The organism is Enterobacter cloacae complex sp. P29RS (genome assembly GCF_014893445.1).
Classification (GTDB): domain Bacteria; phylum Pseudomonadota; class Gammaproteobacteria; order Enterobacterales; family Enterobacteriaceae; genus Enterobacter; species Enterobacter intestinihominis.
On sequence record NZ_JADBPZ010000002.1, the window covers coordinates 57,672 to 115,342 of the forward strand.

At 57.5% G+C, this 57,671-nt stretch carries 48 protein-coding genes and 1 pseudogene (2 of these 49 cut by a window edge); 29 read left to right on the plus strand and 20 right to left on the minus strand.

Going from position 1 to position 57,671, the window contains the following annotated elements; all coding sequences use genetic code 11:
• The 3 genes from IM282_RS01855 to IM282_RS01865 all read left to right on the plus strand — a co-directional run.
• Nucleotides 1-86, plus strand: the final stretch of a protein-coding gene (locus IM282_RS01855; RefSeq protein WP_045308437.1) for an NADPH-dependent F420 reductase. Its footprint begins 520 nt before the window's first position; the window shows 86 of its 606 coding nt (coding positions 521-606); its start codon lies off the left edge, out of view; the stop codon is at nucleotides 84-86.
• 18 nt (nucleotides 87-104) lie between these two features.
• Nucleotides 105-986 (plus strand): helix-turn-helix domain-containing protein, encoded by an 882-nt coding sequence (locus IM282_RS01860; protein WP_022649103.1) that lies wholly within the window; start codon nucleotides 105-107, stop codon nucleotides 984-986.
• Nucleotides 987-1,087: 101 nt separating this feature from the next.
• Entirely contained in the window at nucleotides 1,088-1,834 is a 747-nt protein-coding gene (locus IM282_RS01865) for an SDR family oxidoreductase (protein WP_022649104.1), read from the plus strand.
• Nucleotides 1,835-1,873: 39 nt separating this feature from the next.
• Here the strand turns inward: IM282_RS01865 and IM282_RS01870 are convergent, their stop codons facing one another.
• The gene (locus IM282_RS01870; RefSeq protein WP_023298428.1) at nucleotides 1,874-2,596 is read right to left on the minus strand and encodes an SDR family oxidoreductase; all 723 of its coding nucleotides are present in this window, start codon (nucleotides 2,594-2,596) and stop codon (nucleotides 1,874-1,876) included.
• Nucleotides 2,597-2,694: 98 nt separating this feature from the next.
• On the opposite strand from IM282_RS01870, the gene IM282_RS01875 reads away from it, so the two are divergent.
• The 6 genes from IM282_RS01875 (at nucleotide 2,695) to nudI (ending at nucleotide 21,344) form a co-directional block, all read left to right on the plus strand.
• Entirely contained in the window at nucleotides 2,695-3,612 is a 918-nt protein-coding gene (locus IM282_RS01875; RefSeq protein WP_048965951.1) for a LysR family transcriptional regulator, read from the plus strand.
• An 894-nt stretch (nucleotides 3,613-4,506) separates the two neighbouring features.
• Nucleotides 4,507-15,930 carry a BapA/Bap/LapF family large adhesin gene (locus tag IM282_RS01880; RefSeq protein WP_192970057.1) on the plus strand — a complete coding sequence of 3,808 codons (11,424 nt, stop codon included), beginning with the start codon at nucleotides 4,507-4,509 and terminating at the stop codon, nucleotides 15,928-15,930.
• Between the two features lie 82 nt (nucleotides 15,931-16,012).
• Nucleotides 16,013-17,416 (plus strand): TolC family outer membrane protein, encoded by a 1,404-nt coding sequence (locus IM282_RS01885; RefSeq protein WP_022649108.1) that lies wholly within the window; start codon nucleotides 16,013-16,015, stop codon nucleotides 17,414-17,416.
• Nucleotides 17,413-19,605, plus strand: coding sequence for a type I secretion system permease/ATPase (locus IM282_RS01890; RefSeq protein ID WP_023306789.1), 2,193 nt, complete (start codon nucleotides 17,413-17,415; stop codon nucleotides 19,603-19,605). Before IM282_RS01885 ends, IM282_RS01890 begins: the two co-directional genes overlap by 4 nt.
• On the plus strand, nucleotides 19,586-20,785 hold the full coding sequence (locus tag IM282_RS01895; RefSeq protein ID WP_022649110.1) for an HlyD family efflux transporter periplasmic adaptor subunit: 1,200 nt from the start codon (nucleotides 19,586-19,588) through the stop codon (nucleotides 20,783-20,785). Before IM282_RS01890 ends, IM282_RS01895 begins: the two co-directional genes overlap by 20 nt.
• Before the next feature lie 133 nt (nucleotides 20,786-20,918).
• Nucleotides 20,919-21,344 (plus strand): nucleoside triphosphatase NudI, encoded by a 426-nt coding sequence (nudI, locus tag IM282_RS01900; RefSeq protein WP_022649111.1) that lies wholly within the window; start codon nucleotides 20,919-20,921, stop codon nucleotides 21,342-21,344.
• Here the strand turns inward: nudI and IM282_RS01905 are convergent.
• Nucleotides 21,316-22,047, minus strand: coding sequence for a helix-turn-helix domain-containing protein (locus tag IM282_RS01905; protein WP_192970058.1), 732 nt, complete (start codon nucleotides 22,045-22,047; stop codon nucleotides 21,316-21,318). The two genes, nudI and IM282_RS01905, sit on opposite strands and share 29 nt — an antisense overlap.
• Nucleotides 22,048-22,142: 95 nt before the next feature.
• Here IM282_RS01905 and IM282_RS01910 point away from each other — a divergent pair, with 95 nt between their 5' ends.
• Entirely contained in the window at nucleotides 22,143-22,562 is a 420-nt protein-coding gene (locus tag IM282_RS01910) for a nuclear transport factor 2 family protein (RefSeq protein WP_045308442.1), read from the plus strand.
• Between the two features lie 54 nt (nucleotides 22,563-22,616).
• Here the strand turns inward: IM282_RS01910 and IM282_RS01915 are convergent, their stop codons facing one another.
• Both IM282_RS01915 and IM282_RS01920 read right to left on the minus strand, forming a co-directional pair.
• Nucleotides 22,617-23,798, minus strand: a complete 1,182-nt coding sequence (locus tag IM282_RS01915) for a PLP-dependent aminotransferase family protein (protein WP_022649114.1) — start codon at nucleotides 23,796-23,798, stop codon at nucleotides 22,617-22,619.
• Nucleotides 23,799-23,818: 20 nt separating this feature from the next.
• Complete coding sequence (locus tag IM282_RS01920; RefSeq protein WP_045308444.1) at nucleotides 23,819-24,706, minus strand: LysR substrate-binding domain-containing protein; 888 nt, start codon at nucleotides 24,704-24,706, stop codon at nucleotides 23,819-23,821.
• 97 nt (nucleotides 24,707-24,803) lie between these two features.
• Between IM282_RS01920 and IM282_RS01925 the strand changes: the two genes are divergently transcribed.
• Complete coding sequence (locus IM282_RS01925) at nucleotides 24,804-25,406, plus strand: short chain dehydrogenase (protein ID WP_023298436.1); 603 nt, start codon at nucleotides 24,804-24,806, stop codon at nucleotides 25,404-25,406.
• Here IM282_RS01925 and IM282_RS01930 read toward each other — a convergent pair.
• The 5 genes from IM282_RS01930 to IM282_RS01950 form a co-directional block, all read right to left on the minus strand.
• Nucleotides 25,403-26,134 (minus strand): bifunctional 2-polyprenyl-6-hydroxyphenol methylase/3-demethylubiquinol 3-O-methyltransferase UbiG, encoded by a 732-nt coding sequence (locus IM282_RS01930; RefSeq protein ID WP_023298437.1) that lies wholly within the window; start codon nucleotides 26,132-26,134, stop codon nucleotides 25,403-25,405. The two genes, IM282_RS01925 and IM282_RS01930, sit on opposite strands and share 4 nt — an antisense overlap.
• Nucleotides 26,135-26,208: 74 nt before the next feature.
• Nucleotides 26,209-27,207 (minus strand): transketolase family protein, encoded by a 999-nt coding sequence (locus tag IM282_RS01935; RefSeq protein ID WP_063146927.1) that lies wholly within the window; start codon nucleotides 27,205-27,207, stop codon nucleotides 26,209-26,211.
• Nucleotides 27,207-28,052 carry a transketolase gene (locus IM282_RS01940; RefSeq protein WP_192970059.1) on the minus strand — a complete coding sequence of 282 codons (846 nt, stop codon included), beginning with the start codon at nucleotides 28,050-28,052 and terminating at the stop codon, nucleotides 27,207-27,209. Before IM282_RS01940 ends, IM282_RS01935 begins: the two co-directional genes overlap by 1 nt.
• A 12-nt stretch (nucleotides 28,053-28,064) precedes the next feature.
• A complete protein-coding gene (locus IM282_RS01945) occupies nucleotides 28,065-28,814 on the minus strand; it encodes an SDR family NAD(P)-dependent oxidoreductase (protein ID WP_003862216.1) in 750 nt (249 codons plus the stop codon).
• A 36-nt stretch (nucleotides 28,815-28,850) separates the two neighbouring features.
• Nucleotides 28,851-30,182 (minus strand): MFS transporter, encoded by a 1,332-nt coding sequence (locus IM282_RS01950; protein ID WP_192970060.1) that lies wholly within the window; start codon nucleotides 30,180-30,182, stop codon nucleotides 28,851-28,853.
• Nucleotides 30,183-30,397: 215 nt separating this feature from the next.
• Between IM282_RS01950 and IM282_RS01955 the strand changes: the two genes are divergently transcribed.
• Entirely contained in the window at nucleotides 30,398-31,318 is a 921-nt protein-coding gene (locus IM282_RS01955) for a LysR substrate-binding domain-containing protein (protein WP_023323646.1), read from the plus strand.
• A gap of 18 nt (nucleotides 31,319-31,336) precedes the next feature.
• Here IM282_RS01955 and IM282_RS01960 read toward each other — a convergent pair whose 3' ends face one another.
• The 6 genes from IM282_RS01960 to IM282_RS01985 all read right to left on the minus strand — a co-directional run bounded on the left by IM282_RS01960 (nucleotide 31,337) and on the right by IM282_RS01985 (nucleotide 38,933).
• Nucleotides 31,337-32,716: an amidohydrolase family protein gene (locus IM282_RS01960; protein ID WP_192970061.1), complete on the minus strand. Its 1,380-nt coding sequence runs from the start codon at nucleotides 32,714-32,716 to the stop codon at nucleotides 31,337-31,339.
• Nucleotide 32,717: 1 nt separating this feature from the next.
• Nucleotides 32,718-33,674, minus strand: coding sequence for a carbamate kinase family protein (locus tag IM282_RS01965; protein ID WP_192970062.1), 957 nt, complete (start codon nucleotides 33,672-33,674; stop codon nucleotides 32,718-32,720).
• The gene (locus tag IM282_RS01970) at nucleotides 33,671-35,251 is read right to left on the minus strand and encodes a hypothetical protein (protein ID WP_022649120.1); all 1,581 of its coding nucleotides are present in this window, start codon (nucleotides 35,249-35,251) and stop codon (nucleotides 33,671-33,673) included. The genes IM282_RS01965 and IM282_RS01970 overlap by 4 nt, the downstream gene beginning before the upstream one ends.
• 11 nt (nucleotides 35,252-35,262) lie before the next feature.
• On the minus strand, nucleotides 35,263-36,678 hold the full coding sequence (locus IM282_RS01975; protein WP_023298441.1) for a DUF1116 domain-containing protein: 1,416 nt from the start codon (nucleotides 36,676-36,678) through the stop codon (nucleotides 35,263-35,265).
• Nucleotides 36,678-38,219 carry an acyl-CoA synthetase FdrA gene (gene fdrA, locus IM282_RS01980; RefSeq protein WP_063148633.1) on the minus strand — a complete coding sequence of 514 codons (1,542 nt, stop codon included), beginning with the start codon at nucleotides 38,217-38,219 and terminating at the stop codon, nucleotides 36,678-36,680. Before fdrA ends, IM282_RS01975 begins: the two co-directional genes overlap by 1 nt.
• 108 nt (nucleotides 38,220-38,327) lie before the next feature.
• Complete coding sequence (locus tag IM282_RS01985; RefSeq protein ID WP_032625916.1) at nucleotides 38,328-38,933, minus strand: ankyrin repeat domain-containing protein; 606 nt, start codon at nucleotides 38,931-38,933, stop codon at nucleotides 38,328-38,330.
• Nucleotides 38,934-39,253: 320 nt separating this feature from the next.
• Between IM282_RS01985 and IM282_RS01990 the strand changes: the two genes are divergently transcribed.
• On the plus strand, nucleotides 39,254-40,183 hold the full coding sequence (locus tag IM282_RS01990; protein ID WP_022649124.1) for a LysR substrate-binding domain-containing protein: 930 nt from the start codon (nucleotides 39,254-39,256) through the stop codon (nucleotides 40,181-40,183).
• Here the strand turns inward: IM282_RS01990 and IM282_RS01995 are convergent.
• The gene (locus IM282_RS01995) at nucleotides 40,180-40,338 is read right to left on the minus strand and encodes a YqaE/Pmp3 family membrane protein (RefSeq protein WP_003862203.1); all 159 of its coding nucleotides are present in this window, start codon (nucleotides 40,336-40,338) and stop codon (nucleotides 40,180-40,182) included. The genes IM282_RS01990 and IM282_RS01995 overlap by 4 nt on opposite strands.
• A 179-nt stretch (nucleotides 40,339-40,517) precedes the next feature.
• Here IM282_RS01995 and IM282_RS02000 point away from each other — a divergent pair, with 179 nt between their 5' ends.
• Nucleotides 40,518-41,036: a rhodanese family protein gene (locus tag IM282_RS02000; protein WP_022649125.1), complete on the plus strand. Its 519-nt coding sequence runs from the start codon at nucleotides 40,518-40,520 to the stop codon at nucleotides 41,034-41,036.
• 82 nt (nucleotides 41,037-41,118) lie between these two features.
• Entirely contained in the window at nucleotides 41,119-41,298 is a 180-nt protein-coding gene (locus tag IM282_RS02005; protein ID WP_192970063.1) for a hypothetical protein, read from the plus strand.
• Between the two features lie 37 nt (nucleotides 41,299-41,335).
• Here IM282_RS02005 and stpA read toward each other — a convergent pair whose 3' ends face one another.
• On the minus strand, nucleotides 41,336-41,740 hold the full coding sequence (gene stpA, locus IM282_RS02010) for a DNA-binding protein StpA (RefSeq protein ID WP_022649126.1): 405 nt from the start codon (nucleotides 41,738-41,740) through the stop codon (nucleotides 41,336-41,338).
• A 497-nt stretch (nucleotides 41,741-42,237) separates the two neighbouring features.
• On the opposite strand from stpA, the gene alaE reads away from it, so the two are divergent.
• Nucleotides 42,238-42,687 (plus strand): L-alanine exporter AlaE, encoded by a 450-nt coding sequence (gene alaE / locus IM282_RS02015; protein WP_022649127.1) that lies wholly within the window; start codon nucleotides 42,238-42,240, stop codon nucleotides 42,685-42,687.
• A gap of 32 nt (nucleotides 42,688-42,719) precedes the next feature.
• On the opposite strand, the gene IM282_RS02020 is transcribed toward alaE, so the two are convergent.
• Nucleotides 42,720-43,064: a DUF2002 family protein gene (locus tag IM282_RS02020; RefSeq protein ID WP_006811693.1), complete on the minus strand. Its 345-nt coding sequence runs from the start codon at nucleotides 43,062-43,064 to the stop codon at nucleotides 42,720-42,722.
• A 158-nt stretch (nucleotides 43,065-43,222) separates the two neighbouring features.
• Here IM282_RS02020 and IM282_RS02025 point away from each other — a divergent pair, with 158 nt between their 5' ends.
• The 13 genes and pseudogenes from IM282_RS02025 to IM282_RS21830 all read left to right on the plus strand — a co-directional run.
• On the plus strand, nucleotides 43,223-43,549 hold the full coding sequence (locus IM282_RS02025; protein WP_017382769.1) for a DUF883 domain-containing protein: 327 nt from the start codon (nucleotides 43,223-43,225) through the stop codon (nucleotides 43,547-43,549).
• Between the two features lie 243 nt (nucleotides 43,550-43,792).
• Nucleotides 43,793-44,032, plus strand: a complete 240-nt coding sequence (gene nrdH, locus IM282_RS02030; RefSeq protein WP_017382770.1) for a glutaredoxin-like protein NrdH — start codon at nucleotides 43,793-43,795, stop codon at nucleotides 44,030-44,032.
• On the plus strand, nucleotides 44,029-44,439 hold the full coding sequence (gene nrdI, locus IM282_RS02035; RefSeq protein WP_022649128.1) for a class Ib ribonucleoside-diphosphate reductase assembly flavoprotein NrdI: 411 nt from the start codon (nucleotides 44,029-44,031) through the stop codon (nucleotides 44,437-44,439). The genes nrdH and nrdI overlap by 4 nt, the downstream gene beginning before the upstream one ends.
• Nucleotides 44,412-46,556, plus strand: a complete 2,145-nt coding sequence (gene nrdE, locus IM282_RS02040) for a class 1b ribonucleoside-diphosphate reductase subunit alpha (RefSeq protein WP_045308451.1) — start codon at nucleotides 44,412-44,414, stop codon at nucleotides 46,554-46,556. Before nrdI ends, nrdE begins: the two co-directional genes overlap by 28 nt.
• A gap of 9 nt (nucleotides 46,557-46,565) precedes the next feature.
• Nucleotides 46,566-47,525, plus strand: a complete 960-nt coding sequence (gene nrdF, locus IM282_RS02045; protein WP_192970064.1) for a class 1b ribonucleoside-diphosphate reductase subunit beta — start codon at nucleotides 46,566-46,568, stop codon at nucleotides 47,523-47,525.
• A gap of 333 nt (nucleotides 47,526-47,858) precedes the next feature.
• On the plus strand, nucleotides 47,859-49,061 hold the full coding sequence (gene proV, locus IM282_RS02050; protein ID WP_023298446.1) for a glycine betaine/L-proline ABC transporter ATP-binding protein ProV: 1,203 nt from the start codon (nucleotides 47,859-47,861) through the stop codon (nucleotides 49,059-49,061).
• Complete coding sequence (gene proW / locus IM282_RS02055) at nucleotides 49,054-50,118, plus strand: glycine betaine/L-proline ABC transporter permease ProW (protein ID WP_022649132.1); 1,065 nt, start codon at nucleotides 49,054-49,056, stop codon at nucleotides 50,116-50,118. The genes proV and proW overlap by 8 nt, the downstream gene beginning before the upstream one ends.
• A 9-nt stretch (nucleotides 50,119-50,127) precedes the next feature.
• Nucleotides 50,128-51,123, plus strand: coding sequence for a glycine betaine/L-proline ABC transporter substrate-binding protein ProX (proX, locus tag IM282_RS02060; RefSeq protein WP_017382774.1), 996 nt, complete (start codon nucleotides 50,128-50,130; stop codon nucleotides 51,121-51,123).
• Between the two features lie 209 nt (nucleotides 51,124-51,332).
• Nucleotides 51,333-52,517: an MFS transporter gene (locus tag IM282_RS02065; protein ID WP_192970065.1), complete on the plus strand. Its 1,185-nt coding sequence runs from the start codon at nucleotides 51,333-51,335 to the stop codon at nucleotides 52,515-52,517.
• Between the two features lie 314 nt (nucleotides 52,518-52,831).
• Complete coding sequence (gene emrR, locus IM282_RS02070; RefSeq protein WP_148388950.1) at nucleotides 52,832-53,362, plus strand: multidrug efflux transporter EmrAB transcriptional repressor EmrR; 531 nt, start codon at nucleotides 52,832-52,834, stop codon at nucleotides 53,360-53,362.
• 128 nt (nucleotides 53,363-53,490) lie between these two features.
• Nucleotides 53,491-54,663, plus strand: a complete 1,173-nt coding sequence (emrA, locus tag IM282_RS02075; RefSeq protein WP_022649133.1) for a multidrug efflux MFS transporter periplasmic adaptor subunit EmrA — start codon at nucleotides 53,491-53,493, stop codon at nucleotides 54,661-54,663.
• A gap of 16 nt (nucleotides 54,664-54,679) precedes the next feature.
• Entirely contained in the window at nucleotides 54,680-56,227 is a 1,548-nt protein-coding gene (gene emrB / locus IM282_RS02080; RefSeq protein ID WP_022649134.1) for a multidrug efflux MFS transporter permease subunit EmrB, read from the plus strand.
• Between the two features lie 229 nt (nucleotides 56,228-56,456).
• Nucleotides 56,457-56,600, plus strand: a pseudogene (locus IM282_RS21830) (hypothetical protein); the annotation flags it as partial.
• 61 nt (nucleotides 56,601-56,661) lie between these two features.
• On the opposite strand, the gene luxS reads toward IM282_RS21830, so the two are convergent.
• Complete coding sequence (gene luxS / locus IM282_RS02090; RefSeq protein ID WP_003862180.1) at nucleotides 56,662-57,177, minus strand: S-ribosylhomocysteine lyase; 516 nt, start codon at nucleotides 57,175-57,177, stop codon at nucleotides 56,662-56,664.
• 152 nt (nucleotides 57,178-57,329) lie between these two features.
• On the minus strand, nucleotides 57,330-57,671 hold the 3' end of the coding sequence (gene gshA, locus IM282_RS02095; protein WP_192970066.1) for a glutamate--cysteine ligase. Its footprint extends 1,203 nt past the window's final position; only the last 342 of its 1,545 coding nucleotides appear in the window; its start codon lies off the right edge, out of view; the stop codon is at nucleotides 57,330-57,332.

The window sequence follows — 57,671 nt, forward strand, 5'->3', positions numbered from 1 at the left end:
ATTTAGGCAGCCTGGAGGTTGGCGGTACGCTACAACAATTCCCCGGAGGGCCTCTTCCGGCGGTGAACCTGGTGCAACTGGCATAGCTAAAGGTAACGATAAATATGACGCAGCGTACTTCCGCAGAGACCTTTGAAGAATACCTTCCCGGCAAGCTGATCAGGGAACATCGGGCGCAATCTTCCCGGGATGTATTCGTGCAAATTCTGGCGCGCAGACACGTGCAGGAAAACGTCATTATTCCGGCAGTGCCGGAGCCTTTTATCGTCTGGATCCTCTCAGGTAATGCCGTCGTTGAGGAGCGTTCCCCCGGTGAGCCGTGGTTAGCAAACCGCGTTACCGCAGGCGATTTCTTTCTCACAACGGCGGCTTCTCCTACTGAAATGCGCTGGCACGCCGGGCCAGATACGCCTTTCGTCGTTATGCATGTTTATATGGGAGTGGCTATGATGCAGGAGTATGAACTGCGGGAAGTCTCCGGCGCGCGCGACGACACGCTATCCGCCCTGCTGGAGCAGATACGTCAGGAGCTGTATCTGCAAAATCCACCCAGCGGCCCGTTTATCCAGGGCATTGCGCAGGCGCTGGCAGTACATCTGATTCGCACCTATGGCACTCATGCGAAACGACACCGCGGGGGCTTGCAGGCATTTAAGCTGCACCGGGTCTTCACGGCAATGCGTGAAGGGTTAGCCCAGCCGTTTGACCTGGCACGCCTGGCTGAACTGACCGATCTTAGCGAATACCATTTTAGCCGCGCCTTTAAACAGTCAACCGGACTTTCCCCTTCTCACTACTTTATCCGGCTACGCATGGAGGAGGCGCGTCGCATGCTATCGGAAAGCAATGATTCCATAATCAATATTGCACTGAACGTCGGATACACCAGCCCCAGCCACTTTGCTGCCGTATTCCTCAGGCATAACGGCGTGACGCCCTCCCACTATCGCAGCGATGCCGTTCGCAGCAAAAGCCCGACAGTTTGAGCAAAAGCCCGCGCGAAGCGATTGCCAGAAAGATCCATTATTGACCCGTACTTCAGACATTCTTTCTGAAGCGTTGAAATTAACTCTCAAGAGGATCAACTATGGAACTCAACGGTAAAGTCGCGCTCATCACCGGTGCTTCAAGCGGAATTGGTGCCTCCACGGCCAAAAAGTTAGCGGAACAGGGCGTCAGGGTGGGTCTCGCTGCCCGCCGTCTGGATCGTCTTCAGGCGCTGGTGTCTGAAATTGAGGCTGCTGGCGGGGAAGCCATGGCGCTGGCCATGGATGTCACTGACCCGGCCTCAGTTAATAAAGGGGTGGAGGCACTGCACAAACGCTATGGCCATATTGATATCGCCTTTAATAACGCCGGGCTGATGCCGATTTCGGATATCGCCAGCCTCCGGGTTGACGAGTGGCATCGAATGGTAGATGTAAACGTAAAGGGCCTGTTTAACACGGTCGCGGCCGTATTGCCGATTATGCAGTCACAACGCTCGGGTCATATCATCAATACCTCGTCGATCGCCGGGCGTAAAACGTTTCCCGGACTGGGCGTATACTGCGCGACGAAGCACGCGGTTGCCGCCTTCTCGGATATTTTGCGTATGGAGCTGGCCCCTCAGTTCAACATTCGCGTCACCTCGCTTCAGCCGGGTGCCGTTGAAAGTGAATTATTCGAGCATATCAGTGACGAAAATTATCGTGCACAGATGGAACAGCTGAAGGAGAAGATGACGTTCCTGAAAGCCGATGATATCGCCGACTCGATTCTTTACGTATTGCAGGCACCGGAACATGTGGACGTGGCAGAGCTGTTTATTATGCCGACCGAACAGCCGTGGTAAGAGGGTGAAGCGGGTCAGGCTGGTGCCTGACCCGCAACGTTAGTTTGCAGAGGCCGTAGGTCTGATGGTGATTTCGGTGGTATCGACACTCTCAGGCGCCTCGATGATGTGGCGCACGGCGCGAGCGATATCAGCCGGTTTGAGAGCAATAGCCCGGTACGCATCCATCACCGCCATGGTTTCTTCGTGCGTAATGGTCGAGGCCAGTTCGCTTTCCACTACCCCAGGGTTGACGCAGGTCACACGGATGTTCGAACTTTCCTGACGTAAACCATCGGAAATGGCCCGTACCGCAAATTTGGTCGCGCAATAGACGGCGGCCGTGGGCACGACGGACAAGGCACCAATCGAGCCTATATTGACGATCTGCCCCGAGCCCTGGGCTTCCATAATCGGCAAAACAGCACCAATACCCCATAGTACGCCCTTGATATTTACGTCAATGGTGCGCTCCCATTCATCCTGCTTGCCAGCCGAAAGCGGAGAGAGAGGCATAATGCCCGCGTTGTTAATAAGTACGTCAATTCGGCCCCACTTATCCCGTGCTGCCTGAACGAAGGCGGCCATCGACTGGCGGCTGGTAACGTCTAATACCTGAGCCTCTGCCTCCCCTCCTGCGCTGCGGATTTCATCAGCCAGAGCGTGGATGCGATCCAGCCTGCGTGCACCCAGGAACACTTTTGCGCCAGCCTTGCCGAGCTCTCTGGCGATACCTTCTCCGATACCGCTGGAGGCGCCGGTAATTAAGATGACTTTGTTCATGTTTTACTCCTTCAGTTGAGTTCACTGCAATCATAGATACAGACCATTGTTTCTTGTATCCTGCCTTTACTGGACTCACTGGTTAGCAATGTTAAACAATGAAAATCGATCTTAATTTGTTACCGCTTTTTCTGGCGGTCGCCGAAGAACGCAGCTTCAGCGCTGCCGCCGGGCGCCTGGGCATAACCCGTTCCGCTGTCAGCCAGGGAATAAGACGTCTCGAAGATGGGTTTCAGACCCTGCTGGTGATGCGCACCACGCGCTCGGTAAGGCTCACCGAAGCGGGTGAACGGTTGCATAAATCGTTGCTGGGGCCCATCGCCAACATTGAGGCGGCCTTTGACGATGTTATCTCGGACAGCATACCGCGCGGACAGCTCAGGATCGCTGTCACCTCAATTGCGGAAGCGTTTCTTTCGGGCCCACTGCTCGCCTCGTTTACGGCCGCGCATCCTGCGGTATCGCTTGATGTTTTCGTGTCAGATGAGGAATTCGATATCGTGGCAGCGGGCTATGACGCCGGGGTGAGGCTGGGCGAAGTTATCGAAAAAGACATGATCGCTATTCCCCTTACGGGCCAGCAGCGTGAACGGGTGGTGGCTTCACCTTCCTATCTGGCGACACACAGCGCACCGACGCACCCCCGTGAGCTGGTCGCTCATCGGTGTATCGGCTGGCGCCCTTCCCCGGACGTTGCCCCCTATCGCTGGGAGTTTGAGGAAGCAGGCGTCCCTTTCGATGTGGCAATTGAACCACAAATCACCACTAACGATCTGCGTCTTATGCTCAGCCTCGCGCTGGCCGGCGGTGGTATAACCTTTGCCACGGAGGACACCTTCACACCGTACATTGAATCAGGACAGCTGGTTTCCTTACTGGATGCGTTTCTTCCATCTTTTCCTGGTTTTTATCTCTATTTTCCCCAGCGCCACAATATGGCCCCCAAGCTCAGAGCCCTGATCGAGCACATCCGCCAGTGGCGACAGCTCCCCGCCACGCAGCCGACACTGCGTTAAATGGTTCCAACCCTGAATGCAGATTTTCCTCAATCTACTGCGTCCCTTTGATGAGCATCAACGACAGCACGTCATTACCATGGAAAATGACAACGGACACGATGGGCAGGACTTCACACAAGGATGGAACCTTAAAAATGTACAGACCAATAGTTGTTATCCTCTTTATTCTTTTGACATTAGCCGCCCTCGTGGAAATCGGCATAATTTCTTTAGGCTAATACCGATAGCCTCTGAAAGGCCTCGCTTGCGGCCTTTTATTTATTAAACATGAGAAGAAAATACGTAATTTTTTTGAGTAGCAGAAATTAACCCGCCCGTAAAAATATATTTTATAAATGAGAGAGTTTTAAATATATCATACACCAGATATTTCACCCTAACTTAAACTACAATTAAGCAGCAATTAAACCTAACCAAAATTAGATATTTATCGCATATTATAATTATTAGTATCGCCCCACCAGCACCGTTTTAAGGGTTGCACCTTTTACGCCAAAACCCTTTATCCACGCGCCCTCATAGCTAACGAAATATATTCACGCTATCAATTAATCTCCCCTGCAATAGCCGCGTTGGGTTTACGAACACTTAATTTGCGTATTCAGACATTTATAGCTATATCATTTTTATAACGAAATAATTTAATACCTGCACAAATAATAAGGCTTATAAATCGCAAACATATAAATAAACAACTATTTCCTGTGTAAATAATTAGCTTTGCCCTGAGGTTGCCACTTTTAATCCTGGCGGGCATCGGTCGCGCTAAAGAAAGTAACGGTAAATCCTGTTTATTAAACAGTATTTTCGCCGGGAGCGCGTTCATCCCTTCAGAAACGATGGCTTTGTTTGACACGCCGTAACCAATCACTCTGCTGGAGTAATAACTGTATGAGCCAAATATCTGTTATATCTAAATTAACTGGCGTGGAAACGACCACGGAAGGGACACAGATAACACTCGATCACTCCTCAATCGTTAAGCTTAACGTGGATCGAGCCAACATCGCAGATTACTCCCGCAGCGGAAACGATCTGGTGATTACCCTCAATTCGGGCGAAGTGATTACCCTCAAGAATTTCTACGTCACTGATGCGCAGGGCGTAAGCCAGCTGGTGCTTGAAGAGAGTGACGGAGCGCTGTGGTGGATTGAAGATCCAACCGGTGCCGCGACCTATGAATCCATCGCCTCCACCGATGCATTACTGGCGGCGTCAGGGAGTGATGCTGGTGGCGCCGCTGCGTGGCCCTGGGTGCTGGGTGGCCTGGCCGCCGCAGGTGGGATTGCTATTGCGGCGGGAACCGGCGGTGGAGGTGGCGGAGATGACGATAACAACAACCCGAATCCCGGTAATCCGGGAAATCCTTCCGAACCTGATACTACGCCTCCGAATGCTCCCACTAATCTTCAGGTCTCACCTGACGGCAAAACCGTAACAGGTACGGCTGAACCGGGCAGCACGATTACCCTTAAAGATGCCGATGGCAACACCATTGGAACGGGCAAGGTCGGCAGCGACGGCAAATTTACTATCGATCTCGGTACGCCGCTCACCAACGGGGAGCAGATCACCGCCACGGCCACCGACCCGTCCGGCAATACCAGCCAGGGTGGTCAGGTCACAGCACCGGATCTCACCGCGCCGGATGCACCTGCCAATCTGGAGGTTTCGCCTGACGGCAAAACCGTCTCCGGTACGGCTGAGCCGGGCAGCACCGTGACACTGAAAGATGCCGATGGCAACACCATCGGAACGGGCAAGGCTGGCAGCGACGGGAAATTTACTATCGATCTCGGCACGCCGCTCACCAACGGGGAGCAGATCACCGCCACCGCCACCGATCCGTCCGGCAATACCAGCCCGGGCGTTCAGGTCACGGCACCGGATTCAACCGCGCCGGCTGCCCCCGAGATTGTCACCGTCAATGATAACGTGGGCACCGAAGCGGGCCCGCTGAGCAACGGACAACGCACGGACGATGCACGCCCGACGTTCAGCGGCATCAGTGAAGCTGGCACCGTTATTACCTTCTATGACAACGGCAGGCCGATCGGCACCGCCACGGTCGATGCTACCGGGAAATGGAGCTTTACCCCGTCGACCAACCTGTCTGAAGGAAACCACGCCATTACCACCACCGCGACCGATGCGGCAGGCAATACCAGCCCGGCGTCCACGGCGGTGACCTTCGTGGTGGATACTGTCGCACCAGGTGCCCCGGCCATCACCGGTATGACCGATGACGTTGCGCCCAATACCGGCGTGCTCGGAAGCGGAAGCACCACTAACGATCCGCGCCCGCAGCTCACCGGCACGGCGGAAGCGGGCTCTACGGTCACCATCTATGATAACGGCATTGCCATTGGCACAGCGGTTGTAGGCAGCAACGGAAGCTGGAGCTTTACGCCGTCGGTTAACCTGAGCGAAGGCAGCCACCAGCTTACCGTACGCGCCACCGACATCGCCGGTAACACCGGTCCGGCCTCGCCGGCCTTTACCGTAACGGTGGATGTCACCACCCCGCCGGTGCCGACAGGATTTATCGTTAACGATGACACCGGAGGGCTGAAAGGCACGATTACCGCCGGGCAGTTTACCGACGAGTCGCAGCCCCGCCTGACGGGCCGAGGAGAACCAGGCAGCACGATTACGGTTTACGATAACGGCGTTGTGATTGGCAGCACAACGGTTCTGCCGAACGGTACCTGGAGCATCACGCCGACAACGCCGCTGGCAGAGGGTGCACATTCGATTACCCTGCGCGAAACCGATGCGGCAGGCAACCAGAGCGGCCTGTCTCAGCCGATCAACTTTACCGTCGATCTTACGCCGCCAGACATGCCGGAGGCGACGCTCAATTCGACAGGCACGCAAATCACCGGTACTGCCGAGCCGGGCAGTAAAATTGTCATCACCAACAACGCCGGGGTGCAAATCGGGACCGCCACTGCCGACAGCAACGGCAACTACGTCGCCAACCTGAACCCTGCACAAGTGAACGGCGAGATCATCTCCGTGGTCGCCTCCGATGCTGCAGGCAACCAGAGTTCACCGGCGCTGGTTAACGCAGCGGACATCACCGCGCCTGCCGCACCGGGTAACCTGGTGGTGGCGGAAGACGGGGCAAGCGTCAGCGGAACCGCCGAGCCAAACAGCACGATTATTATTAAAGCGCCGGACGGTACGATTATCGGCCAGGCCACCGCCGGTCCGGACGGCACCTTTACCATCCCGATTTCGCCAGCCCAGACCAACGGCGAAGCCCTTGAAGTGACGGCCACCGACGGCAGCGGCAACACCAGTCCGTCCGGCTTTGCCGACGCGCCAGACAGCACGCCACCGCTGGCACCGGAAAACGTGGTGATCTCTGCCGACGGCACCACGGTAACCGGTACAGCCGAGCCGGGCAGCACCGTCACCATTCGTGAAAATGGCGTTAAGGTCGGGGAAGCGGTCGCCGACGATCAGGGTAATTTCAGCGTTGATCTGATCCCGCCGAAAGCTAACGGCGAAGCCCTGACCGCAGATGCCACCGATACCGCCGGAAACACCGGCCCGACCGCGCCGTTTGACGCGCCGGACATCACCGCGGCACAAACCCCGGTCATCACAGGCGTGGAGGATGATGCGCTCGACGTCACCGGTCCTGTCAGCCAGAACGGTCTCACCAACGACAAAACCCCGACCATCAACGGAACGGGCGAGCCCGGCACGACGATCACCCTCTACAGCGGCACCACTGAAATCGGCACTGCGGTGGTTGGGCCTGACGGCCAGTGGTCCATCACGCTGGAAACGGATCTTCCCGACGGCGGGCACGTGCTGACGGCGACGGCGGTTGACGCCAACAATAACCTCAGCGGGACATCGAACACCTGGAGCATCACGGTGGATACCGCCGCGCCGGGCGCTCCAGCCATTACGCAGGTCATTGATGACGTACCGGGCCGCACGGGGCCGCTCGACAACAACCAAATCACCAACGACACGCTCCCGACGCTGAACGGTACCGGCGAGCCGGGCTCCACCGTGACGATCCGCCTGGACGGACAGGATATTGGTACTGCCATTGTGAACAACGGTGGCGCATGGACCTTCACGCCCACTACCGCATTAGGGAACGGGCAGCATACGTTCACCGTCGTCGCGAGCGATGCGGCCGGCAACACCAGCGCATCATCACCCGGCTTTACCTTTACCGTCGATACCACTCCGCCACCGGCAGCCACCCTTGACACCGTCTCCGATAACATCGGCACTGTGCAGGTTCCGCTTAACAGCGGGGATACTACCGATGACACGCTGCCGCAGCTGCAGGGAACCGCACCGGAAGGCACCACCATCACTATCTATGACGGGACCACCCTGCTCGGCACGGCCGTGCTTGACGGCAGCGGCGGCTGGAGCTTTACGCCAACCACGCCGCTGACGGACGGCCCGCATTCGCTGACGGTCCACGCGACGGATGAGGCGGGTAATACCACCATCTCGCCACCGTTTGAGCTGGCGATCGACACGACCGCGCCTGCAACGCCGGATATTCCTGAGATCACCGTGAACCCGGACGGCGCCACACCGGGGACGGCTCTGAATCCTGGGGAGACCACCCGCGATACCACACCAACCCTGAGCGGCTCGGGCACGCCGGGAGATACCGTAAGCATTTACGATGGCGCAACCAAAATAGGTGAAGCCGAGATCGATGGCGACGGTAACTGGAGCTGGACACCGGAAGATCCGCTCCCTGACGGCACCTACGATCTCTCCCTGACGGTGACCAATCAGGACAGCGCCGGGAACGAAAGCGCACCGTCCACGCCAGTGACCATTACCATTGATACCGACGCGCCGGGCCAGCCGGGGATCCCGACGGTGACAGACAGCGTAAGCCAGATCACCGGGCCAGTGGACAACGGCGGAACCACCAACGATCCGCGCCCGGTACTGAGCGGCACCGGTACGCCGAATGACGTCATTACCATCTATGACCAGGTGGGTACAGGCGAGCCGCAGGCCGTGGGCAGCGTCACGGTGGACGGTAGCGGTAACTGGAGCTGGCGTCCTGAGAGCAACATTGGCGAAGGGACGCACCAATACACGGCGACCGCCACCGATGAAGCCGGCAATGAATCTCTGCCATCAACCGGTATCACGATAACGGTCGACACCCTCGCCCCGGATACCCCGCTCATCGGTTCCATTGGCGGCGCTCAGAATGGAGGCTCAACCAACGATAACACACCTGTCATTGGCGGAGGCGGCACGACCGGCGAAACGGTGATTATCTACAACAACGGCGTGGAAGTGGATCGCGTTGAAATCGCCAATGGCGAGTGGTCATACACCCTGCCGACACAAACCGATGGTCCGCTGAATATCACCGTCGCCGCGGTGGACGACGCGGGTAACCTGAGCCCGGTCAGCCCGGTCTTTAGCGTGACGGTCGATACGCAGGCACCGACCGTGCCGCAAATTGACGCCGTCTCTGACAGCCAACTGACTAACAGCGTGCTTTACACCCGCGACGGTACCCCAACCCTCACCGGGATTGGCGAGCCGGGTTCGAGCGTAACCGTTTCTGTTGATGGCACGCCGTCTCCGGTGGTCGTGATGGTTCAGCCGAACGGGACATGGTCCTGGACAGCCGACCCCGCGCTTGCGGAAGGGCCGCACACCTTCTCGGTTGCCGCAAGTGACGCGGCGGGGAATACCTCCGCCAGCTCCGGCGATCTCAGCGTGACGGTGGATACGCTGCTTCCTGCAACGCCAACCAATATCACCATTGCCGCAGAGGGCACGCCGCTGACCGGTACGGCAGATGACGGAACCACGGTGACGGTGCGTGACGCCGGCGGCAATATCATCGGGACCGGGGTCGCGACGGGAGGCATCTTCTCCATCGCCCTCTCCCCGGCCCAACTGGATCCCGCGACGCTGACGCTGTTCGCCACGGACGCCGCAGGTAATGCAAGCCCGACAACCACCTTTGACGTACCGGACTCCCCGCTTATTCTGCCAGCGGTGCCGGTGATTACGGCAATCAACGATGATGCCGATCCCGTCACTGGCGATGTGAAAGACAAAACCACCAATGACACCACGCCTACCCTTACCGGCACCGCCGATCCGGGTAGCGTCATCACCATTTATCTGGATGGGGCGCTGGTTCCGCTGACCGAAATTGTTGCGGATACAGACGGCAACTGGAGCTACACGCCGCTACTGCCGCTCGCGGAAGGGCCGCACACCTTCGCCGTCACCGCCACAAACACCACCACCGGCGCGACCAGCGGGCAGTCGCCGATCGCGACCGTCACCGTCGACCTCACCGATCCGACCGCACCAGCCATCGGTGCGGTGACCGATGACGTAGGCCCGGTCACCGGCCCAATCGCTGACGGGCAGAGCACCAACGACAACCGTCCTACCCTGACCGGAACAGGCACGGCCGGGGACACCATTACGGTGTACGATGACGGCGACCCGCTGGGCACCGTTGTTGTCGGTCCGACCGGCACCTGGAGCTACACGCCGCCTGCGCTGGACGACGGCAGCCACACCCTGACCGTGACCGCCACCGACCCGGCAGGCAATGAGAGCGCCCCGTCGGCCGGGATCACCATTGTGGTCGACACCGTTTCCACCACGCCGGTAATTACCAGCGTGACGGATAACGCAGGGAATGCGGCAACGCCTGTCCCAAGCGGCGATCCAACCAACGACACTACGCCAACCCTGACCGGTAGCGCCGAGCCGAACAGCGTCGTCGCCATTTTTGATGGCGCTACGCAAATTGGTACGGTGGCAGCAGACGGCACCGGTGCCTGGACATTTACTCCTGAAACCGCCCTCGGCGAAGGGACGCATGACTTTACTGTCAGAGCGACGGATCCGCAGGGCAACGTCAGCCAGCCGTCCAACGCCTGGAGCGTCGAAATCGATCTGACTGCGCCACAGGTGCCGACGATCGTTACGGTCAGCGACAACGCCCCGGGAGGCGCAACCGGCCCGCTTACCGCCGGGCAGGTGACCAATGACACCACGCCAACCCTCAGCGGCACCGGCCAGGCGGGTACCATCATTCACGTGCTGAATAACGGCGTGGAGATTGGCACCACCACGGTCGACGGCAGCGGCAACTGGACCTTTACGCCGGATCCGGTACTGACTGACGGGACGTATAACCTGCGCGTTAACGCCAGCGATGATGTCGGAAACGTCTCCGCCAACTCGCCAGTGTTCGCCTTTACGGTGGATACCGCCGGGCCTGCGGCCCCGGTGGTTACCACGGTAATAGACGATGTCAGCCCGGGAACGGGAACCCTCGCCAGCGACGGCTCCACGAACGACACCCGTCCAACCTTCAACGGTACGGGGGAAGTGGGCGCAACGGTACACGTTATTGTCGATGATGTGGAAATCGGCACGGCGGTCGTCAACGCCCAGGGTAACTGGACCTTCACGCCGACCACTGAACTGGGCGAAGGGCCGCACGTTATTACCTTCAACGCCACCGATGCCGCAGGCAATACCGGGGTCACCTCACCACCGTTCAACCTGACGGTGGATACCTCGGTGCCTGAGGCACCGGTCTTTACCCCGGCCACTGACGATGCTGGTACCGTGCTGGGCCCGGTCGCCTCGGGACAAAGCACAGACGACACCACGCCAACGCTGAACGGCACCGCGGCGGCCAACGCGACCATCACCATTTTTGAAAGTGGCCGTGAAGTGGGTACCGCCGTGGCGGACGCAAACGGCGTATGGAGCTTTACCACCGGTACGCTGGCAAACGGCAGCCACACCTGGACCGCCACGGTAACCGATGCCGCGGGCAACGTCAGCCCTGCCTCACCAGGCTTTACGCTGGTGGTAGATACGGCTGCGCCTGTCGCGCCGGTTATCACCCAGGCGATTGACGACGTTGGCACCATCACCGGGGCAATAGGTTCCGGCCAGACCACCAACGATCCTCTCCCGCGTCTGGTGGGGACCAGCGAGCCGCTGGCCACCGTGAATATTTATGAGGGCACCACGCTGGTGGGCACCGGTACTGCCGATGCCGATGGCAACTGGACCGTCGATATCACCGTGCCGCTGGACAGTGGGTCACACACCTTTACCGCAGAAGCAACGGATCAGGCGGGTAACACCAGCACGTCGTCCGCCGACTTCAGCCTGACCATTGACACCACACCGCCAGCGCTGCCGGTGCTGACCAGCATCACCGACGATGTCGGTAACGCCGCTGCGCCTGTCGCCAACGGCGGGTTAACCAACGACGCGCGGCCAACGCTCACCGGTACGGCAGAAGCCGGCGCGACGGTCACCATCTTTGATAATGGGGTACAGATTGGCACCGCAGTCGCCACCGGTGGCGCGTGGAGCTTTACGCCTTCCACCCCGCTGACTGACGGGCCGCATAATCTGACCTTCTCCGCTACCGACGCGGTGGGCAACGCCAGCGCGCAGACCGGCGGTTACACCATTAATGTGGATGCCACCGCCCCTGTCGTACCGGCAATCACCTCGATTGAGGATGATGTGGGGACCGTCACCGGACCTGTTACTGGCACCAACCCAACCAACGACACCCGTCCGACCTTAAACGGTACGGCAGAAGCCAATGCCACCGTACGTATTTACGACGGCACGACGCTGGTGGGGACCGTCACTGCCGATGCCAACGGCAACTGGACGCTGCCGCAAACCAGCACCACGCTGACGGAAGGCGCGCATAACTTCACCGCAACCGCCACCGATGCCGCGGGCAATACCAGCGTGGCTTCACCGATTATCACGATTAACGTTGACCTGACGCCGCCACCAGCCCCAACCGGGCTGGCGGTGATCACCAACGGGACGCAGGTCACCGGTACAGCGGAAGCGGGAAGCACCGTCACCATCACCAGCAGCACCGGAACCGTGCTTGGAACGGCCGTCGCGGACGGTAGCGGAAGCTTCAGCGCCACCATCACCCCTGCACAGACCGCCGGTGAATCCCTGATCGTCTTTGCTACCGATAAGGCCGGTAACGCGGGTATCACCACCTCCGTGATTGCCCCGATCACCACAATCCCGAACGCGCCTGTTATCGCCAATATTGACGATAACGTTGGCACGGTGACGGGCAACCTGACCAACGGGAATACCACCGATGACACCACGCCAACCCTGAGCGGCACGGCGCAGCCGAACACGACCATCACCCTCTATAACAACGGGGTGCTGATGGGCACGGTCACCGCGAATGCCAGCGGCAACTGGAGCTTCACCACGCCGGTGCTGAGCGAAGGCCCGCATGCCTTCACCGCCACGGCGAGCAACGGCTCGGGCACCAGCCCGATTTCCACGTCGACCACCGTCATTGTCGATCTCACTGCGCCAACGGCTCCAACCGGGACCTTCAACGCAGACGGCAGCGTACTGACCGGTAGCGCTGAAGCGGGCAGCACCGTCACCATCCGCCTAGCGGATAATTCAACGGTCACCGCCACGGCGGACAGCAACGGTTCCTGGAGCTACACCTTCCTCAATAAACAGACGGAAGGTCAGACGCTGCAAATCACCGCCACCGATGCGGCAGGCAACGTTTCGCTGCCCGGCTCAGCCCTTGCGCCGGTGGTGCCGCTCTCTGCCAGCACCAACGCTGAAGAACTGGCGCTCACGACCACCGCCACGGTGACCAACTCGCAGTACAGCGACTATGGTTTCCTGCTGGTAGGCGCCTTAGGTAACGTGCTGACGCTGCTCGGCAACGACACCGCGCAGGTAGGTTTCACCGTCGGCAACGGCGGCAGTGCGGATATTGCCGTGAACGCCAACGCCACGGGGGCCGTTCTTTCCCTGCTCAATACCCTTGAGCTGGTGGTACAGCGCTTCGACGCCGCCAACAACACCTGGACCACCGTGGTCGATACCGGGCAGCCGCAGTTCGCTGACCTGTTGACCCTCGGCGCGACGGGGGTATCGCTGAACCTGAACGGGCTGGCGAATGGTCAGTATCGCGTCCTGAGCTACAACACTAACCTGCTGGCAACCGGCTCTTACACCAGCCTCGATGTGGCGGTGAAAGAGACCAGCGCAGGCACCGTGTCCGGCGAGACCAGCGTTGTCGGGAACGTCATCACTGACGTGGATCCAACCGCAGGCAGCGACAACGCCCCGGCGGGCACCACCGTCACTACGGTCACCAACGCCCAGGGCACCACCACCAGCGTTACGGCTGACGGCACGGTGATTCAGGGGCAATACGGCACGCTGACCATCAACCTGGACGGCAGCTATACCTATAACCTGACCAACACCAGCGCCGCCGTCATTGGCCGCACGGAGAACTTTACCTACACCATCACCCATAACGGCACCAGCGCCTCGGCAAATCTGGTTTTGTCGCTGGGCGAAGGCACTACCAGCAGCGGGATCGTGGCCGTGGACGATACCGCCTCGCTGACCTTCGACACCACCGTGGAGGCGATCAACAACGGCACCTCGTCGCAGGGCGGCTTTACCCTGGTGGGGATCAACCTTGGCAATACCCTGGGGCTGAACCTGCTGGACGATCTGGCCAACCCGATCATCTATAACGTGGAAGAAGGCACCACCCGCACCATGACCGTTCAGGCGTCCGTGGGCGGCGTCGCGCTGGCCTCGGTGTTCGACCTCTACATCTATAAGTTCAACAATGCGACGCAGACCTTCGAGCAGATGCGCGTTGAACCCGGCTGGCTGCGCGCGCCGCTGCTGGGCGGCACTTCCCCGCAGCTGACGTTGAACCTGCCCGCTGGCGAGTACCTGTTCCTGCTCAATACGGCGGCGGGGATCACCGCGCTGACGGCCTACACGCTGAACGTCTTGCAGGATCATGTCTACAGCGTGGCAAGCGTGAGCGAGAGCACGACCGGGGATGTGCTGGCGGATGATATTGCGCCAGCAGGTACCGTGGTCTCCGACGTTAACGGCGTGGCGGTGAACAGCAGCGGCCTGACGGAGATCACCGGCGAGTACGGTACGCTGCGGATCAACGCAGCCGGGGAGTACACTTACACCCTGGACAGCGGAGTCGGCGCTGACAGCATCAGCACCCCAGATACCTTCGTCTACACCATCACCGCGCCGAACGGCTCGAAAGACACGGCATCGCTGAACATCACCCCGACCGCGCAGCCAATGGACGCGGTGAACGATGTCAGCACGGCGATGGACGTGAACTCGGTGCACCGCACCGCCGCATACTCGGATACCACCGTCGGGTCGGCGAGCTGGAACGCCGCGCTGCTTGCCTCAACCCAGGGCAGCGGAAGCGGGACCTTCGTGGTGGATCCTAATACTGCACTGCATAACGTGGTTCTGTCGTTTAACGTCGCCTCGCTGCTGACCCTTACCGGGTTAACGGTCGACTGGACGCTGACCAACGGCACCACCACCCTCAGATCCGGCTCATTTAACGGCGGGCTGCTGCTGGGCGGCAGGGCGACGATCAACCTGACGGGCCTCGATCTGGAAGCGGGAACCTATACGCTGAACTATACCGGCAGAATGGGACCGCTGGGGGTGGGAAATATCACCGTTACCCCAAGCGTCACCGGGACCAGCTACTCCCTGTCGCAGTTTGACGCCACGGGCACCCACACCGTTGACGGCAATATCTTCGACGGCACCGGCTCCGCGGGCGCGATGGACCAGCTGCACTCGGTGGATACCCGTCTCAGCATTACCGGCTACGACGGCGTAACCACCACGCTGGATCCGTACACCGGCAGCACGCAGGTAAACATCACGGGCCACTACGGCACGCTGGCAATTGCCGCAGACGGCAGTTACACCTACACACTCAACCCGGGGATATCGTTCTCTACCATCACCAGCAAGGAGGTCTTTAACTACACCCTGACCGACGCCAACGGCACCCGGGATACCGCCTCGCTGACCATCAATATGGCACCGAAATTTGTCAGTTCGGAACATAACGATGTGATTAGCGGCACGGCCTACGGCGACACGCTGATTTATCAGGTGTTGAACACTACGGCGGGTAACGCCACCGCAGGTAACAGCACGGGTGACCACTGGACGAACTTCTCCCTGTCGCAGGGAGACAAGATCGACATTGGCGATCTGCTGGTGGGCTGGAACGGTAGCGCGTCGACGCTGGGGAACTATGTCTCTGTTTCACAAAGCGGTAACAATACTGTGATCTCCATCGACCGTGACGGCACGGGAGCCGCCTACACTAAATCTACGCTCGTTACGCTGGACAACGTTCAGACCACCTACGACGAGCTTGTAAACCAGCAACACATCATTACCTGATAGCACCTGCAAGAAATGACCCGGGCGCGCACAGCGCCCGGGCATAAACAAAAAAGCAGTACTTTTTTATTAGGGACAAGACATGGGAAAGAAGATGCCTTACTGGTGGCTCTCGTGCTGCCTGATATCTGTGCCCGCTATCGCGGCAAACCCTGCGGCGATGATTAATACCGGACAATTAAGCGAAACGCAGGAACTCCCCTCTTTAAATGGCCGCGTGGCGCCCGTAGCCAGCAAAGCCGCCCCCGGCACGCTACAGCTGGATGAAGCCGTAAACCGCGCCGTGACCTGGCATCCGGCCATCAGTGAAGCCGTCGGCAAACTTTATCAGCAGAGCGAAAATGTGGACGTCGCCAAATCGAAATATTATCCGCAAATTAACGCCGGCATGGATAACGGCTATAGCCACGACGGCGACGATAATGGCTTTACCCCCTCGCTGGTGCTTTCGCTTTCGCAAATGCTTTACGACTTCGGCAAAGTCGCAAGCCAGGTGCGCGCCGAAAACGCGGGCGTCGCCCAGCAGCAGGCCAACGTGCTGGTGAGCATCGACACTATCGCCCACGATACCGCCATCGCTATGGTGCAGGTGCAGACCTGGCAGCAGATGGTCGAGACCGCTAAAGAACAGCTGGACGCCCTGACCTCCATCGGCACACTGACGAAGCTGCGTAATGACGAAGGCGCCACGTCGCTCTCTGACGTGGTGCAGACCGATGCCCGTATCGAAGGCGCGCGAGCGCAGCTGATGCAGTATCAGGCCAGCCTCGACAGCTCACGCGCCACGCTGATGAGCATGCTGGGCTGGGACGGCCTGAACGCGGTCAGCAATGAATTTCCGCAAAGTCTGGCCCGCAGCTGCGATATTGCCGAGCCGGACGATCGCCTGGTACCCTCGGTTTTAGCGGCCTGGGCGCAGGCCAACGTCGCGCAGGCCAATCTCGACTATGCCAACGCGCAGATGACCCCTACCGTCTCGCTGGAGCCGGAAGTCCGCCACTATCTTAACGACCGTTACTCAGGCAACGAAACGCGGGACCGCACCCAGTACTCCGCGTGGGTAAAAGTGCAGATGCCGCTCTATCAGGGCGGCGGCCTCACCGCCCGGCGTAACGCCGCCGGACACGCGGTGGAATCGGCCCAGTCCACCATTCAGCGCACCCGTCTTGAGGTGCGGCAAAAACTGCTGGAAGCGCGCAGCCAGGTGATGAGCCTGATGAGCACGCTTCAGATCCAGGGCCGCCAGGAAGCACTCAGCGCCCGTACCCGCGAGCTGTATCAGCAGCAGTATCTCGATCTTGGTTCCCGCCCGCTGCTCGACGTGCTCAACGCCGAGCAGGAGGTGTATCAGGCGCGCTTTACCCAGCAGCAAACCGCCGGACAGCTCCGCCAGCTTCAGCTGAACTGTCTCTACCAAACCGGGCGCATACGTCAGGCGTTCGATCTTGAAAACCGCACCATCCAGACCGTGGAGATCCAGCCATGAAGCAACGCGATATTCCGCAGGGTGAAAACATGACGGATGAGGCGCTGGAGCAGTGGGCGCAGGCGTTTGGCTATGTGGCGACGCGCTATCGCGTTGCCTGCTCGCCAGGCTCGCTGATCGCGGGCGCGCCGTGGCTGAAAGGCAAACCGATGGTGCCCGCGCTGACGCAGCTCGCCCGTGAAGCCGGGCTGACGTTCCAGCTGCTGACGGCCGATCAGCACGCCATCAACAGCTGGCGTCTGCCGGTGGTGGTAGAGCTGAACGACGGTAAAATCGGCGTGATCGATAATTTCGACGGCGAGGATACGCTTGAGGTCAGCTTTTTCGACGACAACACGCACACCAACCGCCTGTCGATGAGCGCGATGCTGCCTGCCATCCGCCACGTCATCGCCCTGCGTCCGCTGGCGGCGCTGAAGGACAGCCGCGTGGACGCCTATATCTCAAAATACCGCCCGGACTGGCTCTACCGGCTGGTGATGCGCGACCTTCGCCCTTACAGCTGGGTGATGCTGGCGGCGCTGTTTATCAACGTGCTCTCCCTCTCCGGCATTGTCTTTTCCATGCAGGTGTATGACCGGGTGATCCCCGCCCAGTCCTACCCGACGCTCTACGTACTGACCATTGGGGTACTGATCGCCACGCTGTTTGGTTTTGTGCTGCGCGTGGCGCGCGGGCACATTATGGATCTGCTGGGCAAACGCTCGGATATGCGCGTCTCGGATCGGGTCTTCGGCCACGCGCTGCGGCTACGCCACAGCGCCATTCCGCGCTCCACCGGCAGCTTTATCTCCCAGCTGCGCGAGCTGGAGCAGATCCGCGAGATGGTCACCTCCTCCACCATTTCCACCATCGTCGATCTGCCGTTCTTTATCCTGTTTGTGATTGTGCTGGCGATCATCGCCCCGCAGCTGGCGTGGATCGCCCCGGTGGCGGCGGTGATTATGGTCCTGCCTGGCCTGCTGCTGCAAAAGAAGCTGGCAGAGCTGGCGAAGCAGTCGGCGCATGAATCTACCCTGCGCAACGCGGTGCTGGTGGAGAGCGTGCAGGGGCTGGAGGACATCAAGCTGATGCAGGCGGAGAACCGCTTTTTGCAGCAGTGGAACAGCTATATCCAGATCACCGCCGAATCCGGCCTGCGCACCCGCGAACTGACGCAGAACCTGATCAGCTGGGGGATGACCATTCAGAGCCTGGTCTATGCCGGGGTGATCGTGGTGGGCGCGCCGATGGTGATCGACGGCACCTTAACCACAGGTTCGGTGGTGGCCGCCTCGATGCTCGCCTCACGGATGATCGCCCCGATGGCGACGCTGTGCGGCGTGCTGGCCCGCTGGCAGCAGGTGAAGGCGGCCAAAGAGGGGCTGGACAGCATTATGCAGCTGCCGACCGAGAATCAGCGCGAAGAGACGCCGATCCGTCAGGACGTGCTGCGCGGACATTACCTGTTCGAGCAGGCGCAGTTCCGCTATCACCCGGAAGATCCGCGCATGGCGCTGCGCATTAACCGCCTGGAGATCAAAGCGGGCGAAAAAGTGGCGATCCTCGGGCGCAACGGCGCGGGCAAATCAACCCTGTTGCAGGCGATGGCGGGCGGGATGGATCTGGCGGGCGGTGAACTGCGGCTCGACAACCTCAGCCTGCCGCATCTGGACGTGGCTGACGTGCGGCGAAACGTCGGCTTTATGACCCAAAACGCCCGGCTGTTTTACGGCACCCTGCGCGAGAACATCACGCTCGGCATGCCGCGCGCCACCGATGAAGAGATCTTCGAGGTGCTGGAGATGTGCGGCGCGGCCAGCTTTGTGCAGAAGCTGCCAAAGGGGCTGGATTACCCGATTATGGAGAACGGCGTCGGGCTGTCCGGCGGGCAGCGGCAGTCTATTCTGCTGGCGCGGATGCTGCTGCGCGACCCGAATATCGTGCTGATGGATGAACCGACCGCCTCCCTTGATGAACATACCGAGCGGGAATTTATTCAACGTCTCGGGGCGTGGCTCGGCAACCGCACGCTGGTTGTCGCGACCCACCGCGTGCCGGTACTGGAGCTGGTGGAGCGCGTGGTGGTACTCAAAGATGGCATGCTGGTGATGGACGCGCCAAAAGCGCAGGCGCTGAACAACAGCCGTATGCAGCAACAGCAGCAGGCAACCGGACGGGAGTGGAATAATGAAAATCAATCAGCGTGACGTTGCCGCAGTAGAAGATCTGGATAACGCGCTCGACTCCGAGAGCGGTTATACCGGCGCCCGGCGCATCGTTTTCTTCTCCCTGCTGATGTTTGTGGTGCTCGGCGTCTGGGCGTGGTTCGGGGTGCTGGATGAAGTCTCAACCGGCACCGGAAAAGTGATCCCCAGTTCACGCGAGCAGGTATTGCAGTCGCTGGATGGGGGGATCCTCACTGAGCTGAACGTACACGAAGGGGATCAGGTGCAGGCCGGACAGGTGCTGGCGCGGCTGGATCCTACCCGCTCGGAATCTAACGTCGGCGAAAGCGCGGCGCGTTACCGCGCGTCGCTGGCCTCCAGCGTGCGCCTGTACGCCGAGGTGAACGATCTCCCGCTGAAATTCCCGCCTTCCCTGGCGAAATGGACCGACCTGACCGCCGCAGAAACGCGGCTTTACAACTCTCGCCGCGCCCAGCTGGAGGATACGCAGCGTGAACTTCGCTCCGCGTTAGCGCTCGCCAATAAAGAACTGGCGATCACTCAACGGCTGGTGAAAACCGGTGCCGCCAGCCACGTGGAAGTGCTGCGCCTGCAACGGCAGAAAAGCGACCTGGAGCTGAAGCTCACCGACGTGCGTTCCCAGTATTACGTGCAGGCCCGTGAAGCGCTGTCGAAGGCCAACGCCGAGGTGGATATGGTGTCAGCGATCCTGAAAGGCCGCGAGGATTCCGTTACCCGCCTGACGGTGAAGTCTCCGGTGCGCGGGATCGTGAAAAACATCAAGGTGACCACCATCGGCGGCGTCATACCGCCCAACGGCGAGTTAATGGAGATTGTGCCGGTGGACGATCACCTGCTGATTGAAACCCGCCTCTCGCCCCGGGATATCGCCTTTATCCATCCTAATCAGGAGGCGCTGGTGAAAATCACCGCCTACGATTACGCGATTTACGGCGGGCTGCACGGGGTGGTGGAGACCATTTCGCCGGACACCATTCAGGACGAAGCGAAGCCGGAGGTGTTTTACTACCGTGTATTCATTCGCACAAGCCAGGATTATCTGGTGAACAAGGCGGGCAGGCACTTTTCGATTGTGCCGGGGATGATTGCGACGGTGGATATTAAGACCGGGGAGAAAACGGTGCTGGATTATCTGATTAAGCCGTTTAACCGGGCGAAGGAGGCGCTGAGGGAGCGGTAGTCAAACGCCGGGTGGCGGCTTCGCCTTACCCGGCCTACACCGCCGTTCCGAGTGATGAGGATCCAACACACCTAACATGATCTCCATCACCAATCTGCTATAGTAGCCCAAATTCATTTTTCAGGAAGAAATCATGCGCCAACGAACCATTGTCTGCCCCATCATCCAGAATGACGGAGCCTACCTGCTATGTAAAATGGCCGACGATCGCGGTGTATTCCCCGGTCAGTGGGCACTCTGCGGTGGTGGAATGGAACCAGGCGAAACCATGGAACAGGCGCTGCGCCGTGAAGTCCGTGAGGAGCTGGGCGACGCGCTGGACATTATCGACGTCAAGCCCTGGGCTTTTCGCGATGACATCAGGGTCAAAACTTACGCCGATGGTACCACCGAGGAAATTTATATGATTTATCTGATCTTCGACTGCATCAGCGCCAATCGGGATGTTACGTTTAACGACGAGTTTCAGGAGATCGCCTGGGTTTATCCGGAATCGTTAAGAGAGCTGGATCTCAACGAGGCCACGCGCATTACCTTTGCGCAAAAGGGCCTTCTTTAATCGTCCACTGCCCCGGCGTTTTACCGGTCCACGTTCTGAAAACTTCAATAAATGCGCTGACGCTGCTGTATCCGCACGAGAGCGCAATCCACCCCACCGGCTTCCCCGCCGCCAGCCACTCCATCGCCTGCATGACGCGCGCCAGCTGGCGCCAGTTGACGAAGTTCATCCCCGTCTCCGCGCTAAACCGCCGGTTGAATGTACGTACGCTCATCCCGGCACGGCTGGCATGGCTTTCCACCGTCTGATTATCATCGACGGATTGCAGCAGTTTCCTGACCACATTTTTCAGCCGGGGATCGGTCGGTACGGGCAGATAAAAGCGGACCTGAGACGCCAGAGCCAACTCCTCCAGCAGCAGGATGAGCTTTCGGGGATCGTATTCACTCCCGGCAACGCTTAAACGGGAAAACAGTGCATCGGTAAAATCGTCAGACTCGAAAAGCGTGGCCTTTTCCGGAAGCCCTTCACAATGGGCAGGGTCAAGATAGACAGCGCAACCTTCAATCGCACTTTCCGAAAAGGCAGCGTGCTGCTGACCAGGCGGGATCCAGCCGATATGTTTTGCGGGTACCACCGAACGCCCCTGCGGCGTCTCAATCACCAGCAGCCCCGCAGCAATGCGCCAGAGCTGGCCGGCATGATGGCTGTGCCACGGGGTGTGATAGCCGCCGGGATGAACAAGCCTCTCAGTTGTCAGCATGAATTTGACCGAAAATCGTTATTCTTCGACTTATTACAGAAACTACGCCTTATGCTGTCAAGGATAATAGCGGCTCAACATCACGAGGAGCTAACATGACCATCATTACATCCCTGATAAACCAGCCCGACAACACCGCGCAGCGCGAGCAAATGGCCTGTCTGTTAACCCGCTTATTCAATGGCAATGTAGATCCGGCAGAGGTGTTTACGCCCGACTACCAGCAGGTTACGGACGGTCACATGCTTGATTATCAGGGATTTATGAAACACCTGAACCATGTGCGTGCGCAGATCCGCGAGATTACGTTTACCGTGGAAGCGTTATGTTGCCATAACGAATGTGTGGCAGACCGGCACAGAGTGGCCGTGACATATCCGGATGGTCGCCAGGCAGAATTAGAGGTGTATATGTTTGCCACGCTGCGCGAGGGGAAAATTTGTCGTATCCATGAAGTCACACAGGTGCCAGACGGCGATGCATTTGACCGCACCCTCGCCCACGCCACGCAATAACCTTACCCTACACGGGAACAGCGCATAACGGCATCTGCCATTATGCGCATCCGCCTACAGGGAAATTTTCAGACGTCGAACCGCTTCTTTAAGCTGCTCATCCGTTGGGGTAACGAAAGACATGCGCAGCGTGGTGTGGTCCGGCTCGTTGCAGTAGAAGAACTCACCCGGCACAAACACGACGCCGTTGCTCAACGTTTTTTCCAGCCATTTCGTCGTATTGATGCCGTTATTCATTTTCGCCCACAGGAACATGCCGCCCTTTGGCTTGTGGAACGACATCACATCGCCCAGCTCCGCTTCCAGTTCACTGGCAAAGGTCTGGTATTTCTGGCGATAGGCTTCGCGGATCATTTTAATCTGATTCGCCAGACGACCGGTTTTCAGATATTCGTACGTCATCAGCTGCGACAGCGTGCTGGTGTGCAGATCGGTGGTTTGCTTGAGGTTCACCACCGCACGCTTCAGCCACTCCGGCACCAGCACCCAGCCCACGCGGGTGCCCGGCGCGAGGATTTTAGAGAAGGTGGAGGTGTACACCACGTTATCCTCATTGCCGATATCTTTGGCATGAGCAATCAGCGGGCGGAACGCTTCCTCGGTATAGTTGATTTCGCTGTACGGATCGTCTTCGATAATCACGAAGTCATAGCGCTTCGATAATTCCACCAGCTGTTTACGACGCGCCTCGGAGAGCGTCACGCCGCCCGGGTTACCAAAGGTTGGCACGATATAAACCGCTTTGATGGTTTTGGTTGCCACCAGCGCTTCAAGTTCATCTACTTTCATGCCGTCGCCGTCGGTGCCGACGGATTCAAAATTCGCCTGTGCCAGGCCAAAGACCTGCAACGCGGCGAGGTAGGTCGGACGCTCAACGACGACCGTATCACCCGGGTTAATTAACGCACGCGCCAGCACGTCAAGCGACTGTTGAGAGCCGGATGTAATGACCACGTCATCGGCTTTACAGGCGATGCCGCGACCTTCACAGATGCGTTGGATCTCTTCGCGAAGCCCCGGGACGCCTTCCGTCAGGCCGTACTGGAACGCTTCGCCAAAATGCTGAGACAGCACGGCATCAGCGGCAATTTTTAAACCTTCATGATCGAACAGATCCGGGTTTGGAATACCGCCCCCCAGCGAAATCACGCCTGCCATTTTGCTATGTTTTAATAATTCACGGATGGCAGAGGATTGCAGGCCCTGCGCGCTGCTGGCGAGTTTGTTTGCAGACATTCTTTACTTACCTTCTTTTTTTATATTGTGCCCAATCTTAGCAGAATATGGGCAATAAATTCCGTTAGCTTAGGCAGCGGACGCAAATCCTGGCGCCACAATAAATGCACCGGCCTCGGCGCGGGCGTAAACGCTTCCAGAACCCGAACCAGCCTGCCGCTTGCCAGCTCTTCAGCCACCAGCACTTCCGGTTGCAGCAATAGTCCTGCCCCGGCTCGCGCCGCCATGCGTAAGCCGTAGCCGTCATTGCATCGTAAGACGGCATCACGCTTCCAGCGCACCTCGCCTTCCACACCGGGCAGCCGCCACTCGTTACGCGCCGTCCATACCGTGTGCGACAGACACAGGTGATCCACCAGATCGGCTGGCGTTTGCGGCGTACCGTGACGCGCCAGATATTCCGGCGCGGCGCAGATCGTCATGTTGTAGGGACACAGGTATTTCGCCACCAGATCCTCATTTCGGATCTCCCCGATGCGAATGGCCAGATCGACCCCTTCCTCCACCAGATCCACCATTCGGTTGGTGAGATCCAGTTCGATGCGCACTTGCGGGTAACGCTGTAAAAACGTGGCCGTCAGAGGCGCGATAACGCAGCCGCCAAACGAGGTGGGTGCCGTCACGCGCAGGGTGCCGGCGGGCGTGGCTCGCAGACGTTCAACTGCGTTTTCAGCAATCGAGACCTGCTCCAGCACGCGCCTGGCCTCTTCGAAATAAACGCGTCCGGCGTCGGTCAGGCTCTGGCGACGGGTGTTGCGTTCCAGTAGCCGCGTGCCGAGCTGCGATTCCAGCAGCGCAATATACTTCCCGACCATCACCGCCGACATCTCCAGCCGGGCCGCCGCGCCGGTGAAGCTGCCGCTTTCCACCACCGCGATGAACGTCTCCATCCCGCGAAGCTTATCCATATTCCAAACCTCTGGTTAGTAATCTTCTAACGTTAGCCCAGTTTATCTGAGTTTTTATTTATTAAAGAATGAAGACTCACAACATAAGGAGTCTGCTATGAAAATCGTCATTATTGGTGCCAGCGGTACGGTCGGTCGTGCAGTCACAGAAGAGTTAAGCCAACGCCACGAGACGATCCGCGTGGGTCGCACGCAGGGCGAGCATCAGGTGGATATCACCTCGCAGGCGAGCGTACAGGCGCTGTTCGAAAAGATCGGCCCGGTGGATGCGATTGTCTCCGCCAGCGGTGGGGTACACTTCGGCCCGCTCGCAACCATGACCGACGGCGAGTTCAACCGGGGCTTGCAGGATAAGCTACTGGGGCAGGTTCGTCTGGCGCTGACCGGCCAGCACTTCCTGAACGAAGGCGGCTCGATCACGCTGATAAGCGGGATTGTGGCGCACGAACCGATTGCTCAGGGCGTCAATGCCACCACCGTAAACGCGGCGCTGGAAGGGTTTGTGCGCGCCGCGGCCTGTGAACTGCCGCGCGGGATCCGCATTAACCTGATCAGCCCGACGGTGCTGACGGAATCCGTCGAAGCATATGATGGCTTCTTCCCGGGCTTTGAAAGCGTTCCCGCTGCGACCGTTGCGCAGGCCTACCGCCGCAGCGTGGAAGGGGTACAGAGCGGGCGGGTATATAAAGTCGGCTATTAAGCCTTACGGGCGGCGATCAGCACCAGCATCGGGCGTTCCGCCTCTTCGGCCAGCGCGGGCCAGGCGTCAACCTGCGCCTGCGTTGGTCCCCACTCATTGACTTCACTTATCGTCAATCCGGCCTTGATCAGCGCGTTAAGCGTGGTACCCAGCGTGCGGTGGTATTTGATTACCCCCTCTGCCAGCCAGTTGCTGACGCGCTTGCCTTCGTCCTGATAATGGTTCACGCCCCAGAACCGCTCACCGTTGTCGTCGGTGAGCCAGCCCTGACGGGTGGCGCAGGTATAAATCGGGTGCTCCATCGAGAAAACCAGGCTGCCGCCGGGTTTAAGCGCACGCTGCACCCTGGCGAATAACGCGTCCAGTTCCGGCAGATAGTGCAGCGCCAGCGAGCTGTAGACCAGATCGAGACTGTTTTCGCGAAGCTGAAGAGATTCCAGATCGCTACGCTGATAGTGGATCTGCGTGTCATCCGTCAGTTCTGCCGCGCGGGCGAGCATCTTTTCAGAGATATCGACGCCCGTGACGTCGCAAGCGCCCAGCTCGCGCGCCACGCGGCAGAACCAGCCGTAGCCGCACCCAAGATCGATAACTGATGTGCCGGTTAAATCCGGCAGCATCGCCTTAAGCGCAGGCCACTCCGGCGCGCCGTCCAGCCCCTGCACGGAGCGCGGAAGCTGGGCGTAGCCTTCGAAAAACGCCGGATTGTCGTAGATGTTTTGTGCCATAACGGACTCCTTTATCGCAACAGTGGCGAGGGTAAAGCACCCCTCGCCCGTTGACAACGTATCCGTCTTATAAATCACAGCCTGCGCCGGATTTTCTCCACCATGGCTGTGGTTGAGATCCCGTAGCGGTCATGGAGGGTGGGCAACGCGCCCGCATCAAGGAATGCGTCCGGCAGCGCGACGGTATCGAAATCCACGTTCACGCGGTTGCGCATCAACAGCGACGCGACGGCTTCGCACAACCCGCCTACGTTGCTGTGGTTTTCCGCCACGATGACCAGCCGTCCCGGCTTCGCAGCCTGCGCCAGGATCGTCTCTTCGTCCAGCGGCTTAATGGTGGGCGAGTGCAGCACCGCCACGCTGACGTTATCCTTACGCAGCTGCTTCGCCGCCTCCAGCGCACGCATGGTCATCAGGCCTGAGGCGACGATCAGGACATCGTTCCCCTCTTCCAGCAGCGCAGCTTTGCCAATCTTAAACTGGTAGTTGTACTGGTCCAGCACCACCGGCACCTTGCCGCGCAGCAGGCGCATATAGACAGGGCCATCGTGCGCTGCCATCGCCGGCACCGCCTGTTCGGTGTCGATTGCGTCACAGGGATCGATAATCGTCATGCCCGGAATACCGCGCATAATCGCAATATCTTCCGTCGCCTGGTGGCTCGGCCCGTAACCGGTGGTTAGCCCCGGCAGCGCCGCGCAGATCTTCACGTTCAGGTGCTCTTCAGCAATCACCTGATGGATAAAATCGTAGGCGCGGCGGGTGGCGAAGACGGCATAGGTGGTGGCGAAAGGAATAAAACCCTCTTTCGCCATGCCGCCCGCGGCCCCCATTAACAACTGCTCGGCCATGCCCATCTGAAAGAAGCGTTCCGGGTAGGCCTGAGCGAAAATATGCAGATCGGTGTACTTCGACAGATCCGCAGTCATGCCTACGACCTCCGGTCGCTGTTCCGCCAGCTTCACCAGCGCTTGGCCGAACGGTGCGGCTCGCGTCTCCTGGCCCTCTTCCGCGATAGAGGCAATCATCGCCGACGTGGTTAAACGCGGTTTTTTCTCCGTGGTCTGGCTCATTACAGCACTCCTTCAGGTTTGTTGGCATCCAGCACAGCGAGTGCCTTTTGCCACTCGTCAGCATCCACGCGAATAAAATGGTTCTTGTCACGCTTTTCGAGGAACGGCACGCCCTTGCCCATCAGCGTGTCGCACAAAATGACGCGCGGCTGGTTTTCCGGGTAGCGTTTGGCGTTATCAAACGCCGTTACCAGTGAAGGGACATCGTTGCCGTTGACGCGCTGCACGTACCAGCCGAAGGAGGTCCATTTATCTTCCAGCGGCTCAAAGCCGAGGATCGCGTGCGAGTTGCCATCCGCCTGCTGGCGGTTAATGTCCACCAGCACGATCAGGTTCGACAGGCCGTGATGTGCCGCCGACATCGCAGCTTCCCAGGTTGACCCTTCGTCCAGCTCGCCGTCCGACATGGAGTTAACGACCCATGCCGCGCTCTGCTTGCGCTTCAGCCCCAGCGCCATGCCAACGCCAATGCTTAAGCCCTGCCCCAGCGAACCGCCGGAGATCTCCATGCCCGGCGTGTAGGTTGCCATGCCGGACATCGGCAGGCGGCTGTCGTCCGCGCCGTAGGTCTCCAGCTCATCTTCAGGAACGATCCCCGCTTCAATCAGGGCGGCGTAACAGGCAATGGCGTAGTGGCCGTGAGAGAGCAAAAAACGGTCACGCCCCTCCCACTCCGGCTCGCCCGGCTTAAGGTTCATCCCGTGGGCAAACGCGGTGGCCAGCACATCGGCATAGCCCAGCGCCTGCCCGATGTAGCCCTGCCCCTGCACTTCGCCCATGCGCAGCGCGTAGCGGCGAATGCGCCAGGCCGCGGCGGCAACCTGTTGAACTGTGGTATCCGTCATCGTCGTATCTCCTTAATGAATCAGCATCCCGCCGTTCACGTCGAGCGTGATACCGGTGGAGTAAGAAGAGAGGTCGCTGCCGAGGAACAGCGCGGCGCGGGCAATATCCTGCGCGTCTCCGAGGCGGTTAAGCGGAATGCCCGCCAGAATGGACGTTTTCATCTCATCGCTCAGCTTGCCTGCGGTAATGTCCGTCTGGATAAGACCCGGCGTGATGCAGTTTACGCGCACATTGTCGGGCCCCAGCTCACGCGCCATGGCTTTTGCCAGCCCCAGCACACCCGCTTTTGCAGCGCTGTAGTGTGGGCCGCCAAAGATGCCGCCGCCGCGCTGGGCCGATACCGATGAAATGCAGACGATGCTGCCCGACTTTTGCGCGCGCATAGTGGGAATAACCGCCTGGGACATTAGCAGCGTGCCGCGCAGGCTGACGTCAAGCACCGCATCGTAATTTTCGCGTTTGATATCCATCAGCTTGATCGGCTGAGTTATGCCGGCGTTATTCACCAGAATATCGATGCGCCCGTATTTCCCCAGCACCTGCTCAATGGCGGCATTAACCTGTAATTCATTGCTGACGTTCGCCGCAAGGCCCAGATGTTCGTCGCCCAGGCTCGCGGCGGCAGCCCGGCTGGCTTCAGCGTTTAAATCGATAATCACCACTTTCGCACCCTGTTCAGCATATAATTTCGCCGTAGCGAAACCCAAACCGCGTACGGAAGCCGCGCCGGTAATAACGGCGACTTTATTTTTCAGTAGCATACATTTACTCCATTCGGACAAGAGAGATTTAATGTTTTATTTCGGTTCTTCCAGCAGCATAATCATAATTAAGCCAATGGCTGCGCAAATACCGAAATAAATAAACACGGAATTAAAACTACCTGTTTTATCCAGCAGATAACCTGCCAGCATCGGGGAAACAAATCCGCCGAGATTACCGCCGCTATTGATAATGGACGCGGCAATCGGATAGGTTTTACTGTCCGCAACAGCCATTCCATAAGCCGTAAAAGCGGGCCAGCCGATATTCAGACAGAGGCCGACAAAAAATAACCCGACGCAAACCGCGACGGTGCTTTGCGGAATATTCAGCATAATAACCATCATTAAAACGGTGCTGATGGCGGTAAACATCATGGTCGGTTTACGTCGGCGGCCGAGCAGTTTGTCGGAGACGTAGCCGCCAAAAATCGCACCGATAAATCCACCGATGCACGGCATGCTGGCGACCAGCCCCATGCTCATAAACGTAAAGCCTTTCTCTTTCACCAGATAGAGCGGCATCCACGTCAACAGTCCGTACAGCACGCTGACCATCATAAAATAGGCCAGGCAGTCGCCGAGAATATTCTTCGAGGTAAACAGCCCTTTCACCGTGCTTACCGGGGCTAATTCCCGCACGCGGATCAGCCGATCGAGGCGTGCAAAGCCTGGTGAAATCACGATATTTTCCCGTCTGGCGTCCGGGGTCTCCTGACCGGCGGTAATGGTCTCCAGCTCCGCTTTCGAGACGAATGCGCTCTCGGACGGCTTGGTGCGTACCAGCAGATACCACAGGACGGCAATGACCAGACCGGGGATCGCAAAGGAGAAGAAGACCCAGCGCCAGCCCCAGGTCATGGCGATCCACACTGCCAGCGGCGGCACGAGGATGGGCGCGAACATGGTGGCGGCGATGTAGACGCCCGTGGCAGTGGCCTTCTCCTTTGGCGGAAACCAGTTATTGATGGTGGAGGCCAGCCCGACCGGGCACGGCCCCTCTGTTAACCCCAGCCCCAGGCGGATACACTTCAGGCCCAGAACCGAGGTTGCGGTGCCCATCAGCCAGGTAAAGGCAGAGAAGCCGAATATCGACAGTGCCACCATGCCGCGAATTCCCTTTTTGGCAATAAAAAAGCCCGCAGGAATTTGGCTCAGGGCGTATCCCAAAAAAAACATGCTGGCGATGGCACCGGCTTCGAAATTATTGATATGAAATTCGTCAATGATAAACGGCAGTACTGCACCAATATTTGTTCGGTCAGCATAGTTAATGGCATAAACAATAAAAATTAATGCCAGCACAACGAAACGGTAATTGGTTTTTTTAGTCTTTATGTAGGGGACAGCTTGTTCTATACGAGACATAACTTACCTCATTATTCGAACACCGTGAGTCGTTTTATTATTGCGTTCAACGTCAATATATCGGCTCACCCATGAAACGCCATTCAATAAAGCTCATTTATTGCTGAGATAAATTTGATTCGCGATACAGCTCAAAAAAATAACATCGGGATAAAATTGCCCGCTCGCAGTCTCAATGTTATGTTTTTTATCAATTATCGTGTAAGGAGTAGGCCATGTCCGCGCAGGATCGCCAGACGTTATCGCTGCCCTCGCTCAGAAATTTGCAGGCGTTTATCGCCGTTGCTAACGCTCTGAGCATCCATCAGGCGGCGGAACAGCTCAACGTCACGCCTTCGGCGGTAAGCCACCAGATCGCGTCGCTGGAATCGTGGCTGGGCAAGAAATTATTTATCCGAAGCGGCAAAGGGGTTCAACTCACCCCGACGGGAGAAAAATATCTGCGGGAGGTCTCGGCGGCGATGAGCGCCATCGGGCGCGCCACCGATCAAATCGTGAAAGAAAAAGACAATGCTGTGCTTCGCGTGCACTCTTCCCCCACCTTCGGGCTGTCCTGGCTGTTGCGCCGTCTGGGCAGATTCCGCGCCGAATATCCTGATATCACCATCAATCTCACCTGCTCCTATGAGAACCTACAGTTCGCCAGAGATAATATCGACATTGATATCCGTCACGGTATTCCGGACTGGGACGCCTACCGGGTGATGACCATTAAAAACGACACGCTGGTGGTATTGGCCTCGCCGGACTATGCAGAAGAGCATCCCATCAGCACGCCCGCCGATCTGCTGCAACAATCGCTTATCTCGTCCACCAGCACTCTGGTGAACTGGGAGAAATGGTTCGCCTGGCACAATATCGACAGGCCCTGGCTTAATTTCAGCCTCAGCTTCGACCGCTCCTACATGAGCTTTGAAGCGGCGCGCATGGGGCTTGGGTTTATTCTGGAGAGCAAAATGATGGCTACCGATCACCTGAAGGATGGCTCGCTGGTGCAGGTGCTGCCTGATGAAATGGGTATCGCCATCAACGCGCACCATCTGGTGATGCCGCACATGAACGAACGCGCGTGGAAGATCCAGCAGTTCGTCGAGTGGATTGACCGTGAGTTGCGATTGTCGGGGTATCACCTGTAGCGATACCCCAACGTGGCGTCAGGCGACCGTGCCCCAGACCAGATTCCCCTTGTGGAACGTCGCGGTACGCGGAGAGATACGCGCCACGGCCTCGGCGGAACAGGAGGCATCCACCAGCACGAAGCTGGCGTCGTCCTGCGCTTTAGGCCACACGCGCTCACCTTTGTCGTTCAGGGGCAGCACGTCGCCGGTGGCGATGCCCAGCGCCCGCGAAAGCGTCTGCTCGTTCGGGCGAATATAGAGCTGGGCGTAGAGGTTGGCTTTCTCCAGCATGTCCCCCAGACCGTACGGGGACCAGTGGTCAATCACGCTGTCGGTACCGGTCATGACAAACACGCCTTTATCACGTAAATGCTTCAACGGCATGTGCAGGGTGCCAATCGGCACGGTCGAGGCGATGGTCACCTGCTGCGCCGCCATGCGGGTGGCGATCTCATCCACCTGCTGTTCGTTAAGCGTCGCCAGCGCGAAGGCGTGGCTGATGGTCAGCTTCCCCTTCAGCGCCGGCGTTTTCTCCACGGTTTCTACCATGTAGTTCACCGCCGCCACGCCCGCCGGGCTGGTTTCGTGCAGGTGAATATCCACCCCTTTGTTGTAATCCAGCGCAATCTGGAACATGGTGTCGAGGGATTTCTCCATCGCGCCGTCGACGCTGGTTGGGTCCAGCCCGCCCACATAATGCGCCCCCGCCTGCATCGCCTCGCGCATCAGCTTTTCAGAATTCGACAGCAGCAGACCGTGCTGCGGGAAGGCAACGATTTCACAGTCAAAACCTGGCTTACGGCGCGCCAGTACCGCCTGCAAATTTTCCAGGTTTTTCAGGCCGGAAACCGGCTCTATGTTGCAGTGGCTGCGGGCGATGGTGGACCCTTTGGACTGGATCAGGTCGATCAGCTTTTCGGCGCGTTCTTGCGTGTAAGGCTGTAATTCCGGCAGCAGCTTCTGCTCCAGGCGGATCATGTCCTGAATAGTGGTACCCGCCGGACGGTTCAGGGAGCGCCACGGGCCGCCATAGAAGGTTTTGTCCAGATGTATGTGCATGTCGCGCATCGCCGGGAGCATCAGCTTTTTGCCCGCGTCGAAGTGCGGCAGGGCCGCGTCGGCGTGGCTGTTGTTATCGCGCAGGGCGACGATTTTCCCGTCTTTGATCTCAAGCGTTTTCAGCTCGGTGCGGGTACTTGTCACCACGCTGCCGTCGAAGTTAAACCCGGCTTCCAGCAGCACGTTATCGAGATAGTAATGTTTTGCGGTGATGTTCATCGGTTTACCCGTCTCGCAGGTTGCCTTAGCAGAATCGGCAGCATACGCGACGGAACCCGTGGCGCCAAACAGCGCGCAGGCGGTAACCATTTTACCGCTCTGGCTAATAAACTCGCGGCGGCTTTTATTCTCACTCATCTTATCTTCCTTCGTTAACAATGTGGGTACCCGTTTCACCGCGCAGCGCTGCGGGCAGGCAGTCCGGCGAGGTGATGATCACGCGCCTGCCGCCATGGCGTAAAAATTCCAGCGAAGCGACGATTTTTGGCAACATGCTGCCCGCCGGGAAGTGGCCTTCATCCCTGTAGCGCGTCATCTGCGCCACGTTGACGGTATCCAGCGCCTGCTGGTTCGGCTTGCCGAAGTTCACGCACACTTTCTCCACGCCGGTGGTGATCACCAGCACGTCGGCGCCGATCTCGCGCGCCAGCAGCGCGGTGGAGAGATCTTTATCTATCACCGCGTCCACGCTCTGATAATCGCCCTGGTCACTGCGCACCACAGGAATGCCTCCGCCGCCTGCGCCGATCACCACAAATCCTTTCTGCGTCAGCGCCTTGATGGCATCCGCCTCGACAATGCGCCGCGGCTGCGGTGAAGCCACCACGCGGCGATAGCCCCGGCCTGAATCCTCGACAAAATGCCAGTCCGGATGCGCAAGTTGCAGATCGTCGCGCTGCGCCTCGCTGAAGAACGCGCCGATGGGTTTCGTCGGGTGCATAAAGCCAGGATCATTTTTATCCACCTCCACCTGCGTGACGACCGTGACCGCTTTTTGTTCCCCGCGCGCCGCCAGGCGGTTGTTGAGCGCCTGCTGGATCAGGTAGCCGATCCCACCCTGGGTATTTGCCACGCAGTTTGCCAGCGGGGTCAGCGGCAGCCCTTCCCGCTCGTGGGCGATCTCGGCGCGGCGCAGATCCAGCCCCACCTGAGGGCCGTTGCCGTGGGTGAGCACGATGTCATAGTCCGAGGCCAGCATTTCGAGCACCGACTCAGCCACCGCTTTGACCGCCTGCGCCTGATGCTCAATCGACTGGCTGGCGTTGTCTTTGATAATGCTGTTGCCGCCGATGGCAACGACCATTAGCTCTTTCATTTTGTTTCCTTTAAAAGGTGCGTTCTGGCGCCCTCACCCTGGCCCTCTCCCACTGGGAGAGGGGGATTAACAGAGATATCGAGAACATGCTTCACCACAAACATCCCGCCCATCATCAGGTAGGCCGTAACGAACATCAGGGAACTGCCCTCGGCAAAGCCCACCACCGGGGCGTGGATCACGCCAAACAGCGCCAGCAGCGCGCCTCCTGCGGCGGCGACGGCCCCGCGCAGCGGTTTATTGATGATGGCGAAGATGGCGATACAGCCCCAGAGCATGCTGGCGAGCGGCGCGCCGTTGCCGAGATGCATCAGGCCTTCGTAGTAGATCCCCTTGCTGTGCAGCACGTCGGTGCCAATTTTCGCCGCGCTGGTCCCCGCCGCGCTCATCACGCTGTTCATCATGGTCAGCGCCCAGTTGGCAATCCACGGGAACAGGCAGATGAAGATGACGGGCACTTCCACTTTCGGGGTTTCCCTCACCACCTGGTTGGCGGTGACGACGCCGATAAACACCAGAATCGGCACGATGGCGGTCATCGGTATGATGGCGAGCATAAAGGCCCCCAGCCCGAACAGCGGCACGATGAACATGGTCACGCCGGACGCCAGGGTGTAGCCGATGCTGGCGCCCATCGCTTTCCAGCCAGGATGGCCGACGTAGACCGTGACCGGGAACGGATTGCCCATCAGGCAGCCGAGCATGGAGGCCAGACCGTTCGCCAGCATTACCTTGCGGGTCGGGTATTCATCCCCCGCCGCATGGGCGCTTTCGATGTTCTCCAGGTCAAAGATGTAGTTCGCCAGCCCCAGCGGTACGGCGGACGCCAGATACGGCAGCGCATGCGGCAACCCCTGCATAAAGCTGTCCACATGCACTTCCGGCGGGTTAAAGCCGAAGGATGACATGGACGCTTTAATGGCATCCGGGCTTTGCAGGCCGGAGATCCACGCAAGCAGAGTACCGGCAATCAACAACAGCAGGCCGGTCGGGATGCGGGCGAAAATCGGCTTTTTACCGAACCAGTTAATGAAGATCAGCAGCAGGACGATAAACGACACGGTCGGCGCTTCGAACGCCTGCAACATCGGGTTCATCGCCAGCAGGAGCAGGCCAAGACCGGACAGGCACGACAGCAGCACGGTACGCGGGATCATCTTGCGGATGGTTTCCCCCAGGAAGGAACCGCCCGCGAGGATCATCGCTTCCACAAAGCACCACACCAGGCCAATCTGAATCGCGAAATCCGCATCGCCGGTTTGCTGGTAAACCGGCATTAAGACCAGGAAGGTCACGGTAAAAATCGACGGCGCGCTCGGGCCGGACGGCAGCGCGGTGACGTCCGTTCGTCCGGTGGCGCGCGCCATTTGCAGGCCAAACCACGTATAGCAAAGACTCGCCACCAGCACCGCCAGCCCGAAGGCTGGCGCGATGCGTCCATAAACAATCTCCTTCGGGATGCCGACGACAAAAATGAGCAACCCCATCATGGTCAGCAAATTGGTCAGGTTGTTGGTCATCAACCCGAAATAAGCTGCCCAGTCACCTCTTTTCCACTCCAGTTTCATGTTTTTCATGGATGCATACCTTATAGAACGTAGCGATCGCGGAAGGTTAACAGCGCCTTTTCAAAACAGCTAAACGGCGGGTGAACGATGCCCGCCCCAATCATGCCGATACCGGCGTCCTTATGGGCAATGGCGGTATTAATGACCGGCAGAATGCCGCTGCCCGCGACCTTCGTGATGTCGATGGCGGACGGGATGCCCATAAACGACAGCAGCGGAATGGTGACGTTCGGGTTTTCGCCGAGAGTGATTTCGCGCATCTGGCGGGAGAAATCGATGGCTTCCTCCACCGTGCCGCCCACCAGCGCCACGATTGCCGGTGCCGTCGCCATCGCAAAGCCGCCGATGCCGTAGGTTTCGGTAATCGCGCTGTCGCCGATATCCAGCCCGGAGTCTTCCGGCTTATAGCCCGCGAACATCGGGCCGATCACCTGCTGCGCCGGGCCGGTGAACCACTGCCCCGGCAGGCCGGAGACGCGCAGGCCGAACTCGTAGCCGTTGCGCGCCATGGTGGTGACGACGGTGCTGTACTCAATGCCGTGGGCGGCATCCAGCGCGGCCTTACACATTGCCATCCACGTCGGACCGGAGAAGTAGTCGCTGCTGGCGACAAACTCGAACACTTCACGCTGCTGCGCCACCGGATAGCCCGCCTGGATCAGCCCCGGCGTCAGCGCCTGAATAAGCAGCGTGGTGCCCGCGTTGTTGCGGTTGTGGCACTCGTCGCCCATGTGCAGCGCCTGGGCCAGCATCAGGCGCAGGTCGATTTCGCCGATAATCTTCATCGCGTCGCGCAGCATTGGGCCGAGCACGTCGCGCATCCAGTTCAGGCGGTCGATCACGCTCTGATCGTTGGCCCCCATGCGCAGGATCTTCGCCATCTGCTCGCTGAGGTTGGTGAAGGCGCGGTTGCCGTAGGTTTTGTTCTCAACGATGTGCATAAACATCGACGCGGAGGTGACGCCCGCCATAGAGCCCACACAGTCGTGCTCGTGGCACGGCGAGAAGGTGATCTTCCCTGAAGCCGCCAGCCTTGCGGCGTCCTCCAGATCCGTCGCCAGCCCTTCAAACACCAGCGCGCCGGTAACCGCGCCCTTCATCGCCCCGCACATGTTTTCCCAGGTAACAGGCGGACCGGCATGCAGAATGGTGGTGCGAGTCATGCCCGGCACCACGTTGATGGCCTGGTCATAGCCCACCAGCACCGGATGGGACTGAATAATGCGTTCAAGGGCAATGTTGTTCGCGGCGGCAATTTTCTCCGCCAGCGGTTTTTCCGCCAGCCGATCCAGCGCGTCCACCACCTGCATATTGCCCTGCCCCGGCGGCGTCCAGTCGAGCTGGGTCACGGGAACGTGCTGTTTTTTGAGGTCGTCGCTGAACATCGCAATCCCGACATTAATCACGTTCAGCGGTTGGTTGAATAAGGTCGTCATTATGCTCTCTCCCCTTTGCAGACAAATTCGCGTGCCAGTAATCCGGTATTGGTGCTGCTGCTGGCCCAGATGACGCCTGCGTCGGTCAGCAGCTGGCACTGCTGGGCCAGCGACTGCGGATCCTGATCGGTGCCGAGCACGTAGCCGAGAATTTCCAGCGGACGGTTGTCGGCTTTCGCGATTGCCTGTGCCTCTTTGATCGCCTCGATCATCACCCCCACCGGATCCTCGTGTGCGCCAAAGCCCAGCACGAAGTCCATCACGATGACGCCCACCTGCGGATCGCGCGCCTCCTGTAGCAGGCGGCTGATGCGGTTGGTCGGGTCGATCATCGGGTGTGGTTTGCCGTTGGTGAAATCGTCGTCACCGAAATCAAGGAAGGTGTGGGCCTGGCTGACGCTGATGTCCTTCAGACGCCTGGCCGGATCCGGCTGGATGTTGCTGTAAACATCGTCAAACTTCTCCAGCGCGGCAAACATCGCTTCGTCGCACAGGGTGCCGCCGCAGAACAGGCCGCGAATGTACTTCTGCCGCGGCGTCAGGCGGGCGCGCACCTCTTCGATCAGCGGCCAGTTGAGGGGATGTAAATTCAGGGAGTCTTTTTTAATGCCGGTAAGCAGCACCGCTTTCAGGGCCGCCTCTTTGGTGCCACGAGCAAACTGCAAGCCGTCTTCATCGGCTGGCGGTTCGTTGCGGCCCAGGAAGCACACAACCACAGGCTTGCGGCAGGCGCGTGCCCGGGCCAGCACCTTCTCTGCCACCGCGGGTGCAGGCGGTTTGGAGATGAGCGCTATCACCCGGGTCGCGTCGTCCGCCTCCAGCATGTCGATGGCGTCGAGCATCATCAGGCCGCCAATCTTCTCGCTGAGATCGCGCCCGCCGGTGCCGATCAGCTGCGACACGCCGCCGCCGAACTCGTGAATGCGCACGCTCAGCTCCTGGCTACCGGTGCCGGAGGCGCCAACGATGCCAATCGGCCCGCGACGTACCGCGTTGGCAAAGCATAGCCCCGCGCCGTTGATAATGGCGGTGCCGCAGTCCGGCCCCATCATTAGCAATCCTTTGTCATGCGCCAGCTGCTTCAGCGCCAGCTCGTCGTCGAGCGACACATTATCGGAAAACAGCATCACGTTGAGATCGTTTTCCAGTGCCTGGCGCGCTTCGCGGGCGGCGAAGGTGCCGTTGACGGATATCACCGCAAGGTTGCTGTCCGGACGATGGGTTTTGGCGCTGGCAATTGTCGCGTAGCGTGCTTCATGGGAGCCAGCGCTCTCTTTACGCGTGAATAACGCTTCAATGGCGGCAAGGGTTTCCTCATTCGCCGCGTCGCCTTTAATAACGATCATCAGGTCGCCGTTTTTCGCGTCCGCTAATTCCGGCGTTAATAGCCCGAGGTTTTTTAATACCCCTTTGTTCATTTCCGTCGCCATCGCCACAAACGCCTGCTCGATGCCCGGCAATTTATTGGCTTTGGTGGAAACCGACATTAAGGAAACCGAATCGAAATACGTATTCTTTTTTATGACGATTTTGGTTGGCATTATTTTCACCTGTTTAAGATAAAAGGGGGCCGCCGTCGTGCTAAATGCACGTCGGTAACAATGCGTTTTTTGATTCACGGCCAGCCAGGGGAAGGCTGACCGAATGCGCTATGCGCCTGCCGCCAGCAGCAGGTCTGCGATCGCGTTGAAGCCTTTTTCCCGCGCCAGTTCGAGCGGGGTTTTGCCGTATTTATCAGTCATGTGCGGATTCGCGCCGTGATCCAGCAGCAGCTTCACAATTTCCTGCTGCTTTGCGCCGCCGTCGTTTAACACGATGGCCTCCAGCAGCGGCGTCCAGCCGACAAAATTGGTGTGGTTGACGTTAATGTCGGTTTTTTCCAGCAGCTCGCGCACGATTTCAACGTGCCCTTTTTCACTGGCAGGGGTAATGCCCACGCCGCCAAAGCGCGTCAGACGGTCGAGATCCGGATCCGCCGGAAGGACAATGCGCAGCAGGGTTAAATCATTGGTCAGGCAGCCGATCAGGAAGGGGTTAAAACAGGTCTGGTCCTGTTTATCAATATCCGCCCCGGCGGAAATTAAAAATTCCACACAGGCGTAATGCTTTTTCAGGCTGGCAATAATAATGGCGGTTCTTTTCTGGCGGTTGGTCGCGTTAATATCCACGCCTTTTTCCAGGCAGGCTTTTAGCGCGTCGATATTACCCTCTTCTGCCGCCAGCAAAAATTCTGTAACCAGTGCAGTTGCAGACATATTCAGACTCCCTATGTTTCACTTCTGATGACCTGAGAATAGCAACAGCCTGGTCATAAAAGAATCCGCTTAAAAATCATTCATCGACACGCAATTCATTGTTAAGTTAAATTCAACAGTCCGGCAAAAACGTGCGTCTGTGCAACCTTTTTCTTATGTTTTACCGCTTTTACGCGCCTCGGGCTGCATTATCCTTATGAATGAAAAAGCCTTACACAGCGCGGCTCTACGTAAAAACCCAGAACTGTGACCGACATCAACTATGATGTAACGCCGGTGTTAAAATATGTTCAAAACTGATGGTAACCAGGAGCCATAATATGAATTCCATCTTTACCGAAGAGAATTTGCTGGCCTTCACCACCGCGGCACGTTTTGGCAGTTTTAGCAAAGCGGCTGCCGAGCTGGGCGTGACCACTTCCGCCATCAGTTACACCATCAAACGTATGGAGACCGGGCTGGACGTGGTGCTGTTTGTACGCAACACGCGCAGCATTGAGCTGACCGAATCCGGTTTTTATTTTTATCGTAAAGCGACCGACCTGCTGAATGACTTTCATGCCATCAAGCGCGGGATTGATACCATTTCGCAGGGCATTGAGACGCGGGTGCGCATCTGCATTAATCAGCTTTTGTATACGCCACGCCATACCGCGCGTTTGCTCCAGGTGCTGAAAAAACAGTTTCCTACCTGCCAAATCACGGTGACGACCGAGGTGTATAACGGCGTCTGGGATTCCATCATTAATAATCAGGCCAACATCGCCATTGGCGCGCCGGATACGCTGCTGGATGGCGGAGGCATCGATTACACCGAGATAGGCGCGATCCGCTGGGTATTTGCCATCGCGCCCACGCATCCGCTGGCGTTCGCCCCGGAGCCCATTTCCGAAAGTCAGCTGCGTCTGTATCCCAATATCATGGTCGAGGACACCGCGCATACCATCAACAAGAAGGTCGGCTGGCTGCTTCACGGTCAGGAGGCGATTCTGGTACCGGACTTTAACACCAAGTGTCAGTGTCAGATCCTGGGGGAGGGTATTGGATTTTTACCGGAGTATATGACGCGTGAGGCGATGGAGGACGGGCTGCTGGTAAAGCGGCGAATCAATAATCCGCGCCAGGACTCGCGCATGCTGCTCGCCACGCAGCATGCGGCGACCGGTCAGGTCACGCGCTGGATCAAACAGCAGTTTGGCCCCGAGGGCGCGCTGACCCGGATCTACAGTGATCTATTGTGGCGTACCTAGCTTTTCGTCTGAACCCAAAACGCGTGGATAAGACCCGGGAAGTAACCCAGGATGGTCAGAAGGATGTTCAGGATAAACGCCCAGCCCAGTCCCTTGCCAAGCAGCACGCCCAGCGGCGGGAGAATAATCGTAAAAACAACGCGCCAAAAACCCATAAATAACTCCGTGCAAGCTAACCAATTGAAAATTATAAAAGACACTTCTCTAAGCGTAGCCAGTTTACGGGTAACTGCCATTCGTCTCTCGCGCTTTTACCTGCCTTTACCCTCTTTACACTGGCTGAAACCCTGCCTTAAATGCTCTACTGTTCTGAAATTGACCGTAAGGAAACACAATGTCTCTTCCTCTTATTTCGCCGCAGCAGGCAAACGCGCTTATTGCTGAAGGCGCCAAACTTATCGATATTCGCGACCCCGACGAGTATGCCCGCGAGCATATTCCAGCGGCGCACTCCATTCCGCTGGATTCGTTACCCGGCGGGCTTAACGCAGCGCCGGGAGAAACGGTGATTTTCCACTGTCAGTCTGGCGCAAGAACCGCAAACAATGATGCTCGTCTTGCCCGGGCAGCGTCCCCTGCGAACGCCTTTGTGGTTGAGGGAGGCATTCAGGGCTGGAAGCAGGCCGGGCTGCTGACCGTTGAAGATAAATCGCAGCCGCTTCCGCTGATGCGTCAGGTGCAGATCGCCGCCGGGCTGCTGATTCTCTGCGGCGTGGTGCTGGGTTACAGCGTCTCCAGCGGCTTTTTCCTGCTAAGCGGTTTTGTGGGCGCCGGGCTGCTGTTCGCCGGAGTGACAGGTTTTTGCGGTATGGCGCGACTGCTGAAAGTGATGCCGTGGAACCGACGTACCTGATAAGGGGTATCTGAAAGATTAGGCTGTACCCCGCCCCGGACGTGGGCTATGGTGAAGATCGTGACAATGATGAGGAGGTGCTATGTTTTCTGTCGGTGATTATGTCCAACCGCGTCAGGGCGGTCCGAAACTGAAAGTGCTCGAAGTAAATGGTGAAAACATTGTGGCCGTGCAGGCCACCAATGAGCAGGGCGAGAAATATCACCTGAAAGTGGCGGACGTAGTTCTGTACTCCGAAGAAGGTGACTTTGGCGTCTGCTAAGTCAATAATCGGGCGGAATACACCGCCCGAATAATCATCAGATCAGGAAATCATCCAGCGATTTACCGTTTGCCAGTGCGTTCGCAATTGGCTTTGGCGTACGTCCCTGACCGGTCCACGTTTTCTCTTCACCGTTCGCGTCGATGAAACGATATTTCGCCGCACGCGCTTTACGTTTTTTAGCCGGCTGGCCCGCATGAGCCAGTTCTCCGCCTAACAGATCGCTCGGGGAAATACCGTCTGCCTTCATCAGTTCCAGCAGAGCATTAATTTTATCCTGCTGTTCAGCGCGCTGGCGCTCTAATTCAGCCTGCTCGCTGCGTTTTTCTTCTGTGACAATCCGAACTTTTTCCAGCACTTCTTCCAGAACATCCATGGATAATTCACGCGCCAGCGCCCGGAGGGTACGGATATTATTAAGATTCTGTAACGTTAAAGCCATAATAATGAGAAACCTTTCTTCGTGTGTATAACATAAATCAAGCAACAGAATAATTGATTTTTGTTCTGATATCTACCCACTCTGTCGTTTTGACATTATTGTAAATGTTTTAGAATATCCCGTTAATATAACCCCGAATTACCTGTCAGTTTTAATGCGTAATATTCCGTCCTGCACCTGGTCAAAAATCCCTGTTTAAAGCCGTTCAAAAAACCGCCCGGCATCCTCCGAATAACAAACGTTATACGCTTGCTCAGATAAGCTAATAGTCTGATTTCGTTTAATAAAACGGTGGATGGGAAAGAAAATAACGACTCGCACAAAAAACAGCCAACTTTAGAGAATTTTATGGACAAAGCGTCCATAAATAAAAATTAATCACTACTTGTTAGTTAAAAGCCAGAGGGATACGCTATACACTCAAAACAAACCAACCTAAAGCACTAAACGCCGCAGGTAAAAACGCCACTTTTTTGTCCTGTTCGAGGAGTTCAGACATGTTCTCACCGCAGTCTCGCCTGCGCCATGCGGTAGCGGATACGTTCGCGATGGTCGTTTACTGTTCCGTCGTAAACATGCTGATTGAAATTTTCCTGTCCGGAATGACCTTTGAGCAGTCCCTCTCATCGCGCCTGGTGGCCATTCCGGTGAATATCATGATTGCCTGGCCGTACGGAATGTATCGCGATGCGGTGATGCGTTTCGCCCGGCGTATTAGCCCGGCAGGTTGGGTAAAAAACCTGGCGGACGTGCTGGCTTACGTGACGTTCCAGTCCCCGGTGTATGTGGTTATTTTGCTGACGGTGGGCGCAGACTGGCATCAAATCGCCGCCGCGGTAAGTTCAAATATCGTGGTATCTATGCTGATGGGTGCGGTGTACGGTTACTTCCTTGACTACTGCCGCCGCCTGTTTAAAGTCAGCCCTTATAGTCAGGCAAAAGCGTAAGATAAGGCGACTGGCTCATGCCAGTCGCTGAGTTATTGTACGTCGCCAAACAGCCCTTTCAGGAAACGCTCCAGCGCCATACGCGAGCTGAAACCGTGCGGAATACCATAATGTTCATGCGTCTCGCCGCCTAAATAGAGCGGAAATTGCTGATAATGATCGCAGGTTTTAATATCCGAGGCGGGCTCAGCAAATGACAGGCTTCTGTCTTTGAGTGTCGGGTGAATAATGAGAGCAGTACGCCCCATTCTTGCTTCACGATTGACGTAAACATAATTCTCACCACGGCGATATCCGTACGCTTTTGATGTTACCTCATCCATGGTGAACCCTTCTTTTTCAAGAACGCGCGCCACCTCATCGGGTCGTAAATACATATCTTTTCCTCATTATCATACCTGCCGGGCAACCTTACAGTATTCAGCATTAGCAGGGCTTTCAGAATATTCCATAAACTGCCCGATAAGCCGTGACTCGCTTCAGATATTACATTTCTGGACTAAACTAAACGGGAACACAAATTATGGAGGATCGTATGTTTAACAGACCGAACCGAAACGATATTAACGACGACACCCAGGATATTCGTAACGATGTCAGCCAATTAGCGGACACGCTGGAAGCCGTATTGAAATCCTGGGGCTCTGACGCGAAGGACGAAGCAGATGCCGCGAAACGTAAGGCTCAGTCTCTGCTGCGTGAAACGCGAGCAAGGATGAATGGCCGCTCACGTACCACTCAGGCGGCCTGCGATATGGCCAGCTGCGCCACCACCTTCGTACGTGAAAAACCGCTGTGTACGCTGGGAACGGTCGCGGCAGTCGGGATTTTTGTCGGCGCCCTGCTTAGCCTGCGTAAGTAAGCACGCGTTTTCAGCCCCGGTAGCCTCAGGCGCCGGGGCTTTTCTTTGCCTGAAAGCCTGAAAAACCCGCGCAGTTCGCCCTGCCCCGCCAGGCTCATCATTGGGGCCTTATCAATCTGAATTTCCCATATCTTGTGTGGTTGAAAGTTATCTCAACTACATCTAGTATTCCCTTTAGCAAGACAGACACAACATGACGCGTTTACTCGCGCCGTTCTCTCATTCTAAATGGAAATACGAATCATGAGCATTATTATTTACACTCGTAACGATTGTGTTCAGTGCCACGCCACGAAACGGGCGATGGAGAGCCGCGGCGTGGCATTTGAGATGGTCAATATAGATCAGGTGCCTGACGCGGCAGACACCCTGCGGGCGCAAGGTTTCCGTCAGCTTCCGGTTGTGGTTGCTGGCGACACCAGCTGGTCTGGCTTTCGTCCGGACATGATCAACCGCCTTGCCGCTCAGGGCGTCAGTGCATGAGCAGGCTGGTCTACTTTTCCAGCAGCTCGGAAAACACGCTTCGGTTTATGGAGCGTCTCGGGCTGCCCGCGATTCGCATTCCGCTGAACGAGCGGGAGCGTATTCAGGTAGACGAACCCTACATTCTGGTAGTGCCCAGCTATGGCGGTGGCGGCACCGCGGGGGCTGTGCCTCGTCAGGTGATCCGCTTTCTGAACGATCCCCATAACCGGCAGCTGATTCGCGGCGTGATCGCGGCAGGCAATCGTAACTTCGGCGAGGCCTTTGCCCGCGCCGGGGATGTCATCTCTCAAAAATGCGGCGTGCCGTATCTCTATCGTTTTGAACTGATGGGGACACAGCAGGACGTAGAGAACGTGCGTAAAGGAGTGAACGAATTTTGGCAACGACAACCGCAGAGCGCGTGATTCAGGCGACGCCGGATTACCATGCATTAAACGCCATGCTAAACCTCTATGACCGGGAGGGGCGCATTCAGTTTGGCAAAGATCGTGAGGCGGTGGACGCCTTTTTTGCCGCTCATGTACGCCCGAACAGCGTCGTCTTTGGCAGCCAGCAGGAACGTCTCGACTGGCTGGTAAAAGAGGGTTATTACGAAGAGCGTGTCCTGACCCGCTACGACCGCGCCTTCGCGGTGGCATTGTTTGAACGGGCGCACGCCAGCGGTTTTCGCTTCCAGACGTTTCTCGGCGCGTGGAAGTATTACACCAGCTACACCCTGAAAACCTTCGACGGCAAACGCTATTTAGAAAGCTTTGAAGATCGGGTGGTGATGGTAGCCCTGACGCTGGCGCAGGGCGATGAAGCCCTGGCCGAAAGGCTGACGGAGGAGATCCTCTCAGGCCGCTTCCAGCCTGCCACGCCAACCTTCCTTAACTGCGGCAAAGCCCAGCGCGGCGAGCTGGTCTCCTGCTTCCTGCTGCGTATTGAAGACAATATGGAGTCGATTGGCCGTGCGGTAAATTCGGCGCTACAGCTTTCGAAACGCGGCGGCGGCGTGGCATTTCTGCTTTCGAACCTGCGGGAAGCGGGCGCGCCGATCAAGCGCATCGAAAATCAGTCCTCCGGCGTCATCCCGGTGATGAAGATGCTGGAAGATGCTTTCTCATACGCCAACCAGCTTGGCGCACGTCAGGGCGCGGGTGCGGTTTATCTGCACGCGCATCATCCGGACATTCTGCGCTTTCTGGATACCAAACGTGAAAACGCCGACGAAAAGATCCGCATTAAAACCCTGTCGCTCGGCGTGGTGATCCCGGATATCACGTTTAAGCTGGCCAAAGAAAATGCCGACATGGCGCTTTTCTCACCGTATGACGTTGAGCGTATCTACGGCAAAGCTTTTGGCGATGTGGCCATCAGCGAACTGTATGACGAACTGGTGACGGACGAGCGCATTCGTAAGAAATACATTAACGCCCGCGACTTTTTCCAGACGCTTGCCGAAATTCAGTTTGAGTCCGGGTACCCGTACATCATGTACGAGGATACGGTGAACCGCGCCAACCCGATTGCCGGGCGCATCAACATGAGCAATCTGTGCTCGGAGATTTTGCAGGTCAACAGCGCGTCCAGTTACGACGAGAACCTCGACTACGCGGATATCGGCAAAGATATCTCCTGCAATCTCGGTTCGCTGAATATTGCCCACACCATGGATTCCCCCGATTTTGGCCGCACGGTAGAGACCGCCATTCGCGGGCTGACGGCGGTATCGGACATGAGCCACATCCGCAGCGTACCGTCCATTGAGGCGGGCAACGCCGCGTCGCATGCCATCGGCCTTGGGCAGATGAACCTGCACGGCTATCTGGCGCGGGAGGGTATCGCCTACGGCAGCCCGGAAGGGCTGGATTTCACCAACCTTTATTTCTATACCATCACCTGGCATGCGCTGCATACCTCAATGATGCTGGCGCGCGAACGCAACCAGCGGTTCGCAGGCTTTGAGCAGTCCCGCTACGCCAGTGGAGAGTATTTCAGCCAGTATCTGGAAGGCGACTGGCAGCCGAAAACCGAAAAAGTACGCGCGCTTTTCGACCGCGCCGGCATTACCCTGCCGACGCGTGAGATGTGGCAACAGCTGCGTGAGGATGTGATGCACTACGGCATCTATAACCAGAACCTTCAGGCGGTTCCTCCAACCGGCTCCATTTCCTATATAAATCATGCCACGTCGAGCATCCATCCGATCGTGTCGAAGATTGAAATCCGCAAGGAAGGCAAAACCGGACGCGTCTACTACCCTGCCCCGTTTATGACTAACGAGAATCTGGCTCTGTACCAGGACGCCTATGAGATCGGCCCGGAAAAGATCATTGATACCTACGCCGAGGCGACCAGACATGTGGACCAGGGGCTGTCGCTGACGCTCTTCTTCCCGGACACCGCCACCACGCGGGACATCAATAAAGCGCAGATCTACGCCTGGAAGAGAGGCATCAAAACGCTGTACTACATTCGCCTGCGCCAGCTCGCGCTGGAAGGTACCGAAATTGAAGGCTGCGTGTCCTGCGCGCTGTAAGGAGAAAGGATGAAACTGTCACGCGTAAGCGCCGTTAACTGGAACAAAATTCTGGATGATAAAGACCTGGAGGTCTGGAACCGCCTGACCAGCAACTTCTGGCTGCCGGAAAAGGTACCGCTCTCCAACGATATTCCGGCCTGGCAAACCCTGAGCCATGCCGAGCAGCAGCTGACAATCCGCGTCTTTACCGGCCTGACGCTGCTGGACACCATTCAGAATACCGTGGGTGCGCCCGCGCTGATGAGTGATGCGCTGACCCCGCACGAAGAGGCGGTAATGTCGAATATCAGCTTTATGGAGGCGGTCCATGCCCGCTCTTACAGCTCGATTTTCTCCACCCTGTGCCAGACCAGAGACGTGGACGCGGCCTACGCCTGGAGCGAAGAGAGCGCGTCATTGCAGCGCAAGGCAGATCTGGTGCTGGAATATTACCGGGCCGACGAGCCGCTGAAGAAGAAGATCGCCAGCGTGTTCCTGGAATCTTTTCTCTTCTATTCCGGCTTCTGGCTGCCCATGTACTGGTCGAGCCGGGGCAAGCTCACTAATACCGCCGATTTGATTCGCCTCATCATCCGCGATGAAGCGGTACACGGGTATTACATCGGCTATAAGTACCAGAAAGGACTGGAGAAAGTCACCCCGGAAAAACGCGAGGAACTCAAAGGTTTTGCCCTCGATTTACTGATGGATCTGTATGACAACGAGCTGAGCTATACCGAGGAGCTGTACGCCGGAACGGGCTGGGAAGAGGACGTAAAAGCCTTCCTCTGCTACAACGCCAACAAGGCGCTGATGAACCTGGGCTACGACGCGTTATTCCCACCGGAAATGGCGGAAGTGAACCCGGCGATCCTCGCGGCGCTGTCGCCCAACGCCGATGAAAACCACGACTTCTTTTCCGGGTCCGGCTCGTCGTACGTGATGGGTAAAGCGGTGGAGACGCAAGACGAGGACTGGGATTTTTAATGAATGAATTAACGTTCATTAATTAACTCTACATTTCATTATTTCCAGCCGAATATTCCACTACGTACTACACTGTAATTTCCCCTTCATATTCGCCTGAATCACACCGATTCAGGCGAAATTCTCCCATGCAGTAGCAAAAAATTGAGAAAAATTCAAAGCGCCCTCAGCCCTTTATTCATGGGAAATTCAGCCGTTTCGCTTGCTGTAAAATTCCGACCTCAGGCAGGCCCAGGGTTGTCTCAGATTCTGAGTATGTTAGGGTAATGCCAGTTAACTATTTACCATGGTAATCATATCGACATAAACAAATAACAGGACACTCTCTATTGCATGGCAATTAAATTAGAAGTGAAAAATCTTTATAAAGTATTTGGCGAGCACCCGCAGCGTGCTTTCAAATATATTGAGAAAGGCCTTTCGAAAGAGCAAATTCTGGAAAAAACCGGGCTATCGCTTGGCGTTAAAGACGCCAGTCTGGCCATTGAAGAAGGCGAGATTTTTGTCATCATGGGATTATCCGGTTCGGGTAAATCCACTATGGTTCGCCTTCTCAATCGCCTGATTGAACCCACCCGCGGACAGGTGCTGATTGACGGCGTTGATATCGCCAGAATATCAGACGCGGAACTCCGCGAGGTGCGCAGAAAGAAAATTGCGATGGTGTTTCAGTCATTTGCACTGATGCCGCACATGACGGTACTCGATAATACCGCCTTTGGCATGGAGTTAGCCGGCACGCCCGCTCAGGAACGTCAGGAAAAAGCCCTTGATGCACTGCGTCAGGTCGGGCTGGAAAATTATGCTCATGCGTATCCGGATGAGCTCTCTGGCGGTATGCGTCAGCGCGTGGGATTAGCGCGCGCATTAGCGATTAATCCGGATATTTTATTAATGGACGAAGCCTTCTCGGCGCTCGATCCCTTAATTCGCACCGAGATGCAGGATGAGCTGGTAAAATTACAGGCCAAACATCAGCGCACCATTGTTTTTATTTCTCACGATCTGGATGAAGCCATGCGTATTGGCGACCGTATCGCCATTATGCAAAATGGTGAAGTGGTGCAGGTCGGCACACCGGATGAAATTCTCAATAATCCGGCGAATGATTATGTGCGCACCTTCTTCCGCGGCGTGGATATTAGCCACGTATTCAGTGCGAAAGATATTGCCCGTCGAACACCAAACGGCATTATTCGAAAAACGCCAGGTTTTGGTCCGCGCTCCGCGCTGAAGCTGTTGCAGGACGAAGACCGTGAATACGGTTATCTGGTTGAACGCGGCAATAAATTTGTCGGCGTTGTCTCCATCGACTCCCTGAAAACCGCCCTGAGCGAAAACCAGGGAATCGATGCGGCGTTGATTGACGCTCCGCTTGCCGTGGACGCCGAAACGCCGCTCAGCGAGTTGCTCTCTCACGTGGGTCAGGCGCCGTGCGCCGTGCCGGTTGTCGGTGAAGAACAACAGTACATTGGCATCATCTCAAAACGGATGCTGCTACAGGCTTTAGATCGCGAGGGGACAAACAATGGCTGATCAATCAAACCCATGGGGCACCACTGAAGCAGCGGACAGCGCGGCGCAATCTGCCGATGCGTGGGGGTCGACGCCTGCGCCTGCCGATGGCGGCGGCGCGGCAGACTGGCTCAACAGCGCACCGGCGCCTGCCCCAGAGCATTTCAATATTATGGATCCGTTCCACAAGACGCTGATCCCGCTGGATAGCTGGGTAACGGAGGGGATCGACTGGGTCGTTACCCACTTCCGTCCGGTGTTCCAGGGGATCCGCATCCCGGTGGATTACATCCTGAACGGCTTCCAGCAGCTGATGCTGGGCATGCCCGCGCCGGTGGCGATTATCCTGTTCTCGCTAATCGCATGGCAGTTCGGCAGCGCGGGTATGGGGATCGCCACGCTGATCTCCCTGATTGCCATCGGCGCGATTGGCGCGTGGTCTCAGGCGATGATCACCCTGGCGCTGGTGCTGACCGCCCTGCTGTTCTGCGTGGCGATCGGCCTGCCGATGGGGATCTGGCTGGCGCGCAGCCCCCGGGCCGCAAAAATTATCCGCCCGCTGCTGGATGCGATGCAGACCACGCCAGCGTTCGTTTACCTGGTGCCTATCGTGATGCTGTTCGGCATCGGTAACGTACCGGGGGTGGTCGTGACCATTATCTTTGCCCTGCCGCCGATTATTCGCCTGACCATTCTGGGCATTAACCAGGTGCCTGCGGATCTGATAGAGGCATCACGCTCGTTTGGCGCCAGCCCACGTCAGATGCTGTTTAAGGTTCAGCTTCCGCTGGCGATGCCGACCATTATGGCAGGTGTTAACCAGACGCTGATGCTGGCGCTGTCGATGGTGGTGATCGCCTCAATGATTGCCGTTGGTGGGTTAGGTCAGATGGTACTGCGCGGCATTGGCCGTCTCGATATGGGGCTGGCGACCGTCGGCGGCGTCGGGATTGTGATCCTCGCCATCATTCTTGACCGCCTGACCCAGGCTGTCGGTCGTGATTCACGCAGTCGCGGCAACCGTCGCTGGTATACCACCGGCCCTGTCGGGTTACTCACCCGCCCATTCACAAAATAAGGAACAACGATGCGACATAACGTACTTTTTGCCACAGCGTTTGCGACCCTTGTCTCCACCAGCGCAGTTGCCGCTGACCTGCCGGGCAAAGGCATTACCGTGCAGCCGGTGCAGAGCACCATTTCGGAAGAGTCCTTCCAGACCCAGATTGTCAGCCGTGCGCTGGAGAAACTGGGCTATACGGTGAATACCGCCAGTGAAGTGGATTACAACGTGGGCTATACCTCTATTGCCTCCGGCGATGCCACCTTTACCGCCGTGAACTGGCAGCCGCTGCACGACGATATGTATGCCGCCGCAGGCGGTGACAAGAAATTCTACCGCGAAGGCACCTTTGTGACCGGCGCTGCGCAGGGATATTTGATCGACAAGAAAACCGCCGATAAGTATCACATCACCAATATTGAACAGCTGAAAGATCCGAAGATCGCCAAACTCTTTGATACCAACGGTGACGGCAAAGCCGACATGATGGGCTGCTCGCCGGGCTGGGGCTGTGAAGCGGTGATTAACCACCAGAACAAAGCCTTCGATCTGGCGAAGACCGTCGACGTGAGCCACGGCAATTACTCTGCGATGATGGCCGATACCATCGCCCGCTTTAAAGAAGGCAAGCCGGTGATCTACTACACCTGGACGCCTTACTGGGTGAGCGACGTGCTGAAGCCGGGCAAAGACGTGGTGTGGTTGCAGGTGCCCTTCTCCTCCCTGCCGGGCGAGCAGAAAGATATCGACACCAAACTGCCAAACGGCATGAACTATGGCTTCCCGGTGAATACCATGCATATCGTGGCGAACAAAGCCTGGGCCGAGAAAAACCCGGCGGCGGCGAAGCTGTTCTCGGTGATGAAACTGCCGCTGGCAGACATTAACGCCCAGAACGCGATGATGCACGCGGGTAAATCATCCGAAGCAGATATCAAAGGCCACGTGGATGGCTGGATCAAAGCCCACCAGCAGCAGTTCGATGGCTGGGTGAAAGAGGCGCTTGAGGCGCAGAAGTAAAAATACTACCCCTCACCCTGCCCTCTCCCCAAAGGGGAGAGGGTGTATAAAATCCCCTCTCCCCTTTGGGGAGAGGGATAGGGTGAGGGGATCAAACCGCACCCAACCTAAACCGCACAATCCACCACGTAACAATCCCCCAACATTCACAATCATTGGTTATTATGTTTCCGGAAAAATAATCACTTAACTTACGATTCCTGAAACAAATGACAAAAACAACTCAAGGGCTTAGCCCCGCACTCATCCTTTTAATGTCCGTGGCAACGGGACTGGCCGTCGCCAGCAACTATTACGCGCAACCTCTGCTTGATACTATCGCGCGTGCTTTCGATCTTTCAGCCAGCTCCGCCGGCTTTATCGTCACCGCTGCGCAGCTCGGCTATGCGGCCGGGCTGCTGTTCCTGGTGCCATTAGGCGATATGTTTGAGCGCCGGATGCTTATCGTCTCCATGACGCTGCTGGCCGCAGGCGGGATGTTGATCACCGCCAGCAGCCAGTCGTTAACGATGATGATTATCGGTACCGCGCTGACGGGGCTGTTCTCGGTGGTGGCACAAATTCTGGTTCCCCTCGCGGCGACGTTGGCTTCCCTGGAAAAACGCGGCAAAGTGGTTGGCACTATTATGAGCGGCCTGCTGCTGGGCATCCTGCTGGCGCGAACCGTTGCCGGGCTGCTGGCGAGCCTCGGCGGCTGGCGCACCGTTTACTGGGTGGCAAGCGTGTTGATGGTTATCATGGCGCTGGCCCTGTGGCGCGGCCTGCCAAAGGTGAAGCAGGAGAATCACCTGAACTATCCGCAGCTCCTCGCCTCCGTTTTCAGCCTCTTCACCCGGGATAAACTCCTGCGCACACGCGCCGTTCTGGGGTGTCTCACCTTCGCCAACTTCAGCATCTTATGGACGTCGATGGCGTTTCTGCTCGCCGCGCCGCCGTTTAACTACTCAGAAGGCGTGATTGGCCTGTTCGGGCTGGCAGGCGCGGCTGGCGCACTGGGCGCGCGCCCGGCGGGTGGCCTGGCCGACAAAGGTAAATCTCATATGACCACCTCCGCAGGGCTGGTTTTACTCCTGCTCTCATGGGCGGCTATCTGGTACGGACACGTCTCAGTGCTGGCGCTAATTGTCGGTATTCTGGTACTCGACCTCACCGTGCAGGGCGTACATATCACCAACCAGACCGTGATTTACCGCGTGAAACCAGACGCCCGTAACCGTCTGACGGCCGGGTACATGACCAGCTACTTTATCGGCGGCGCGGCAGGCTCGCTAATCTCAGCCTCCGCCTGGCAGCATGCGGGCTGGACGGGCGTGTGCGCAATCGGCGCCATCGTGGCGGCGATAAATCTGCTGGTATGGTGGCGCGGCTATCACCGCCAGGAAGCAATTCACTAAGTTTTACATTGCTTTGGGCCCCCTGGGGTGTAAAGGGGGCCTGCATCTGTTAAGGTAACGGTAATCATTTATCCCAGAAATTTTACTGTGGGTGACATATTTACTACCGGCATGAATAGTTCAGACCCCAGTCCTCACATCCCCTCTTTCGCGGGTACACACCCCACACTTTCTGTGCTCACCGGGTCACGGATTTACCCGGCGCTTTCTGATGGTGACATACGTTTGGCGGATATAACCGCACAAATAATTCATTTACATTATTTGTCACTATCGTTACTATATCGGCTGTAATTAATGAGGTTATGCCCAAAATGGATAGTTCGTTTACGCCCATTGAACAAATGCTTAAGTTCCGCGCCAGTCGTCATGAGGACTTCCCATATCAGGAGATCCTGCTGACCCGCCTGTGCATGCACATGCAGGGTAAGCTGCTGGAAAATCGTAACAAGATGCTGAAAGCGCAAGGGATTAACGAGACGTTGTTTATGGCGTTGATTACGCTTGAGTCTCAGGAAAACCACAGCATTCAGCCGTCTGAACTGAGCTGCGCGCTGGGTTCATCCCGTACCAATGCAACCCGTATTGCTGATGAGCTGGAGAAGCGCGGCTGGATAGAGCGCCGTGAGAGCGATAACGATCGCCGCTGCCTGCATCTGCAACTGACCGAGAAAGGTCACGAATTCCTGCGCGAAGTGCTGCCACCGCAGCATAACTGCCTGCACCAGCTTTGGTCTGCCCTCAGCACCGCCGAGCGCGACCAGCTTGAGCACATTACTCGCAAGCTGCTCACCCGTCTGGACCAGATGGATGAAGATGGCGCCATTCTTGAGGCGCTGCGCTAACGCGACGATCCGCTCAACATTCCAGATTGCAAAAGAAAAACTGACAGGCCAGCACGTGAAACTGCTGGCCTTTCTGACAACAGGTCGGCTCAGCCGATGTGAAAATAAAAAGATCGTGGAGAACAACAATGAGCGCAAATGCGGAGAACACCCCCCCGCAGCAACCGGTCAACAAGAAGGGCAAACGTAAGAGCGCCCTTATTCTGCTGACCTTGCTCTTTATTATTATTGCCGTGGCATATGGGATCTATTGGTTTTTAGTCTTGCGTCATGTTGAAGAGACAGACGATGCATACGTGGCAGGGAATCAGGTTCAAATCATGGCGCAGGTGTCAGGCAGCGTGACGAAAGTCTGGGCTGACAACACCGACTTTGTGAAAAAAGGGGATGTGCTGGTCACGCTCGACCCGACCGACGCCCAACAGGCGTTTGAAAAAGCACAGACGGCGCTGGCCTCCAGCGTTCGCCAGACCCGCCAGCTGATGATCAACAGCAAACAGCTTCAGGCCAATATCGACGTGCAGAAAACGGCCCTGGCCCAGGCGCAGAGCGACCTCAAGCGTCGTGTTCCTCTCGGCACCGCCAACCTGATTGGCCGTGAAGAGTTGCAGCACGCACGCGATGCGGTGGCAAGCGCACAGGCGCAGCTGGACGTGGCGATCCAACAGTACAACGCCAACCAGGCGATGGTGCTGGGCACCTCTCTGGAAAACCAGCCGGCGGTGAAACAGGCGGCGACCGAAGTGCGTAACGCATGGCTTGCCCTGCAACGTACCAAAATCGTCAGCCCGATGACCGGTTACGTTTCCCGTCGTTCCGTGCAGCCGGGTGCACAAATTAGCACCACCACGCCGCTGATGGCGGTCGTTCCGGCGAACAACCTGTGGGTGGACGCGAACTTCAAAGAGACCCAGCTGGCGCATATGCGTATCGGCCAGACCGCAACCGTGGTCAGCGATATCTACGGTGATGACGTGAAGTACACCGGTAAAGTGGTCGGTCTGGACATGGGGACCGGCAGCGCGTTCAGCCTGCTGCCTGCACAGAACGCCACCGGCAACTGGATCAAAGTGGTACAGCGCTTGCCTGTGCGTATCGAGCTGGATCCTAAGCAGCTGGCAGACCATCCGCTGCGAATTGGCCTTTCCACGCTGGTGACGGTCGATACCGCCAACCGCGACGGTCAGATCCTCGCAAGCCAGGTGCGCAGCACGCCAGCTTATGAAAGTAACGCCCGTGAAATTAGCCTCGATCCGGTCAATAAGCTGATCGATGACATCGTGAAGGCAAACGCCGGTTAAGCCGAAGGTGAGCGTTATGCAACAGCAAAAGCCGCAAAAACCGCTTGAGGGGGCGCAGCTGGTCATTATGACCATTGCGCTGTCGCTGGCGACATTCATGCAGGTGCTGGACTCCACCATCGCAAACGTGGCGATCCCTACGATCGCCGGGAACCTTGGCTCATCGCTGAGCCAGGGGACCTGGGTCATTACCTCATTCGGGGTGGCGAACGCCATCTCTATTCCCATCACCGGCTGGCTGGCGAAGCGCGTCGGTGAAGTGAAGCTGTTCCTCTGGTCGACGATCCTGTTCGTGCTGGCCTCCTGGGCCTGCGGCATGTCCAGCAGCCTGACGATGCTGATTTTCTTCCGCGTCATCCAGGGGATTGTCGCCGGGCCGTTGATTCCGCTGTCGCAGAGTTTACTGCTGAACAACTATCCGCCCGCCAAGCGCTCCATCGCGCTCGCGCTGTGGTCGATGACGGTGATTGTCGCCCCAATTTGCGGGCCAATCCTCGGCGGCTATATCAGCGATAACTATCACTGGGGCTGGATCTTCTTCATCAACGTACCCATCGGTGCGCTGGTGGTGCTGATGACGCTACAGTCTCTGCGTGGTCGCGAAACGCGGACCGAACAGCGGCGGATCGACGGCATCGGGCTGGCACTGCTGGTTGTCGGCATCGGCAGCCTGCAAATCATGCTCGACCGCGGCAAAGAGCTGGACTGGTTCGCCTCTACGGAAATCATCGTGCTGACGGTGGTCGCCGTGGTTGCCATTAGCTTCCTGATTGTCTGGGAGCTGACGGACGAAAATCCGATAGTCGACCTCTCGCTGTTTAAATCGCGAAACTTCACCATCGGCTGCCTCTGTATCAGCCTCGCCTATATGCTCTACTTCGGCGCGATTGTTCTGCTGCCGCAGCTGTTGCAGGAGGTGTACGGCTATACCGCAACCTGGGCGGGGCTGGCCTCCGCGCCGGTGGGGTTAATTCCGGTTCTGCTGTCGCCGATTATTGGCCGTTTCGCCCATAAGCTCGACATGCGCAGGCTGGTGACGTTCAGCTTCATCATGTACGCCGTGTGCTTCTACTGGCGCGCGTATACGTTTGAACCGGGAATGGACTTTGGCGCCTCCGCGTGGCCGCAGTTTATTCAGGGCTTTGCTGTGGCGTGCTTCTTTATGCCACTGACCACCATTACGCTTTCCGGCTTGCCGCCTGAGCGGATGGCGGCGGCATCGAGCCTGTCGAACTTCACCCGTACGCTGGCGGGCTCCATCGGGACATCGATCACCACCACGCTGTGGACCAACCGGGAAGCGATGCACCACGCCCAGTTGACCGAAGCGGTGAACCCGTTCAACCCTAACGCTCAGCAGATGTATAGCCAGCTTGAGGGGATGGGGATGACGGAGCAGCAGGCGTCCGGCTGGCTTGCCCAGCAGATCACCAACCAGGGGCTGATTATCTCGGCAAACGAGATTTTCTGGATATCGGCGGGGATCTTCATCGTCCTGCTGGGGCTGGTGTGGTTTGCCAAACCACCGTTTGGTGCCGGTAGCGGGGGCGGTGGAGCGCACTAGCCCTGTGCACGGGTTGCCCGGTGGCGCTACGCTTACCGGGCCTACGAACGTAGGCCGGATAAGGCGTAGCCGCCATCCGGCAAAACACCGCACCGTGTCCAAAACGCGACAGCGATTGTCAGTTCCGATAAAGCAGCGCGCCTGAAATTGATTCATGAGAGTGAAAAGACAACAGGAGCGTACCATGCTGAACACACCCGCGCCACGCGCTGGCTCTCGACAGACTTACGTCGAAGTGAGCACGCCGAACGTCTATCTCGACCAGATCGAATATTTCTGCCACCACTTCAGCCGCCGCAGCGACGTCTGTATCAGCGTGCATCCGCAAAACGATCGCGATACCGGCGTCGCCAGCGCGGAGCTGGCCGTGGTTGTCGTCATCAGTATTGTAGGCCCGGTCAGCGAAGCGCCACCGGGCATCCACAGGCAAAATACTAAATGTGCAGTTCCTGAAGTTTTTCTTTTGGCAGGGCCAGCTCGTCGTTGCTGTTTACACGAACATCACGTTCGATGATATGGCGGGCAATCTCCTGAGCTTCTTCCAGAGAGTGCATCTGGTAAGTGCCACACTGGTAAACGTTCAGCTCTGGGATCTGGTTCTGCTCTTTCACCTTCAGCACGTCTTCCATGGCCGCTTTCCACGCATCCGCGACGCGTTTCTCTTCAGGCTGACCAATCAAGCTCATGTAGAAACCGGTGCGGCAGCCCATCGGAGAGATATCGATGATCTCCACGCCGTTGCCGTTCAGGTGGTCGCGCATGAATCCGGCGAAAAGGTGTTCCAGCGTGTGAATGCCTTTCTCTGGCATCACTTCTTTATTCGGCACGCAGAAGCGCAGGTCGAAAACGGTGATCGTGTCGCCGTGCGGCGTGTTCATGGTCTTCGCCACGCGGACTGCTGGTGCTTCCATACGGGTATGGTCGACAGTAAAGCTATCTAATAACGGCATACGTCACCTCCGATAGTGATTTTTTTTAAAATAAACTGAACTCTTCTACAGAATGCGCGTCTGAGTATATGAAAGACGCGCATTTGTTATCATCATCCCTGAATTCAGAGATGTATATTTTGGCCACAGCGATGTGGCCTTTTTCTTTTGGTTCAGGCCTGCTTCGCCAGAAACGCCTCAAACGACTCCGTATCCGCCGCTTCGACCTCTTTCTGACGCACAACGGACGCATCGCGCTCTGCCACAAAATCCGCTTCGCTCAGGATCTCTAACGGCTCCTGCATCAGCATCTCACGGTACTCCGCTGAGAGTGAACGCCCTGTGCCACCAATTCCCTGCTCAATCATAGAACGCAGAATACGTGCTGAGAATGTCAGTTCCGGGTTATCAAAGCTTTCAACCAGTTCGTCGCAGACCTTCTGGTAAGCTTCGCCGCCGTACACGCTATCCAGCGTCTGGGCTACGCGCTTCAGGTCATGGAACAGATCCTTCCC

Coding starts and splice junctions, on each gene's coding strand:
- IM282_RS01860 (WP_022649103.1), top strand. CDS start 105: ATGACGCAGCGTACTTCCGCAGAGACCTTTGAAGAATACCTTCCCGGC.
- IM282_RS01865 (WP_022649104.1), top strand. CDS start 1,088: ATGGAACTCAACGGTAAAGTCGCGCTCATCACCGGTGCTTCAAGCGGA.
- IM282_RS01870 (WP_023298428.1), bottom strand. CDS start 2,596: ATGAACAAAGTCATCTTAATTACCGGCGCCTCCAGCGGTATCGGAGAA.
- IM282_RS01875 (WP_048965951.1), top strand. CDS start 2,695: ATGAAAATCGATCTTAATTTGTTACCGCTTTTTCTGGCGGTCGCCGAA.
- IM282_RS01880 (WP_192970057.1), top strand. CDS start 4,507: ATGAGCCAAATATCTGTTATATCTAAATTAACTGGCGTGGAAACGACC.
- IM282_RS01885 (WP_022649108.1), top strand. CDS start 16,013: ATGGGAAAGAAGATGCCTTACTGGTGGCTCTCGTGCTGCCTGATATCT.
- IM282_RS01890 (WP_023306789.1), top strand. CDS start 17,413: ATGAAGCAACGCGATATTCCGCAGGGTGAAAACATGACGGATGAGGCG.
- IM282_RS01895 (WP_022649110.1), top strand. CDS start 19,586: ATGAAAATCAATCAGCGTGACGTTGCCGCAGTAGAAGATCTGGATAAC.
- nudI (WP_022649111.1), top strand. CDS start 20,919: ATGCGCCAACGAACCATTGTCTGCCCCATCATCCAGAATGACGGAGCC.
- IM282_RS01905 (WP_192970058.1), bottom strand. CDS start 22,047: ATGCTGACAACTGAGAGGCTTGTTCATCCCGGCGGCTATCACACCCCG.
- IM282_RS01910 (WP_045308442.1), top strand. CDS start 22,143: ATGACCATCATTACATCCCTGATAAACCAGCCCGACAACACCGCGCAG.
- IM282_RS01915 (WP_022649114.1), bottom strand. CDS start 23,798: ATGTCTGCAAACAAACTCGCCAGCAGCGCGCAGGGCCTGCAATCCTCT.
- IM282_RS01920 (WP_045308444.1), bottom strand. CDS start 24,706: ATGGATAAGCTTCGCGGGATGGAGACGTTCATCGCGGTGGTGGAAAGC.
- IM282_RS01925 (WP_023298436.1), top strand. CDS start 24,804: ATGAAAATCGTCATTATTGGTGCCAGCGGTACGGTCGGTCGTGCAGTC.
- IM282_RS01930 (WP_023298437.1), bottom strand. CDS start 26,134: ATGGCACAAAACATCTACGACAATCCGGCGTTTTTCGAAGGCTACGCC.
- IM282_RS01935 (WP_063146927.1), bottom strand. CDS start 27,207: ATGAGCCAGACCACGGAGAAAAAACCGCGTTTAACCACGTCGGCGATG.
- IM282_RS01940 (WP_192970059.1), bottom strand. CDS start 28,052: ATGACGGATACCACAGTTCAACAGGTTGCCGCCGCGGCCTGGCGCATT.
- IM282_RS01945 (WP_003862216.1), bottom strand. CDS start 28,814: ATGCTACTGAAAAATAAAGTCGCCGTTATTACCGGCGCGGCTTCCGTA.
- IM282_RS01950 (WP_192970060.1), bottom strand. CDS start 30,182: ATGTCTCGTATAGAACAAGCTGTCCCCTACATAAAGACTAAAAAAACC.
- IM282_RS01955 (WP_023323646.1), top strand. CDS start 30,398: ATGTCCGCGCAGGATCGCCAGACGTTATCGCTGCCCTCGCTCAGAAAT.
- IM282_RS01960 (WP_192970061.1), bottom strand. CDS start 32,716: ATGAGTGAGAATAAAAGCCGCCGCGAGTTTATTAGCCAGAGCGGTAAA.
- IM282_RS01965 (WP_192970062.1), bottom strand. CDS start 33,674: ATGAAAGAGCTAATGGTCGTTGCCATCGGCGGCAACAGCATTATCAAA.
- IM282_RS01970 (WP_022649120.1), bottom strand. CDS start 35,251: ATGAAAAACATGAAACTGGAGTGGAAAAGAGGTGACTGGGCAGCTTAT.
- IM282_RS01975 (WP_023298441.1), bottom strand. CDS start 36,678: ATGACGACCTTATTCAACCAACCGCTGAACGTGATTAATGTCGGGATT.
- fdrA (WP_063148633.1), bottom strand. CDS start 38,219: ATGCCAACCAAAATCGTCATAAAAAAGAATACGTATTTCGATTCGGTT.
- IM282_RS01985 (WP_032625916.1), bottom strand. CDS start 38,933: ATGTCTGCAACTGCACTGGTTACAGAATTTTTGCTGGCGGCAGAAGAG.
- IM282_RS01990 (WP_022649124.1), top strand. CDS start 39,254: ATGAATTCCATCTTTACCGAAGAGAATTTGCTGGCCTTCACCACCGCG.
- IM282_RS01995 (WP_003862203.1), bottom strand. CDS start 40,338: ATGGGTTTTTGGCGCGTTGTTTTTACGATTATTCTCCCGCCGCTGGGC.
- IM282_RS02000 (WP_022649125.1), top strand. CDS start 40,518: ATGTCTCTTCCTCTTATTTCGCCGCAGCAGGCAAACGCGCTTATTGCT.
- IM282_RS02005 (WP_192970063.1), top strand. CDS start 41,119: ATGTTTTCTGTCGGTGATTATGTCCAACCGCGTCAGGGCGGTCCGAAA.
- stpA (WP_022649126.1), bottom strand. CDS start 41,740: ATGGCTTTAACGTTACAGAATCTTAATAATATCCGTACCCTCCGGGCG.
- alaE (WP_022649127.1), top strand. CDS start 42,238: ATGTTCTCACCGCAGTCTCGCCTGCGCCATGCGGTAGCGGATACGTTC.
- IM282_RS02020 (WP_006811693.1), bottom strand. CDS start 43,064: ATGTATTTACGACCCGATGAGGTGGCGCGCGTTCTTGAAAAAGAAGGG.
- IM282_RS02025 (WP_017382769.1), top strand. CDS start 43,223: ATGTTTAACAGACCGAACCGAAACGATATTAACGACGACACCCAGGAT.
- nrdH (WP_017382770.1), top strand. CDS start 43,793: ATGAGCATTATTATTTACACTCGTAACGATTGTGTTCAGTGCCACGCC.
- nrdI (WP_022649128.1), top strand. CDS start 44,029: ATGAGCAGGCTGGTCTACTTTTCCAGCAGCTCGGAAAACACGCTTCGG.
- nrdF (WP_192970064.1), top strand. CDS start 46,566: ATGAAACTGTCACGCGTAAGCGCCGTTAACTGGAACAAAATTCTGGAT.
- proV (WP_023298446.1), top strand. CDS start 47,859: ATGGCAATTAAATTAGAAGTGAAAAATCTTTATAAAGTATTTGGCGAG.
- proW (WP_022649132.1), top strand. CDS start 49,054: ATGGCTGATCAATCAAACCCATGGGGCACCACTGAAGCAGCGGACAGC.
- proX (WP_017382774.1), top strand. CDS start 50,128: ATGCGACATAACGTACTTTTTGCCACAGCGTTTGCGACCCTTGTCTCC.
- IM282_RS02065 (WP_192970065.1), top strand. CDS start 51,333: ATGACAAAAACAACTCAAGGGCTTAGCCCCGCACTCATCCTTTTAATG.
- emrR (WP_148388950.1), top strand. CDS start 52,832: ATGGATAGTTCGTTTACGCCCATTGAACAAATGCTTAAGTTCCGCGCC.
- emrA (WP_022649133.1), top strand. CDS start 53,491: ATGAGCGCAAATGCGGAGAACACCCCCCCGCAGCAACCGGTCAACAAG.
- emrB (WP_022649134.1), top strand. CDS start 54,680: ATGCAACAGCAAAAGCCGCAAAAACCGCTTGAGGGGGCGCAGCTGGTC.
- luxS (WP_003862180.1), bottom strand. CDS start 57,177: ATGCCGTTATTAGATAGCTTTACTGTCGACCATACCCGTATGGAAGCA.